This is a genomic window from Enterococcus gallinarum NBRC 100675, assembly GCF_001544275.1.
Lineage (GTDB): Bacteria > Bacillota > Bacilli > Lactobacillales > Enterococcaceae > Enterococcus_D > Enterococcus_D gallinarum.
This window is the reverse complement of the sequence record NZ_BCQE01000016.1, coordinates 57312-105142: the sequence shown is the minus strand read 5'-3', so window position 1 is coordinate 105142 and position 47831 is coordinate 57312. Positions and strand designations below refer to the sequence as shown.

General features: G+C 35.3%; 50 protein-coding genes and 2 pseudogenes. 11 read left to right on the top strand and 41 right to left on the bottom strand.

Going from position 1 to position 47831, the window contains the following annotated elements:
* Positions 1-382 (top strand): transposase (locus EG2_RS10835; RefSeq protein WP_174520215.1); only part of this gene is annotated, 382 nt, incomplete at its 5' end.
* A 164-nt stretch (positions 383-546) separates the two neighbouring features.
* Here the strand turns inward: EG2_RS10835 and EG2_RS10830 are convergent.
* The 9 genes from EG2_RS10830 to EG2_RS10790 form a co-directional block, all read right to left on the bottom strand.
* The gene (locus EG2_RS10830; protein ID WP_060814761.1) at positions 547-3057 is read right to left on the bottom strand and encodes a sigma 54-interacting transcriptional regulator; all 2511 of its coding nucleotides are present in this window, start codon (positions 3055-3057) and stop codon (positions 547-549) included.
* A 142-nt stretch (positions 3058-3199) separates the two neighbouring features.
* The gene (locus EG2_RS10825) at positions 3200-3904 is read right to left on the bottom strand and encodes an HAD family hydrolase (RefSeq protein ID WP_060814760.1); all 705 of its coding nucleotides are present in this window, start codon (positions 3902-3904) and stop codon (positions 3200-3202) included.
* Entirely contained in the window at positions 3898-4725 is an 828-nt protein-coding gene (locus EG2_RS10820; protein ID WP_060814759.1) for a PTS system mannose/fructose/sorbose family transporter subunit IID, read from the bottom strand. The genes EG2_RS10825 and EG2_RS10820 overlap by 7 nt, the downstream gene beginning before the upstream one ends.
* Positions 4722-5531 (bottom strand): PTS mannose/fructose/sorbose/N-acetylgalactosamine transporter subunit IIC, encoded by an 810-nt coding sequence (locus EG2_RS10815; RefSeq protein WP_060814758.1) that lies wholly within the window; start codon positions 5529-5531, stop codon positions 4722-4724. The genes EG2_RS10820 and EG2_RS10815 overlap by 4 nt, the downstream gene beginning before the upstream one ends.
* A 12-nt stretch (positions 5532-5543) precedes the next feature.
* Positions 5544-6035: a PTS system mannose/fructose/N-acetylgalactosamine-transporter subunit IIB gene (locus tag EG2_RS10810; protein WP_060814757.1), complete on the bottom strand. Its 492-nt coding sequence runs from the start codon at positions 6033-6035 to the stop codon at positions 5544-5546.
* Between the two features lie 32 nt (positions 6036-6067).
* Positions 6068-6484, bottom strand: coding sequence for a PTS sugar transporter subunit IIA domain-containing protein (locus tag EG2_RS10805; protein WP_060814756.1), 417 nt, complete (start codon positions 6482-6484; stop codon positions 6068-6070).
* Positions 6485-6717: 233 nt separating this feature from the next.
* On the bottom strand, positions 6718-7521 hold the full coding sequence (locus tag EG2_RS10800) for a Cof-type HAD-IIB family hydrolase (RefSeq protein WP_060814755.1): 804 nt from the start codon (positions 7519-7521) through the stop codon (positions 6718-6720).
* 129 nt (positions 7522-7650) lie between these two features.
* Positions 7651-8517 carry a lytic exoenzyme target recognition domain-containing protein gene (locus tag EG2_RS10795; RefSeq protein ID WP_139243349.1) on the bottom strand — a complete coding sequence of 289 codons (867 nt, stop codon included), beginning with the start codon at positions 8515-8517 and terminating at the stop codon, positions 7651-7653.
* Positions 8518-9613: 1096 nt separating this feature from the next.
* Positions 9614-10300, bottom strand: a complete 687-nt coding sequence (locus EG2_RS10790; protein ID WP_060814753.1) for a YoaK family protein — start codon at positions 10298-10300, stop codon at positions 9614-9616.
* Positions 10301-11096: 796 nt separating this feature from the next.
* Between EG2_RS10790 and EG2_RS19395 the strand changes: the two genes are divergently transcribed.
* Together EG2_RS19395 and EG2_RS10780 are read left to right on the top strand one after the other, a co-directional pair.
* On the top strand, positions 11097-12215 hold the full coding sequence (locus tag EG2_RS19395; protein WP_211279861.1) for a hypothetical protein: 1119 nt from the start codon (positions 11097-11099) through the stop codon (positions 12213-12215).
* 20 nt (positions 12216-12235) lie between these two features.
* On the top strand, positions 12236-12730 hold the full coding sequence (locus tag EG2_RS10780) for a hypothetical protein (RefSeq protein WP_060814752.1): 495 nt from the start codon (positions 12236-12238) through the stop codon (positions 12728-12730).
* Between the two features lie 116 nt (positions 12731-12846).
* Here the strand turns inward: EG2_RS10780 and EG2_RS19390 are convergent, their stop codons facing one another.
* The 4 genes and pseudogenes from EG2_RS19390 to EG2_RS19660 all read right to left on the bottom strand — a co-directional run.
* On the bottom strand, positions 12847-13119 hold the full coding sequence (locus tag EG2_RS19390; RefSeq protein WP_249024310.1) for a peptidoglycan-binding domain-containing protein: 273 nt from the start codon (positions 13117-13119) through the stop codon (positions 12847-12849).
* On the bottom strand, positions 13116-13406 hold the full coding sequence (locus EG2_RS19670; protein ID WP_249024311.1) for a peptidoglycan amidohydrolase family protein: 291 nt from the start codon (positions 13404-13406) through the stop codon (positions 13116-13118). Before EG2_RS19670 ends, EG2_RS19390 begins: the two co-directional genes overlap by 4 nt.
* A 167-nt stretch (positions 13407-13573) precedes the next feature.
* Positions 13574-13762, bottom strand: coding sequence for a hypothetical protein (locus tag EG2_RS19665; protein ID WP_249024312.1), 189 nt, complete (start codon positions 13760-13762; stop codon positions 13574-13576).
* Between the two features lie 128 nt (positions 13763-13890).
* Positions 13891-14010: pseudogene (locus tag EG2_RS19660) on the bottom strand (site-specific recombinase); the annotation flags it as partial.
* A gap of 76 nt (positions 14011-14086) precedes the next feature.
* On the opposite strand from EG2_RS19660, the gene EG2_RS19655 reads away from it, so the two are divergent.
* On the top strand, positions 14087-14275 hold the full coding sequence (locus EG2_RS19655; protein ID WP_071870183.1) for a tyrosine-type recombinase/integrase: 189 nt from the start codon (positions 14087-14089) through the stop codon (positions 14273-14275).
* 236 nt (positions 14276-14511) lie between these two features.
* Here EG2_RS19655 and EG2_RS10765 read toward each other — a convergent pair whose 3' ends face one another.
* The 12 genes from EG2_RS10765 to EG2_RS10710 form a co-directional block, all read right to left on the bottom strand.
* Positions 14512-15654: a site-specific integrase gene (locus EG2_RS10765; RefSeq protein WP_010729348.1), complete on the bottom strand. Its 1143-nt coding sequence runs from the start codon at positions 15652-15654 to the stop codon at positions 14512-14514.
* A 4-nt stretch (positions 15655-15658) separates the two neighbouring features.
* The gene (locus EG2_RS10760) at positions 15659-15844 is read right to left on the bottom strand and encodes a DUF3173 domain-containing protein (RefSeq protein ID WP_010729347.1); all 186 of its coding nucleotides are present in this window, start codon (positions 15842-15844) and stop codon (positions 15659-15661) included.
* A gap of 353 nt (positions 15845-16197) precedes the next feature.
* Positions 16198-16443: a helix-turn-helix domain-containing protein gene (locus tag EG2_RS10755; protein WP_060814751.1), complete on the bottom strand. Its 246-nt coding sequence runs from the start codon at positions 16441-16443 to the stop codon at positions 16198-16200.
* Positions 16437-16838, bottom strand: coding sequence for an RNA polymerase sigma factor (locus EG2_RS10750; protein WP_060814750.1), 402 nt, complete (start codon positions 16836-16838; stop codon positions 16437-16439). Before EG2_RS10750 ends, EG2_RS10755 begins: the two co-directional genes overlap by 7 nt.
* A gap of 184 nt (positions 16839-17022) precedes the next feature.
* Complete coding sequence (gene uidA / locus EG2_RS10745) at positions 17023-18831, bottom strand: beta-glucuronidase (protein ID WP_060814749.1); 1809 nt, start codon at positions 18829-18831, stop codon at positions 17023-17025.
* A gap of 22 nt (positions 18832-18853) precedes the next feature.
* Positions 18854-20620 carry a glycoside hydrolase family 3 protein gene (locus tag EG2_RS10740; RefSeq protein WP_060814748.1) on the bottom strand — a complete coding sequence of 589 codons (1767 nt, stop codon included), beginning with the start codon at positions 20618-20620 and terminating at the stop codon, positions 18854-18856.
* Between the two features lie 12 nt (positions 20621-20632).
* Positions 20633-21427, bottom strand: a complete 795-nt coding sequence (locus tag EG2_RS10735) for an HAD family hydrolase (RefSeq protein ID WP_060814747.1) — start codon at positions 21425-21427, stop codon at positions 20633-20635.
* Between the two features lie 9 nt (positions 21428-21436).
* Positions 21437-22813 carry an MFS transporter gene (locus tag EG2_RS10730; RefSeq protein WP_060814746.1) on the bottom strand — a complete coding sequence of 459 codons (1377 nt, stop codon included), beginning with the start codon at positions 22811-22813 and terminating at the stop codon, positions 21437-21439.
* Positions 22814-22931: 118 nt separating this feature from the next.
* Positions 22932-23579, bottom strand: a complete 648-nt coding sequence (locus EG2_RS10725) for a bifunctional 4-hydroxy-2-oxoglutarate aldolase/2-dehydro-3-deoxy-phosphogluconate aldolase (protein ID WP_060814745.1) — start codon at positions 23577-23579, stop codon at positions 22932-22934.
* Between the two features lie 83 nt (positions 23580-23662).
* Entirely contained in the window at positions 23663-25090 is a 1428-nt protein-coding gene (uxaC, locus tag EG2_RS10720; protein WP_060814744.1) for a glucuronate isomerase, read from the bottom strand.
* Between the two features lie 73 nt (positions 25091-25163).
* Entirely contained in the window at positions 25164-26243 is a 1080-nt protein-coding gene (gene uxuA, locus EG2_RS10715) for a mannonate dehydratase (RefSeq protein ID WP_060814743.1), read from the bottom strand.
* A gap of 2 nt (positions 26244-26245) precedes the next feature.
* A complete protein-coding gene (locus EG2_RS10710) occupies positions 26246-27877 on the bottom strand; it encodes a mannitol dehydrogenase family protein (protein WP_060814742.1) in 1632 nt (543 codons plus the stop codon).
* Positions 27878-28179: 302 nt separating this feature from the next.
* Here EG2_RS10710 and EG2_RS10705 point away from each other — a divergent pair, with 302 nt between their 5' ends.
* Complete coding sequence (locus EG2_RS10705; RefSeq protein WP_082709557.1) at positions 28180-28851, top strand: GntR family transcriptional regulator; 672 nt, start codon at positions 28180-28182, stop codon at positions 28849-28851.
* 159 nt (positions 28852-29010) lie between these two features.
* Here EG2_RS10705 and EG2_RS19650 read toward each other — a convergent pair.
* The 7 genes and pseudogenes from EG2_RS19650 to EG2_RS10680 all read right to left on the bottom strand — a co-directional run.
* A pseudogene (locus EG2_RS19650) lies at positions 29011-29202 on the bottom strand (RNA polymerase sigma factor); the annotation flags it as partial.
* Positions 29203-30845: 1643 nt separating this feature from the next.
* A complete protein-coding gene (locus EG2_RS18445) occupies positions 30846-31319 on the bottom strand; it encodes a response regulator (RefSeq protein WP_249024303.1) in 474 nt (157 codons plus the stop codon).
* A 596-nt stretch (positions 31320-31915) separates the two neighbouring features.
* Complete coding sequence (gene lacD / locus EG2_RS10700) at positions 31916-32902, bottom strand: tagatose-bisphosphate aldolase (RefSeq protein WP_060814741.1); 987 nt, start codon at positions 32900-32902, stop codon at positions 31916-31918.
* 12 nt (positions 32903-32914) lie between these two features.
* Positions 32915-33841 (bottom strand): tagatose-6-phosphate kinase, encoded by a 927-nt coding sequence (gene lacC, locus EG2_RS10695; RefSeq protein ID WP_060814740.1) that lies wholly within the window; start codon positions 33839-33841, stop codon positions 32915-32917.
* A 12-nt stretch (positions 33842-33853) separates the two neighbouring features.
* Positions 33854-34369 (bottom strand): galactose-6-phosphate isomerase subunit LacB, encoded by a 516-nt coding sequence (gene lacB / locus EG2_RS10690; RefSeq protein WP_060814739.1) that lies wholly within the window; start codon positions 34367-34369, stop codon positions 33854-33856.
* Between the two features lie 18 nt (positions 34370-34387).
* Positions 34388-34816, bottom strand: a complete 429-nt coding sequence (gene lacA / locus EG2_RS10685; protein ID WP_060814738.1) for a galactose-6-phosphate isomerase subunit LacA — start codon at positions 34814-34816, stop codon at positions 34388-34390.
* A gap of 19 nt (positions 34817-34835) precedes the next feature.
* On the bottom strand, positions 34836-35609 hold the full coding sequence (locus EG2_RS10680) for a DeoR/GlpR family DNA-binding transcription regulator (protein ID WP_060814737.1): 774 nt from the start codon (positions 35607-35609) through the stop codon (positions 34836-34838).
* 164 nt (positions 35610-35773) lie between these two features.
* Between EG2_RS10680 and EG2_RS10675 the strand changes: the two genes are divergently transcribed.
* From EG2_RS10675 to EG2_RS10665, 3 genes are read left to right on the top strand one after another with little or no spacing between them, the layout of a single operon-like run.
* Positions 35774-36265, top strand: a complete 492-nt coding sequence (locus EG2_RS10675; RefSeq protein ID WP_060814736.1) for a PTS sugar transporter subunit IIA — start codon at positions 35774-35776, stop codon at positions 36263-36265.
* A gap of 42 nt (positions 36266-36307) precedes the next feature.
* Complete coding sequence (locus EG2_RS10670) at positions 36308-36610, top strand: PTS sugar transporter subunit IIB (protein ID WP_060814735.1); 303 nt, start codon at positions 36308-36310, stop codon at positions 36608-36610.
* A 21-nt stretch (positions 36611-36631) separates the two neighbouring features.
* Positions 36632-38101, top strand: a complete 1470-nt coding sequence (locus EG2_RS10665; protein ID WP_060814734.1) for a PTS galactitol transporter subunit IIC — start codon at positions 36632-36634, stop codon at positions 38099-38101.
* 547 nt (positions 38102-38648) lie between these two features.
* Here EG2_RS10665 and EG2_RS10660 read toward each other — a convergent pair.
* From EG2_RS10660 to EG2_RS10630, 7 genes are all read right to left on the bottom strand, one after another.
* On the bottom strand, positions 38649-39401 hold the full coding sequence (locus EG2_RS10660) for a DeoR/GlpR family DNA-binding transcription regulator (protein ID WP_060814733.1): 753 nt from the start codon (positions 39399-39401) through the stop codon (positions 38649-38651).
* A gap of 216 nt (positions 39402-39617) precedes the next feature.
* Complete coding sequence (locus EG2_RS19645) at positions 39618-39944, bottom strand: UTRA domain-containing protein (protein ID WP_249024301.1); 327 nt, start codon at positions 39942-39944, stop codon at positions 39618-39620.
* A 1135-nt stretch (positions 39945-41079) separates the two neighbouring features.
* Positions 41080-41832: a class II aldolase/adducin family protein gene (locus EG2_RS10650; RefSeq protein WP_060814732.1), complete on the bottom strand. Its 753-nt coding sequence runs from the start codon at positions 41830-41832 to the stop codon at positions 41080-41082.
* A gap of 18 nt (positions 41833-41850) precedes the next feature.
* Positions 41851-42114 (bottom strand): hypothetical protein, encoded by a 264-nt coding sequence (locus tag EG2_RS10645; protein WP_060814731.1) that lies wholly within the window; start codon positions 42112-42114, stop codon positions 41851-41853.
* A gap of 22 nt (positions 42115-42136) precedes the next feature.
* A complete protein-coding gene (locus EG2_RS10640; protein WP_060814730.1) occupies positions 42137-43528 on the bottom strand; it encodes a PTS galactitol transporter subunit IIC in 1392 nt (463 codons plus the stop codon).
* A 33-nt stretch (positions 43529-43561) separates the two neighbouring features.
* Positions 43562-43861, bottom strand: coding sequence for a PTS sugar transporter subunit IIB (locus EG2_RS10635; protein ID WP_034875821.1), 300 nt, complete (start codon positions 43859-43861; stop codon positions 43562-43564).
* A 45-nt stretch (positions 43862-43906) separates the two neighbouring features.
* Complete coding sequence (locus EG2_RS10630; protein ID WP_060814729.1) at positions 43907-44365, bottom strand: PTS sugar transporter subunit IIA; 459 nt, start codon at positions 44363-44365, stop codon at positions 43907-43909.
* Positions 44366-44657: 292 nt separating this feature from the next.
* On the opposite strand from EG2_RS10630, the gene EG2_RS10625 reads away from it, so the two are divergent.
* Positions 44658-45419: a DeoR/GlpR family DNA-binding transcription regulator gene (locus EG2_RS10625; RefSeq protein WP_060814728.1), complete on the top strand. Its 762-nt coding sequence runs from the start codon at positions 44658-44660 to the stop codon at positions 45417-45419.
* Positions 45416-46387 carry a 1-phosphofructokinase family hexose kinase gene (locus EG2_RS10620; RefSeq protein ID WP_060814727.1) on the top strand — a complete coding sequence of 324 codons (972 nt, stop codon included), beginning with the start codon at positions 45416-45418 and terminating at the stop codon, positions 46385-46387. Before EG2_RS10625 ends, EG2_RS10620 begins: the two co-directional genes overlap by 4 nt.
* An 81-nt stretch (positions 46388-46468) precedes the next feature.
* On the opposite strand, the gene EG2_RS19640 is transcribed toward EG2_RS10620, so the two are convergent.
* Positions 46469-46645, bottom strand: coding sequence for a PRD domain-containing protein (locus tag EG2_RS19640; protein WP_249024302.1), 177 nt, complete (start codon positions 46643-46645; stop codon positions 46469-46471).
* Positions 46646-46986: 341 nt separating this feature from the next.
* On the opposite strand from EG2_RS19640, the gene EG2_RS18435 reads away from it, so the two are divergent.
* Positions 46987-47238 (top strand): DUF3955 domain-containing protein, encoded by a 252-nt coding sequence (locus tag EG2_RS18435; protein WP_309543769.1) that lies wholly within the window; start codon positions 46987-46989, stop codon positions 47236-47238.
* Between the two features lie 166 nt (positions 47239-47404).
* On the opposite strand, the gene EG2_RS10610 is transcribed toward EG2_RS18435, so the two are convergent.
* A complete protein-coding gene (locus EG2_RS10610; RefSeq protein WP_232043842.1) occupies positions 47405-47584 on the bottom strand; it encodes a hypothetical protein in 180 nt (59 codons plus the stop codon).
* Positions 47585-47831: the final 247 nt, after the last annotated feature.

The following is a 47831-nucleotide window of genomic DNA, read 5'->3' as shown; positions in this document are numbered from 1 at the left end:
TTTTCGAGCACCAAAATACCCATTTCTTACGGAAGCGATGATGATTGATCGATTGCTTGGCTTTTCTACGTCCCTGAAGGAGGCGTATCCCTATTTTCATGAATTAGTTGAAGCCTTTCGAGACAAAGACCCTGACTTATTTTTCTCCTTATTGGCAGAACTTCCCGAAACGTTAGATGACGGCTTTCGGGAAAAGCTCCAAAACCTTCTGACCTATGAAGAAGGCATCACCAACGCGATGATCTATCCTTACACCAATGGAAAAATAGAAGCGAAGAATACCCATATAAAGACAATGAAACGAGTATCCTACGGATTTAAATCATTTGAGAACATGAGAATTAGAATCTTTTTGATCAATCAATTAATCAAAGTAAGATAACAAAAAATCTGAGCCAGAATGAGGTTCATTCTGACCCAGATTTGATTTTGTACAACCCATCAGTCCTTATTGACAAAGAGCCGATCTTTTTTCGTTTTTATGCAATTGTTAAAAACACCTATTGAATATTCTCAAAGATTTCAGTTGATCATTTTTATCAAGCTTTAGCCTAACAAAATCTCATACACGATATACAGTTCCCAAGTCGATACTTTGATTTTATAAAATTGCTCTAGAGTATAAAAAATCATCTGTGCATTCTGATAAAAAGGTTTCTGGTTTATTTTTAACTTATTGATGTCTTCCGGTACAGGATAATCTTCGGCTCCAAGAATCGTTCGTTCCACCATCAACGCCAAATGCATCATTAAGTTGAATTTCATTTTTGCATTCAATCTTAAGTTGAACCTTTTCTCGCACTTCTCTACCACATCTTCTACTTGACGAATAATGACGTCAGGGTTCAGGAACTCTAGCTTTTCTGACAGTCCTTCTTTTGAGAAAAAATGGATGAACTCTTTTACTAATAATGGCACGCTACTTGGGTGAATCAAGTTTTTCAGTTGTTTATTCAAATGTCCCTCTGCATCTTCATCTAGTGCATCAATCAAATTGATACTAGGAACAGCCGCCGAATTATCTAGGTAAGAAGTGGTTACGATCAATGCGGTTTCTTTCAAGTAACCTTCTTCTGATGAGGCGCGCTCTAATGTATTCACTAGTTCACTATAATTCAATACAATCAGCTTGATATCAGGATTAAAATATTTCTCGCAAATGGCTTTGATTTGTTTGGCGACGTCGCGGCCAGATATACTGGCTATGATGACATTCTTTTCTACTGCAAACCCTTCAAAATATTGAATGTTCGTAACAAAATCCTGCTCTGCCGTTTTGGCAATCTCATAAAAAAGATGCCCATTTATCAGCTGCTGACCGATCTCTAATGCAAAAGAGGTCGTTAAATTATTGATCACTAATAGTTCGCCAAGAATCTGAGGTTTTAAACTTTTATACAAATGTGTCAATGAGCCCATATCTACTAGCATGATGACCCCTTCAGAAGTATCTCTTTCTGATAGCCAATCGCTAACTTTCAAAACGATATCTCTTGCGGAAGAAGACAAAGGCATATCAATGGCATCAAAAACATAGTCACCGCACATTTTATTTGCCACAGCTTGGATGCTACTAGCGGTGGTATTTCCATGAGCAACAAGAAGCGCTTGGTAGTAAATATCTTCTGTAACTTTGCCAATAAGCAGCACTGCCAGAAGAAAATTTGCTATTGGTTGAATCTCATCGGGTAATGTCTTTGTTAAATTTGCTGATAAAAGCAAAGTTCTTGGGTATTCTTTTGAAAGAAGATGGCGTTTCTCTGTTATTTTTTTCATAGTAATCTCGGTTTGTAATACTTGTATTAGCCGACAAACTAAGGAAGCAGCATCCTCTGTCAAAGATTCATTATCAATCACTAATCGGTTTTGCTGTTGAATGCTAGTGATAATGTTCATTGAAAGACTATCGTTCGTCCAGGATATAGTCCGTTCAAGATACTTGTTATCAAAATCTTGTAACTTTTCTTTCATAACAATGAAATCACTTAAATCAAGTAATGAAAGCAGTTCCTGCTTCAAAAGATGAAGATTAGCTGAAGTAGACTTTGTTGCTGGCGGATAAGAGATTTGAATAGTATGTTCATTGTCCGATCCGATAACTAATGTTGAACTGTTTGGCGCTATCCGTAATGCATTGGCACAATCCATTCTTACCTGGTTTGACAAGCTGCCAATGTTACCTGGAAGTTCTTGGTGGGTTAATTCAGTAAAAACATCATTTGAAATGACGATGCTTTTCTTGATGCGCTTTGCCTCCTGCTCAAACAAATGGGTGACCAGATCTACTCTCTCGAAAATAGGTCGCTCATGAAAAGAAGGTAAATCTACAATCACTGAAATTCGACGATAAAAAGTAGGCAGTAAAACTTCTTCAGGCGCTTCTGTCGTCGCAAATAAGAGTCGCACATTTGCTTGGACCATCTCTGCTTCTTCGCCAACTGGACGAAATCTCCCGGTATCCATAAATTGAAAAAGCTTCTCTTGATTCTCATGCGAGAGTCGATGAACTTCATCTAAAAATAATACCCCATTGTCTGCCAAAGCTAAAAGTCCGCTTTTTTCCTTTTCTGCTCCAGTAAAAGCTCCTCGCGTATGCCCAAATAGAATGGAAGACAATAATTCGGGGTTATTCGTGTAATCAGCGCAATTAAAGACCAAAAACTTTTGTGCGCCTGGACATTTTTTCTTTTGAAGATAATCAAAAATCAACTCCGCCAAAAAACTTTTACCTACACCGCTCGCCCCATGTAAGAGCAAGGGCAATCCTAATGGAGGGTATAAAACGGCTGACTTACACTTTTCAATGGCATTTTTTGCACTACCAGTACTGCCTATATACTGAGAAAAGACGTCTTCCACAAAAGTGTCATCTGAAACAAGCTCCCAGTAGACAGGCTTCGTTCCAACTTTACTTACGATGTTTTGATTTAGCAGTTCATTTAAGTACAAGCTGGTTGCTGAGCGACTCAGCCCAATAGCGTTGGCAATTTCTTGCGTCGTCATGGCCTTTTCTTGTGCTACTAGCTGTAGTATCTGTTCCCGTGTTTCTTTTCGCATATCTTTACCTCCCCCATAAAAAATACAGCATAGAAGAAAAAAAGTCACTCCGTCTCTGTAAGAGAATTAGTTCTGCTATAAACTTTCTTGGTAGGGGATAAAGATTCCTGTACTTTTTAAAAACGTTGCTCGATTCCCCGATTTATGCCCGATTAGAAAGCAATTGTGACAAAAGTAAAACGACAGCTTCTTCTGCATTTTTTGCTTGAATAATAGCAGATTCTCCCTTATCGCCAAAACGATTTAGCCAGATTGGCCGCCAGCCTGCCATTTGAGCGGGGATAATATCATTCGAATAGCTGTCTCCTAAATAATAGATTCGTTGTATTTGCTTTGGCAATTGCTTAGCTACTTTTCGAAAACAGCTTACATTCGGCTTCGCATCACCTATCTCTTCTGAGATAAATTGCCAATTTGGATCAATCAATTGATTTAGCATTAATTGATCGATTTTATTCTGCTGTTGCAATGCAAATCCATTGGTCAGCACGCCACATAAGATTCCGCTTTTCTTTAAGCTTCGCAAAAGAAGTTGCATCTCTTTTGATAGTAGTTGTTTTCCTTGGCGTAGATGGTAATAGTCGTCTAACTCAGAAGTATTAACGCTTGAAGTTTGCTGTAATGTTTGAAGAACTAACCGCCAGCGATCAGTTTTGTGCTTCCTGTTTCCCTCTAAGTAGTTTTGATAGATCTTTTCACTGTTTTGGCGAAAGTTCCGATACAACTGTTTCAAAGCAAGTTCGTTTAGAGATCCAGGAAAGAACTCCTGGATCGTCTCCTTGAAGGCGCAAAAATTATCTAACAATGTATCATCAATATCGAAAAAAACCGCCTGATCATTTAGCATATTCCCAACAGTCCCAAAATAATACCAAGAAACATAATCCCAAACATCACAGCGTTGACGTTCACTTTTTTCCGTAAGAGCCAAAAAGCAATCAATGTGACTGTTAATGGGACAATCCCCACAAATAACTGATCCAAATAATCTTGGATCTTCATTGCTTCCTTACTTCCTTCAACGCTTACTTCGAGAATTGTTTTAAACTTAACGTTGGATGCTGTCATTGAACCCATCATCATTAAACCAAGCATGCTAGATGCTTTCGTTAAAATCTTCATACCACCGGATTCATACATCCGCTGAATAAAACTAGCTCCAACCGAGTATCCGCTATAAAGTGCATAGTAGTGAATCAAGAAAGCAGGAACGTTATAGATCACTAGAAATAAGATAGCGCCTAATGGTGAACCAGTTGCTGCGAGTGAAATACCGATTCCAGCTGCAATGACCCGCAAAATGCCCCAAAAGAAAGAATCACCGATCCCAGAAATAGGTCCCATCAATGAAGCTTTTACCGCTGTGATCGAGCTTGGATCAAACTGGTCATCTTCGCTATTTTGTTTTTCCATAGATGCAACTAATCCCATAATGAAATTGTTGATATGCATCGTTGCATTGAACCAGGTCGTATGACGGACGATTGCCTCCGCACGCTCTTCCTTCGATTGATAGAAACGATTGATTACTGGCAATAAAGTATAGATCACACCTACTGCGTGGTATTGCGTTGCTCCTGTACGACTGGCGTTCATCGTCCATGAACGCCAAAAGACGGAGCGCATCATTTTCTTTTCTTCTTTGGATAAATTCTCTTGAAATTTCATGCGAAAAAGTCCTCCTCTTCTTCCGCTTTTGTCATCGGTCCAACATGGCGACTGTTCCCTCCATTGTTCACGTCGCGAATCTCTAAGTCTCGTTGCGCACTGACCACGCAGATCACTACACCAATAACTGCAACCGCAACTGCCGGTAATTGCAAATAAGCGGTTAGGACAAAACCTAAAATATAAAAGACCGACAGCTTCTTGTCCCACAAAAGTTTCATCAACATAGCAAATCCAACAGCCGGCAACAAACCTCCTGCTGCACTAAGCCCGTTCATCATATTTTGAGGAATATTTTCAACAAATGTATTGACCGGACCACTGCCAACTAAAATACCAATAAAAGCGATAGAAGCGATAATCAAATAATAAATAAGCCACGTTCCATAATGCAAAAGCACGATCATTCTTTGATTATCTTCGCGAGCCACCTTATCCAAGGATGGAGCAAAGATATTCATGAATACATTTTTTAAGAACATCACTACGAATGCAGCTAGCATACCGATAGGAACCGCTAATGTCATGGCTGCATTTTGTTCCACATTCGAAATAATTGCAAAAGTTGTTGCTAACGTTGTCGCTGTCACTGGTTCTGCAGCAATTACCCCACCAATATTTACATTTCCTAAAAAGACCGCCTCTAATGATGCACCCATTAGAATTCCAGTTTTCATATCTCCCATCAATATACCGGTTACAAGCCCTACCACTAATGGGCGTTCCAACATACTTTGACCAGTCAAATAATTTCCGGCAAAACAGATAAAAACCGCTAGAGCTGCCATCGTTGCATGCATTAACATTTCTTTCCCCTCCTATTTTAAAGCATCTTTTAAACTTAATTGCGGATTAGACGGCAAAACTTGGTTGTAACAGGTGACACGGTCCAAACGCACCAATTCCCTTGCCGCAGCTAACTCATCAGGATTTAATTGCACGCTCGGAAAAACCATCGTCTTTGTTGCCTTATCTGATTTGTCGAATCGACCAGCATTAGCAATGTTCACAGTTTCAACGGTTGCAACATTTTGAGCAATTTTGTTAGCATCTTTCACACTGTTTACAATCACAAAAATTCGTTTATCAGCTCCTCTAGGATCATTAAACAGTTGAATGGCATCCTCGACGGATCGAATCAATAACTTCATCCCATTAGGCACAGCCATTTTCAATGTCATTTGCATCACTTCATTTTTTGCTGCCTCGTCGTTGGCAACAACTAATAAGGGAGCATTCAATTCTTTTGTCCAAACGACAGCCACTTGTCCATGAATCAGGCGATCATCTACGCGTATTTGTGTTATCATCTTTTTTCCTCCTATAAATTCTTCTTATTTATCTAAAAAAGTGCTTCTTCCTCTGGTAATTGAGTGGACACTAAGCGAACCTGACAATCATTGATTGCTTCATTGACACTTTTTTGAGTGAAAATTTCACTTTCAGAAGTCAGAACTAGTGATAAAATAATTGCCAAATTACTGTTGGAAATGACGAAGATCTGCTCTTTCTTGTTTCTCATCAGCTCGGTCACCGCTGTTTGATTGACACTACCACCATAAAGGTCAGTAAAGATAATGCCTTGTTCATCAGCGTTGATCGAGTTGATAAAGTCACTAATGATTGGCGTATAATCCTCATTTGTCAAATATGCATCAACAACGACAAGATCAGCGCCTCGACCAGCTAATATTGTCAACGAATTTTGAAAACCGCTGGCTAGTTTTCCATGTGTTGCCACTAAAAATTTTTTTTTCATATCCTTCACCTCACTCTATTAAAAGCAAGATTCATGCCAAAAAAAGAAAGGGTAAAAAGCCCTACACTACAAGCTTTTTACCCTTTTGGGTCTGTTTAAACAGGTTTTTTTGTTTTAAACACATGATACTTTTCTTCACCTTCTAGTCCATTGACTTTGAGTCTAAAAAGTATCACTTAATGACTTTTTATTGTAAATGGAATAGATTGTAACAGGAAAAATTGTCTCTGATTCTAATTTATCAGAGATTGGATGGTATCCAAAACAGCACCAGAGTTATTCGTTCCAATCACAGTTGTCGCTGCTTCTTTAATCTTTTGTTGCGCATTTTCCATAGCAAAACTATTTTTGACATCCCTGATCATTTCTAAATCATTGCCGCTATCTCCGAATGTTGCCATTTCGTCTAAGCTGATTCCCCACTTTTCTCCTAACATTTTAAGACCGTTTAATTTGTGTACTCCCGGGAGGATTAAGTCGATGTCTCCATGTCCACTTGACACTGGAATCAGTATACCGGCTAAAGATTTCTTTAGAATGTGTAATTTTTCATTCGCGTCCTCTTCATCAAATGAAAGAGCAACCTTAAAAATCGCATCGTCTTCATCACCTATATCATATAGGTCAGCTATTTTTTTTAGTACAGGATAATAAAATTTTGCTTCATTTAGCGTGGAGTCTGATATCGTTTCAGAAATATAAGCGCTTTTTTTGCCGCATAAAATCAAATTTTTCGGTTGTAATTTTTCAAGAATAGCCAATGTCTTCGTGATATTCTCAGACGGGATTTTTGCATTATAAATATGTTCACTTCCAATTAAAATATTTGCGCCGTTTTCTGCTACAAAAGCCATTCTTTCATAATGAGAAGGAAAAAAGGAACGTAGCTGAAAATACTGATTGCCACTTGCTACCACAAATTTAATTTTGTTTTCTTCTAGGACCTGAAAAATCTGATTGAATTGAACGACATTATATTTCTTTTCATCATTTAAGAACGTCCCGTCCATGTCAACAGCGATCATTTTTATTGTCATTTTTATACCACCCTTCAAGGTGATTATAGTCAATGAAACGCGTTCCATGTCAAGAAAAATAAGCAACCGTAAATTTTTGATCATGATTTTAAAAATTTTAAAGCCGCCTAGGATAAGGCGGCTAATTTGCTATTTTTTTCCATAAAGTAAATCATTTTTATTCCATACGGATAACCAGATCGACCCGCTATCTTTCAAATGAACATTCGACCAGAACCAGCCACCTGTTCCTTTTTGGGCATTCGTCGCACTGATCACTTTTGCTGAATCAAAAACGAAATAGCTGCCTTTTTCAATCACTTGATCGCTAGTTTTGTTCCCATTTCGATCAACCTCAATCACATCACCTACAGCAATCCCATTGTCTGTCCAATTAAAGCCAGTCGGTACGAGATCATTAGATTTGATTTGCCAAAGCCCATTTATATGCTGTAGATCATCTACTTTATAAACTTTTAGCCTTTGGTTAGGTGTAGGATTTGGATTGGTTTGATTGTTGAACGGTGGTCTGATCCACCCTTTGATAACACCCCATGAGTCATTGTATTTAATATAATGCTTTTGAACTCGTTGAACATTGTTAAAGTTTTGATCCGCTACCGTCATCCCAGTCTTATCAGCATTAATAACAATTCCTGTATGTCCCCAAGGTGAGCCATATACCTGATATATAAAAATATCTCCTGTTTGAGGATAAAGATTTGCGCCATCTCTGATAACTTTGAAACCATTCTTATTACCCGTATTCAATAAATCAATTGCGCCAGCCCCCGAAAAACTCGTTCCAAATAGATCGTAGGCATACTTGTTAATATAATCAAAGCATTGCGCCCCGTACACGCCATCAAAATCATAAGATTTACCAATAGAGCTATTTACCCAGGATGTTGCTTGAGAAGTCGTTGTGGCAGAAGCATCTTCAGAGAAGAAAAGACCCCCAAAAGTAACAACAAATAAGCCCGCAACAAACAAAAGACTCTTTCGAAAATTTTTCATGTTCATTTATCTCCACACTCCTTCGTTTCTTTATATTAAAACCCATCATGATGGCTTAATACCTTATCCTAAGTCAGATCAAATAGTAATTAATAAAATAGTAAAAATATATTTTTTATTTTCTTAATTATACTACGCTCGCTTCTTTGAATCAATAATTTATTTATAAATTATTTTATTATCAAAAGAATATTTGTTGCTTTGTTTGACATACGGTTCGTTAGCAAAAAAAGAGCTTCCCAAATTGGAAAAATCCTTATTCCTAAGTTTTATTTTTTTCTAAGAGAAGTTATTTTAGTGAGCAATGGTGCTTCGGAGCGACATGAAGGCTAATAATCCTCTTTTTTCTTTTCTAAATATTTATAAGTGACTATTTTTTATCGTGGTATAATTTAGGCAAAAGGAGGAGTTCAAAATGTGGCTTTTCAGTTTTGTTTGGTATGGTTTTATTGGCTTTGTCTTATACTGGATTATTCGGCTTGCTGTTAAACATGGCATCAACGATTCCAAAGAAGTATGACACTTGTTTAGTTTGACGACTGTTTGAAAACGATAATAAAGATTAATGTAATAATCACCTATTCTTAACGAACTAAGGAAAAATTAGAATTAAACGTAAAAATCTCTCCTACTTGATTCCGTGTAAGAGAGATTTTTAGTTACAATAATCATTCTGTAAATAATATTTACTTCTTTGGTTATTATGTGACTCTTTTGAGAGAAAACTGATAAACTATTGTGGCTCATTATCGAAAAAGCAAATACTTGGAGACACTAGCTAATAGATTAAACTCCAAAATATAACTATTCATGAGATCCTATTAACAAATTTGATACGGGCTCGATTACATTATCTTGTACCTTATCTGATCAATTAGGTAGTGTGTTTATAATCGGTTGGTTCAACAGTCTTTTTGAAAAGTCAGAAAGACAGAAATTATTTTGCGCTTTTTTAAACTCCCCAATTGCCATAACTATCTCACTTGTTTTTTGTACGAATTTCATCCACTAATTTCCCTTTTCATCAATAATACTTAGTGGTCATATGTTTAAAAATAATACCTAGCTTGTTTAACATACATGTTGCTTTGTCGTTTTATTTATTCGTCTTCTTGGCATGGTAAATTTCAATAAAAAAAGAAATGGTAAATGTGATCGTTACTATCCACATCGAATACATTTTTAAAGACTGGCTGATAAAGGCTAGTAAACAGGCACCAACTATGAAAGAGACAACGACTATAGTATAGTTGTGTGCATTCCGTTTTTGCATGGAAGATTTATCTTTTGAGGTCAAATACAAGTACCACTCGTTAAGCATCTTACGATAATTCCCCGAGGTCATCATAATCGTATAAGGATTTCCTTCAATTTGAGTACCACTAAACGTCAGCATAAGTAAACCACTCCCGAAGGCAAGAATACCAATTTTAAAAAGCTGAAGATCTTGAGGTAATAATGGAATGACGAAACTAGATAAAATCGCAGGCAACATGGTGTAACTTCGCCAGTAGTCACTGAAGTTACTCCGTTTAAGAAGAATCCCTAATAAAAAACCTACTGTGAACATGATGATAGATAGGATTTTAGGAAGCATTTGCTGCCAATCATTGTGAGATAAATTTGACGCCATCAATATTACATTTCCGGTCTGTGTAGCAACTAATCCATGAAAATAATTATGACAATAGACATCTATTGCTCCTCCTGAAAAAGCCATTAGAATAGCAAATAAACGACTATTGTTCGAAACAGCAGGAACTTTTGGAAATTTTTTTTGCATAGTGGACTCCTCAACACTTTTTAAATTTTGTAACCAGATTTACACTTAACGATTCTACAGAAACACACCATTAGGAGACTGTCTCATCAAAGAAAGCATCCAATTAGCATTCATTCATGTGAGCTAAAATGTTCTCCCCTATTTTTAGGGAAATCAGTTAATTTACTTTCGTGGTTTTCATTTAACAGAAGCAGTATACTCCTCAGAATTGTTAATGAATGGGGATAATAATGAGTTTTCGCTAAAATATTCTGAAGTCTCTAGCTTTTTTGATGAAAATCCCATTATATTCTATAAGTATTTTGAACTTTTATTTGATAAAAATCCAGTTATTTATAAAATGAAGGTGATTTTATAAATTGTTTTCAATAAGTAAATATGCAAAAATATTACTTGTTATATGAATCAATTTACAAGTCGCTATTGCTACGATTATTTTATTTATTCAAAAAAATTACCTCTTTTGCCTACTAAGTTTTATTTTTATTCCAATGATATCTTGGTATTACTATTTATTAAAAAGATCGATAAATGAATTCACAGATGATTAAAACTAATGTAGTTTGTTGCGAAGCAGTATTCGGTGATTGGTAAAACGAAGATTATGAACGAATTTGAAGCAATTAAAAAAGGCCCTACTCGATTCTGAGTACAAAAGTTTCTTAGTACAATACTATTTTTCTTCTGATCAATAATCAGGTGACAAAAACGAAAGTTGTTTTTTTTCACCATTAGTGTTAATTTTCAATCATATAATAGTATATATACAATTAAAAAATAGAAAGTTGTGAATTAAATGAAAAAATCATTTATAAGTCTTTCCGTTCTCTCTATGTTATTCATTGGTCTAAGCTTCATTGTAAACGCTTATTCAGAAGAACATCCAAAGAAAACACCTATTACCACTGGTACGAGCAACACCTTCATAACCGATTCATCAAATGATATTTCTAATCCTATAGTAACAAACTCACTTGAAGACGACACAGCGCCCACTACGGCCGCTTCATCAGAGCAAGAATCTCAAACATCTCTTTGGGATATTGAAGATGAAAACGAAGTAAACTATGATTCTGATCAAACAAATCTGCCAGAACTAACAGAGCAAGAAGTAACGAAAATCAAAGAATTATATGAAAAAGGAATATCTGAAGGAAAAGTTACTCAAGAATTGTATTCCTATGAAGCTTTTCAAGAAAATTATCAAGCGAATAAAACAACTTATGAAGAAATGAAAGATATATTTCCCAATTATCACTCTTATGGTGACTGGTTTGCTCAGATAATGAACTATGCTGCTTTTCCAGATGGAGAAGGTCATTCCCCCAGTGAAACAAGGCGAGAAAAGAGAGCAACAAAAGAACAAAATGCCAATCGTTTTAAACGTGATATTCGAAAGGGAGACATCATTATTGTGAATAGTGGAGGATTTGGTCATGCTGCTATCGCAACCAGTGATAATTATATTCTTGAAATGACTGGGGGAGATAACCCTGTGAATTGGTTTTTGACAGGCATATCTAATAATAATAATCAGTTCAATAAGAATAATTGGTTGTGGGGAAACCGAGAACAAGGGGTAAAAGTAAAACCAAGAATAGATGAACCTATACAAATATGGCGTGTCCCTAACAAAACTATGGCTAATAAATGCGGAACATATGCTGATAAAACTTTTTGGAATTCTTCAGGGGGTTACAAAAAAAATCGCAAAATCGATTATTTACTTAGATCAGGTACACTTAGTACCAATCCAAACTATTGTTCCAAACTAGTTTTTCAAGCGTACTGGTATGGCAGTGGCAACGCTCCTGTCGTACAAGGATATGCATCAGGACTTGCTTTTATTGCACCAAGCGCTTTACCTAACTTATTTACTAGTTCGTACAAACCTTACAAAGTAGGCAGTTATTAGATTATAGTGGAGGTCTTAGAATGAAAAGAATATGGAAAAAATCAAAGTGGCTTATACTAATAATACTCTTTCCGCTTATCTTATTCATTAGTTTACTGTTATTTTTCTTTATAAAAGGGTTAACGATTGAGGCAAAAGGTAAGGAGGAGATTGCTCATTATATCCAATCTATAAATATACCTGATGATGAAATAATTATTTTGAATGGAGAACAATACTCCATCGGACTCCTTTCTATTGATGGATTTCAAGAGGAAATCACCACAAAATCAGATTATGAAACTTGGAAACAAAAAATCAAAGAGACAGGTAAATTCTACAACGAAGAAACAGTACCTAGTAATTACACTCCTGAATTAGAAGACTGCGAATTAATTTACACCTTTTCCTATAATTCAAATAGAAAAACAATAAGTTTTGTATACGAGATAGCTGGAGATGCTACGGGGAACAAAAAAATAATTAGGGAAAATTTTGCTTATCCAAATATTCCTTTCGATTACCCAAAAGAATAAAAATTCAGCTTATCCTTCGCGTGCTATCTCAATTTTACAACTAAAAAATGCCTGTTTTAATACTGTCTTTGTTACTTATGTACAAGCCCACTCAACAAGAGCGGGCTATTTGTTTATCACGGCAACTTATTGTTGTTCAACGCTCTCTGTAATGCCTTTACTATATCAGATACTGGACTGATAATACCGTCCACCATCATTCCTAATGCTTTTTGCATCGCTTTGATTGTTGCTTCACCACATAGACCATCAATTACACCAGAATAATATCCTCTTGCTTCGAGGCCCATCTGGATTGCACGAATCATGTCATATCCGATCAAAGTAATATCAAACTCAGCGGTATAGATATTTTGATTGTACTTTTGTTTGTATTGATGACTAATCACTTTACCTCTAGTTGCAGAGTAACGAGTGGTCCCCATTGGGCATCGATTGCCAATTTGATCATTTGAGCACTGTTGTCAGTATTTGCATCAGAATTGCCGATCGTAATAATTCGATAGAAATGATGCGTTAATCGAGTGCTCATATAAGAATCATGGCTGTCTGTGTGAATTCCGTTCCAATAATAGTTGCAATGTATAAAACTCTTATTGTTCAAAAAGATACCGGTATGCCCTTCTGATCTATGAGAAGCCCCAGGAGTTTCAGCGATAAAGATATCAACACGCACGACTAATTTTCTTGAGCATTGTTCCATTCATGGCAAATAACGTTTCTGTTTCACACGTTTCAACACTTTAATTCCATTAACTTCCGTTGTGCATGCTCTTTGTATACTTCTGGCGCTTCACCGATCAAATCCATCAAAGAAAGATAAAAAAACGGACCTGTTGGCTGTCATTTGGTAATATAGAAGTCTGTACCTTGGACAATTACATGAGGAATACCGTATATGGCTTCCAAGTCAACCGCAACATCTTGAGCTAGTATAAACCATGCTGTTTGCGAATAAATTGGTGTGACTTCGTCTGGCAAGTCTTTGGGTCTAGCTTTACCGACTAGACCCGTCCCGAATTCACGAAACATAGCCTGTTGCTTATCAGTAATTGTATAGGATAGTCAACTTAGCTCAAGAACAGTCAAGAGTATTATAATAATGGATTGTCTACGATTCATCGGCTTGCTTTAGTAGTGTAGGGTTCTCGTAAATTCGGCATTCCACGCATTCTTGCTAAAGTTGCTGCAGTACGTCTGAACCTATGAGGATGGACGTTTGTTACTCCTGCTCGCTCCCCTAACCGTTTTACAAGCTGCTGACTTCCTGCTGACGTCATTTGGTTGCACAAAGGAAAATGGTGAACCAGTTACACCTAACTCTATTAAATAGTCAGCAAATAAAGTCAAAAAAATTTGGACCTCGATTTCCATTATCATTCATTGAGACACACTCATGAAACTTTGCTATTAAAAGCAGGAACAAAGCCGAAAGCTGTTCAAGAGCAATTGGGTCATTCAAGAATCTCAACCACTTTAGATAAATATGTACACGTTACAAAACAAATGAAAAAGAGACAGTTGATCTCTTCTCAAAATCGCTAAAAAGGCAAGTTAAATAAAAAATTTGCCTACGAGCTAATCTAATCGTAGGCAAATGGAGGCAGAATATATCTTTGGACATGAAAAACTTAATTCATTTTCAAAAACCCTTTGCTATTTCTTCGGTTCATCCTCGTCCATTTTCGATACCGACAGCTAGCTTATAACCCAAGGTATATCAACATAAAAAAAATAAAAATAGGCTGTGACAGCAGCGTGACAGCAAAAAAGATGGAAAGTTAAATATCAAACCTCGTAATTTCATTTGCGAGTGCTTGATTTGTTTCTGGATATAAGTGTCCATATTTGTCCAAAGTAGTTTTAATAGAGGCATGACCCAGACGCTTAGATATTGCATAGATATTTTTATTATGTTCAATTAAAAAGGCAACATGCGAGTGTCTTAATCCATGCATATGAATTGGTTTTACTCCTGCAATTTCAGCTAGTTTTTTTATTCTGCTTAAAATAGTTCTTGGAGATGGCGGTAATCCATCAAAAGAAAAAACCAATTCTATATTTTTCCCAATTGATTGTTGAGTTTTTTTCCATGTTTTTAAATCTTCAACGGTTTGTCTATCTAACGAAATTATCCGAATACTTGATGTATTTTTTGTTTCAGCAAATTCATAATCTTGTCTTGTACGGATGTAAATTGACTTATTTACGCTACATCTGCCATTTATTAAGTCAAAGTCTTTCCATTGTAACGCTAAGAGCTCCTCACTCCTTACACCTGTAACAAAAATAAAACGCATCAAACGTTTATAAAATTCTTCATAAAAATCCCCGTGATAAACACTATTATATACTTTCTTAAATTCATCAACTGTCCAAAATTCTACTTGGGGACGCTGAGTTTTTATTTTACCTATAGTATCTACAGGATTTTCTTCAATAATTTCAAGTACAATTGCCCTTTTAAAAACTACTCTCAACTTATTGAATATCTGTTTAATATAATTTGGTGATAATGGTTGCTCAATGCCCTTTTTTACAACATGGATTTTCGATAAAAACTGTTGAAATTCCTGTATATGAATTGGTCGAATCTTTACAACCTGCATTTCTCCAAAAAAATCCAATGCACGTTGTAAAATATGATCTGTTTTCATATATGTTTTTTCTACAGTTCCCAACTTATACCAAGGAAAAAAATACTCTCGATAAAAATCATGAAACGTTATTCCTTGCAGATAAATTCCTTGTGAATCAGAAAAACTTTGTTTTAACTCTTCGAGTCCCCTTCTAGCTTCTCCTTGAGTTTTGAAGCCTCTTCTGGTCACTTGAATTCTTTTTCCAAAGCGATCTTGTCCTAAAGTTGCAGAAAAAAACCAAGTGCCTCTTTTTCTGTCTTTATAAACATTCGCAATTTTCCTCATTTTACTATTCCTCCCAAGAAATATGGAGAACTTCTTCTAAAATTGAAATAGGAATTCTTTTTATTTTTGAATTACGATAAAAAAAGTATCCTTTCTCAACTAAAAGTTCTTTACATTCCTTGAAGATTTTATTAGCATAGTACTGAGAAAAACCTAGATTAATCAAATCTTTTCGAGTAGCTGTTTTCATTATAGCACCTTCCTTACTTTCTTTCATTTATTTCTATCAGCTGCTTTTGTCAAAAGCACATAGGAATTTCACCTCTCCCCAAGTTTACGGCGAGCCTTACGGAAGTATCATTATCCCAACTTTAAATCATCGCTTTTTATTGACTATAAAAATTATTTTAGAATATTTATCGCTCCTTCTTTACAGCAAGAAATCATGGCGCAACTAAAATATGCTCCTTAAAGTGTTAACGTACTGATAGAATCTATTTAATTTTCAATGAACAATAGGTTTTCTACCTAAAAGAATCTACTAATTCCTTAACTATTAGAAGATTCTTTTAAACAGAAAAAGTGGAAAGGGGATTTTTTTAATTAGTTAATTTTAAATTTTAAGATCGCTTCTATTAATTTAATTTCTAGCTGACTTATCATATATTCATCTACATAGGTAACCAATTGACCTACCTCGTTAAATCCATTTGTCAAACATAACTTAGCCATATAACTATGATAATGTTTGAGTATCATCTTGATCGAAATTGGATCTCCTTCTAGAGCAGATAAGATAATGGATAGTGGAACTAATAGGTACTGCCGCTTTTTGGATTTATCTACCATAGGTCATACCCCATTTTCAATTGTTCAACTGCCTTCTTTCGTTGATACCAGATACCACTTGTGCTCATATTGAGAATTTTACCGATTTCAGCATCATTAAAACCTGCAAAATAATAAAGTAGGATAATCTTTCTTCTTATCTCCGATAACTGATCAATTGCTGCTGATAACTTTTGATCTGAAATTAATATTTCCATTCCAAATAAGAAATAGACATCTTGTTCATCAAAATGAGTTTGGGAATACCTGCCTTCATTTGAATCTGCCAATGGTTCCTCATTATCCTTTATGTTAGCGTTTCGTTTTCGAATAGAATTAGCTTCGTTTCGTAATACTTTTTTACAGTAGGCATCAAATTGGTGTTGTATAGATATGTCATTGTAATGTTGTTGCATGATAATATGCTCCTTTTTTCCCCTTTCCACTAATACAACAATCAGTGAGCCCCTTTTTTTCGAAAAAACTAGAAAAAAACATAAAAATATTTATCATTCTTTAAACAGAAAATCTTTCTATAAAAAACAAAAAAAACGATTAGGCTAGGCTAATCGTTTTTTGAATATTCTTAAAAAATCCAAATTATTTTTTATAACTGAAATTGGGTATTGATGACCATCGTTTCTGTAGATAGTAAGCAATCATTTTAGGTTTTCTATCTCTAGTAAAGATTCCTTTCTTATTTCCTTGAACTCTTAAAATCCCTTGACTTGTTGCAAAATCTGCAAAATTCCACACTTGTTCACCAACAAAATTTTCACATGTATCTATTACTTCGTGATTTGCTTCGTAATAAGCCACTTGATACTCTTCTGTAAACATTGTTGGTACTGTATCATGAAATCCAGCTACTGTATCTGCTCCATATTCTGTAAAAATTATTGGCGTATCAGGACATCTTTCCATCCATCCATCTAGCTCTTTTTTCAACAGAAATTTTGCATGTGACAGATCTCCTCCTGAAACATACCAACCATAATAACGATTTAAACATAAAACATCGACAATATCTCCTACCTTACAAACATCTGGCGTTGATTTTAGATAAGTAACGATTGTTACAGGTCTTTTCTGCGGATCAAGTTCTTTAGTTAATTCAACTAAAGGTTCAAAATATTCTTTAGCACCTTCGGAATCCGAATCTGGTTCATTTGCAATAGACCACATTACAACACTTGGGTGGTTCTTGTCGCGTTCTATCAATTCCTTGATCACCGTTTTATGAGAATCTTCTGTTCGTATCTCTTTCCACGTATTATGTTTTTCCACATTATCATCTAATAAAGTGGCCATGAAATTTAAATGTAACCCTACTGCAGGTACTTCATCAATAACTACAATACCTTCTCGATCTGCTAATCGCATAATTTCTTCTGAGTAAGGATAATGTGATGTTCTAAAAGAATTAGCACCTATCCATTTCATTAAATTAAAATCTTTAATATTTACAGCCTCATTCAAACCACGTCCATTAACATACGAATCCTCATGCTTACCAAATCCTTTAAAATAAAAAGGTTTATTATTAATCAAAAATTTGCCATTGGTAACCTGAACACTGCGAATACCAAATTCTTCTGTATAGGTATCGATCACTTTATTATCATCAATTAAACTAATTTTCATACTATATAAATAAGCATCTAGAGGTTCCCAAAAAATTGGATTCTTAAGCTGAATCATTCCTTTCTTTCCTTCAGCTTCAGCTACAAGTTGAGCCTCTTCGTCATATATCGCTATTAAGATTTTTCCGGTCCATTCTGTATCGATATTGAATTCTACACTTGCATCCAAATCAGTTATTCTTGTATTAATAGTAATATCACTTATATAGTCTTTCGGAGTTGTATATAACTTAACAGGTCTATGAATACCTGCATAATTGAAGAAATCAAAATTAACTAAGTTTTCCTTTTTTATATCCCCATTTTCCTGTACTGTTTCCTTCATAATCCCCACAGGTAAAGTACTATCGTCAATAATATTGTTTACAGCAACTGTAATTCGATTATTCCCGTCTTTTACAAACCGATTAATTTCAGACTCAAATGGTGTAAACCCACCTTTGTGTTGAGTAATCAACTTTCCATTCAAAAAAACTTTTGCTTCATGTGTTGCAGATCCAAAACGAAGAACTAATCTTTCTTCTAATAATCTTTTAGGAAGAGTCACTTCTTTTTCATACCACACCCATCCAACATGATTTCTAATGTTCTCTGTTTCAAATAAATCATTATAAGAAGAGGGAACTGAAATCGGATAACTCTCTTTTTCATTTATTGGTTCTAAAGCAAGTTCTTCCTGTAAGTCATCATTTGTATCTAATTTAAATCTCCAGAGACCGCTTAAGTCAATTACTTGCCTCGTCTCTGTCATAATGGGATACAACATATAAACCACTCCTATCTAAATATTAAATAAATGTATCCTTTAAACCACAATAAGCATCTATTGGACTTACTCCCTTAAATTCAGAAAGACCCATTAGTTTGTCCACCAATATTTCTAAAGTTTCTTGTTTTCCATCATAAGTATTAATATAAGTCTTTACTTGAGGTACATCAGCCAAATGAAACGGACACTGTACAGATACAAAAATTGTTGGAATTTCATGAATGTAAAACGGGATATCCGGAGTTCCTTTACTTGCTGGCCAGACAATTCGTTGAACTGTGCCTGGATTAACATTAGCTATATTAATGATCAAGTCATATTTTTTAGTTAAATTTTTAATTGGTCTCTTAGCAGCATATATTCCAGCTATATTTTTAATTTTTTCTTCTTGCGATAATCCTTTAAATTCTTCTTCAGGTGAAATGTATTTTTCAACTTCAAATCCTTTTGCTGACAAAATCTGTTTCAATAAATCAATGGCTTGAGGTCTATTTCCAGCAACTACTTCACCAAACCCACCTTTTACCCCATGTACATCTACTAGTAAAATCCTTTTATATTTTTCTGGTACAATAGGCCAAATATCTTGTTTATCTTTAACTAATGTAATTGCTTGGTCAGCCACCTCTTTAAAAATTGATTTATTTTCAATTAACCCAATTTTTTCCAGAGCTTCTTGCTTAGGTAATAAAATTTGTTCTTTTGCTTTTTTGTATAATCCCAATTTAGCTTTTAACCCTAAAATTCTTTTTAAGGCATCTAATAACCGATCATCAGAGATAATTCCTTTACGATAGCCTTCCATCATATAATTAAAGTCTTCATCTGGATCATTAAAAAATAGAAATAGATCACATCCAGCTGCAATAGAAGTGGGCAATAATTCTGATCGTTTCATTGCCCCAGTCATTCCTAACATATGACTAGCATCAGTAACTACTAATCCATTAAATCCGAGTTTTCCTCTAAGTAAGTCAGTGATTAATTCTTTTGATAAAGTTGCAGGAAGTAAATCTTCATCTTTCAGATCAGGATTAAAATGTTTTGAATAAGCTGGCATATGGATATGACCTGCCATAATTGAAGGTAATCCAGCTTCTATTAAGCCTGAGTATACTTTTCCAAAAGAATTATCCCATTCTTCCGTACCTAAACTATTAATACTAAAAGATAGATGCTGATCTCGTTCGTCAATACCGTCACCAGGGAAATGTTTAGCTGCAGGCAAAATTCCACTCTCCTGAATACCTTTCATATAAGCTAAACTAAGTTCTAAAACTTTATCAGGGTTTTGTCCAAAAGATCGACTAGAAATGATAGGATTTCTCCAATTTCTATTAATATCTACAATAGGAGCAAAACTCCAGTTACATCCAATAGCCGATGCTTCAATCCCAGAAACTCTCCCTAATTCATAAGCATATTTCGCATCATTTGTTGCACCAATTTTTACTTCTACACCAACTTCAGTACCATCTGTACAAGCTCCATTACCACCTGCTTCCGTATTAGCAGCAATTAATAGAGGAATTTTACTTTCTGTTTGTAAGATATAGTTTTGATCATATACCTCATCAGCAGTTCCTGGATTATATCGTACAGCTCCAATATGGTACTGATTGACCATATTACTCAAGTAATTTTTATCACGACTAGATCCCATATTAACAAACAATTGACCTATTTTTTCTTCCAAAGTCATAGAATCAATCGTCTCTTCAATCCAAGAAATAGCATCTTCATCTAAATTATATGGTTTTTTTCGTAAGTCTACTTTTATAGTCATTTTCTTTCTCCTCTACTTATTAGTAAGATTTTTCCAAAAAGTATCTATATATTTTTGTTCAATATCTACATACTCTCCCGATAAGCATTTAAATAAAACATCAGTTCTTAAGTTTTCCCATGATTCTTTTTCTTTATTAACCAAAATAGGATAAAAGAAAACTTTATTTTTATTTGCAGCTTCTAGATCACCAGGAGAATCACCAATCATTAATACCTTATCCAAATCACAACCATTTTCAATTACACTTCGAATAATGTCTTCTTTTTTTCCTTTATCTTGACAACACAGTTCATCAACTAATGATAATAATTCATGTCTTTCCCATTCTTCTTGAACAGCTTCCTTATTAGCTGAGCTTACAATAATTATCTTCCCATATTTTTTCAGAGCTTTTATAGTATCTCTAGCACTTAAAAAGGGTTTATCTAATCCTTTAGCTTGACTAATCTGTTGATTGACTTCTTCCGACCATTTTAAAGCTTTTAATAAATCCTCTGACTGAGAATATTCTATTTCCCTCTTCAAAGATGGATTAGACAATTCTTTTGTTAGAGATACCCAGTGCTTTAATCGATTAATCGATGTTACATCATTTTTTTCTAATGTTTTAACTAAACCTAAAAATCTGTTTATTCCACGAGTCCCTGAATATAAATTAATATTATTCCAATCCTGTAGGAATTTTTCTCTATGATGAACATCAAAAATCTCTGCAGCAATTGGTCCGAAAAAGAGATTGTGTTTATAAGTCATCGTATCCATAACACAGCCATCTGAATCAATACAAAATATCCAATTATTCATATTACTCTCCTATTTATGTTTTTGTTTTAAAAGCTCGCAATTTTCTAAGACTTTATCTTTAGATAATGGATAAAGGAAAAATAAAATTAATCCTACAATCAAAAAAGAAATTGATGGAATTAACGTTGAAGCGTTATATAACTTTTCTAAAACATCTCCCGTTTGTACATTTGCTAAAGAGTCATAGCCTATAATAGAAAGAGTCCAACCTCCGACGCCTCCAGCTAGAGCTTGACCTATTTTTCTAGCAAAAGAATATACCGCATATACGGTCCCATCTTCTCTTTGATCAGACTTTACTTCTTGATCATCAATAACATCAGTAATATTTGCCCAAATAACAGTATTAAACACACCCAAACCCATATAGCCAACCGAACTAAGAATTAAGAATACATACATATTACTAGTTTTTATCAAAAATAAGATCAAATATACTATTGCTGAAAAGAACATTCCTACTGATGCCACTTCTTTTTTTCCATATTTTTTACTTAAAAACAAAGTTAAAGGTGAAACAACTATTAAAACCAAAATAGGATTGATAAAATTCATTAAAACTATTCCCTGTGCATCATTATAGTAATCAGGAAATACATAATTATTCATACTCATAATTAATAATTGAGCAAGGAGTAAGAAAATAGCCGCACCAATTATAGAAAGTAATGCCCTATTTTTAACTAACCCTTTTAAAGATTTTAACAATGAAACTTTGAATTGAGATTGGTCAATTCTTACTCGTTCAGTAGTTAATTTATAACATATTAAATAACAAATAAGTGCACATATCGAAAATATTCCCGCAACAATTGTAAAAGTTGATCCACCACGAACTATTTGAGCACCTGAATCATCTCTTGTATAAATAAATAATGGTGTTAATACACCAATGACCAAACTTGCTAAAGTAGCTCCAACATTTCGGAATGTCGATAACATTGTTCTTTCTTCTGTAATAGAAGTAATAGCTGATGCCATTGATCCATAAGGAATATTTATAGATGTGTAAAAAATACTCCCCCATAATATATACGTAACATACATGTATACTACCTTAACGCTCATAGAAGCAGAAATCATAGAAGTTTGATACATTAAAAAACTTACTAAAGCGACTGGACCACTCATTCTTAAAATCCACGGTTTAAACTTACCCTGCTTAGTTGCTTTCGATCTATCAACAATACGCCCCATAGTTACATCAGTAACTGCATCGATAAATCTTGCTACTAAAAATAATGTTCCAACGGCAGCTCCGCTTATCCCTAATACTTTTGTATAAAAGATCATTAAAAAAGAACTAGCAAAAATGAAAGTGAAATCGTTTCCAAAATCTCCAAACATATATCCTATTTTGTCTCTTAGACCAAATTTTCTTTCCATACAATTCTCTCCCTTCTGTTGTTAAGCGTTTTCATTCCGATGAAAGTACGTACTATACTCTGAAGTGTAAAGAGTCAGTATTTATTTTTTACATTTCAGAGTATTATTTGTTTTTCTCCTAATAATTCTTTATCTCATAAAACTTATCTATATATTTACTAGCTACTCGACTTACTTCTTCAAAATCACCTTTTTCAACAGGAGCCAATAAATTCCCACCTACACCAACTGCAACAACTCCTACTTCAAACCAATCTTCTAAGTTCTCTAGACTTACTCCGCCAGTAGGCATTATATTTACGTGTGGTAATGGAGCTTGATAGGCTTTTACAATGGATGGACCAAAAGCAGAACCTGGGAATAGTTTAATGATATCTACGCCAGCAGTAAGTGCCTCCTTTATCTCAGTAATTGTCATACAACCTGGTAAATAAGGAATTTGATATAAATTACAAATCTCAGCTGTTTGTCGATCAAAAGATGGACTAACGATATATTCTGCCCCAGCCATAATTGCGATACGAGCAGTAAACGCATCCAAAACCGTACCGGCCCCGATTATTACATCTTTTTGATCAGCATATTTTTTAGCAATTTCTTTGATTATTTCTTCAGCATTAGGAACTGTAAAAGTTAGTTCAATCCCTTTAATTCCACCCGCAATAATTGAATTTATTGCTTTAATGGCCTCATCCTTATTTTTCCCACGTACAACCGCAATCACTCCAGCCGATTCTAACTTACTTAAAATTTCTACTTTTTTCATATCTATCTCCTTCTTTTATGGATACATACTTTGTCTAGCTGTACTAACTTACAAAGAATAAATTTAAGCTTTTATTTCAAGTATTATTTTCTAATTCCGATTTCAAAAAAATTAAAATAATTATACGCATTACGATAACAAATATTCTCCACTATCTGACTAAGATAAATTTCATCATCTGGAATTCGGCCTGCTTTAACCCACTCGCTTAGTAATTGACATAATACTCGACGAAAATACTCATGGCGAGGATAGCTTAGAAAACTTCGAGAATCAGTCAACATACCTGTAAAATTCGACAACAAACTTTGTTGCGCCATCGTAGTCAACTGTTGACGCATTCCTTCAGCTGTATCATTGAACCACCAAGCACATCCCAATTGGATTTTTTGAATCATACCCCCTTGGAAGCTTTGCATTGCTGTTGCTAGTGGAAGCCAATCAGTTGGATTTAATGAATATAAAATTGTTTTTGGTAAGCACCCACTCTTTTCAGCGGTATCGAACAATGCTACAACATTTTGTGTCAAACTAGCTTGATCCCCCATCGAATCACCACCGACATCTACTCCAATTTGTTCCTTTAATATACTTGAATTATTTCTTAAAGCATTTAAATGCATTTGCATCGTCCAACCATATCTTGTATACTCAGACATCAAATGTAATTGAATACCTGTAACAAATTGTGCAATTTCTGATAAATAGAAATCTGTTTTTCCTGCTAAAGCTTTTATTAACAGATTGTCGAGTTTTTTTTCATCTGCTATTTCATAAAAATAAGTATTCAAACCGTGATCTGCTAATCGACAGCCAATTTGATGAAAATGATCCACTCGTTGGCTCAATGCTTGCTTCAACCCATTAAAGTCTTTGATTGGTATAGCCGCTGCTTGACTAAGTTTTAAAATATAGTTCGAAAAGCCTGATGATTTGATACTCCAGACCTTATCTGGACGGAAAGTAGGTAATACCTTGAAAGAATTATCCTGTTTAGAAAGCTCAGTATGATACCCCAAGTCATCTGTAGGATCATCCGTTGTACAGATGGCTTTCACATCCATCATCTCCAACAATTCTTTCGGGCGATAGGAATCCGTTTGAATTTTTTCGTTAGCACGTCGCCAAATTTCTGGTGCATTCTTCTCAGAAATTGTCAAATCAATATCAAAGTAACGTTGTAATTCCAAATGAGACCATTCAAAAATAGGATTACCTGGCGCCTTCTCCACTGTTTTTACAAAAGCTAAAAATTTTTCATAATCATCACCTGGACCACTGATCAACTCTTCTTCTATACCATTAGCTCGCATCAATCGCCATTTATAATGATCTCCAGCTCCTTTATCATTTAACCATACCTGAGTCAAATTCTTGTATTGCTTATTTTCTAGCAAATATGCTGGGTCTAAATGACAATGATAGTCGATAATTGGTTGGTGTTTTGCAAATTTATGAAAAAGTCTTTTAGCTATTTCATTCTCTAATAAAAAGTTCTTATCTAAAAACATATTTAAACACTCCTTTCCTTCCGTTAGTTTTTAGAAGAGAAATTTTTCCCTCTAAATAAACTCCATTATATAATTATTTACTCGCCCCCTTTTCAAGCGCTTCCCAAATACCATTTAAATAAACTGCACCTAGAGCTCGGTCATATAATCCATAACCAGGTCTACCGGTTTCTCCCCAAATCATCCGACCATGATCTGGACGAATATAGCCATTAAATCCATTATCGTACATTGTTTTTAATATCTTATACATATCTAGAGAACCATATTCTGATTTATGCGGCGCTTCGTAAAAATCGAGTCCATTGTCACTTAAATATTTGATATTACGAACATGTGCAAAAGGAATCCGATCCCGTTGACAAAATTCAGATAGAATTTCATAGACATCATTATCTGGTCGTTCTGCAATACTTCCAGTACATAATGTAATACCATTAGAAGGAGAATCCACTACATTACACAACCAATCTAAATCGTCACGATTTTTAACAATACGAGGTAATCCGAAAATGGAATAAGGTGGATCATCTGGGTGAACTGCCATTTTAATCCCAACTTCTTCACATGTCGGGATAATTGCTTTAAGAAAATATGCAAAGTTCTCTCGTAATTTCTCTTCATCAACTTCTTTATAGTCTTCTAATAATTGCTTAATTTGTGATAACCGATGAGGTTCCCACCCCGGCAATTCAAAATTATTAGTAGAATTTTCTACTTTTCTAATAATTTCCTCCGGATCAGTAGGGATGTTTTTTGAAATATAGGCTAACGTAGAAGACCCATCATCTAAACGATAATCCAAATCCGATTTTACCCAATCAAAGACTGGCATAAAATTATAACAGATAACCTCAATCCCAAATTCTGCCAGATTGCGAATCGTCTGTTTATAATTCTCAATGTATTGATCTCGTGTTGGTAAACCAATTTTGATATCATCATGAACATTAACACTCTCAATAACTTTCAAGGTAAGTCCATTGGCTTCGACTTCATCTTTTAAAGATTTAATTCGTTCTCTCGGCCAAACCTCTCCGGCTGGTATATCCATTAATGTTCCAACAATTCCTTTCATTGCTGGGATCTGACGAATTTCTTGTAGTGAGATTTTTTCTTCATTTGCCCCATACCATCTAAAAGTCATTTCCATAGTTACTTTCCTCCAACTTCTGTTATATATTTATTGATTGTTTTACGAACTGCTTGAGGACCTACTAGCATTTCGCAAAAGATTTTTTCAGTTTTCTTTCCTACCCCAACTTGATATAAATCTAAACCAAAGATTTCTTTATTTTCTAAAATTTCCTGTACCGCACAATGAATCTTTGAAGGATCTTGTTCACCTAATCTCAATACTGATAATTTATCCTGCAACTCTACCAGTAACGGATCAGGACTTGGCACAAAATTTTCTCCTTGATCATCGACTGCCAGTAAATAACGTAACCAAGCAGCAATAGCGATAGGAATAAATGTTAGATTTTCTGCATTTCCGTTTTTTTCGACATACTTTTTAATTGTTTCACCATAGCGAATCGCTACTTTTTGAGAAGTATCTGTTGCAATTCGTTGTGGTGTATCTGGAATATAGGGATTAGGCAAACGTTTATTAATTACTTCATCAATAAATTGTTTTGGATCAATAATGCCTGGACTTTCAACTACTGGTAAACCTTCTAAATAACCTATTCCTTTGATTAAACCAACCAAATCATCATCTTGCATCTCTGCTGAAATTGATTGATATCCTAGCAGACAACCTGTTATTGCCAAAGCAGTATGAAGTGGATTCAAGCTTGTCGTAACCTTCATGATGTCTGCTTTATCAACCGTCTCTCTATCTGTCATAATCACACCAGCCTTTTCCAATTTAGGCCGGCCATTTGGAAAACTATCTTCAATAACTAAATAATGAACTACCTCAGTATTAGTGAAAGCAGCAATATTGGTATGTTTTTTTGTGTGAATGATATCTAAATCCTCAAGCCCCATCATCAATAGATCTTCCTTTACATTCTCTGAAGGATTTGGCGTAATTCGATCAATCATACTCCAAGGAAAAGTCACTTTTTCTTTATCCTTTAAATAAGCAATAAATTTTTCAGAAACATATCCTTCTTTTTGCCAAGCTTCTGCAATCGTAAAAATACTATCTTGAAAACGTTGACCATTCTGTGAGAAATTATCAGTAGAAACCATCGCAATCGGCAACTCTCCAGCATTAAATCTGCTATATAACAAGGATGTTACAATACTCATCGTATGTTGAGGATTACTAGGTCCAGATTTGATATCAGCTTTAACTACCGAAAAGAATTGCCCTTTAGAATCTTTTAAACTGTAACCTTTTTCAGTAATAGTAAACGTTGTAAACTGTAATTTAGGATCTTCAAAATATTTAACCACTCTTTGATAGTCCGCTATATTCTTCGGATTGCAATATAAACTATCAGCCGTTACTGCCAAAAGCCTTTTTTTGAGTTCACCATCTCCACTCATAACAATTTCCAAAATGTCATTGTTGTAGTCATGATAAGCTTTTTCCACTACTTCTTCATCAAATGTTTCACACACAACTACTCCTGTTTCTAATTCATTTTGATCTGCTAAGCATTGAGCAATTTCTGCATGAAATCCTCGATAAAGATTTCCTCCACCAAAATGAAGCCATACTGGATGTTGCTGGCCTTCTTGCTTAACTTCTTTGACATCAAAACACGGCAGTAGAATCTGCATTTCATTGAATTCTTCGATAGAATTTTGCCAATTTTTAATCGAAACCATAATTACCTCCCTGAACTGATATGTTAGTTTTGATACATTTTATATTTTAAAACCCGTTGTAATCGTTGTCAATATAAAAAAAGGAATAAAATTGCTTTTTCTACCATATCAGAATGGTTGTATTTTTTATTCATAAAAATACAATACTCCTTCTTTTTGGACTGGTTTTATCGAAACTTATTTTTTTCTTTTTTCATGTATTCTTTTATTTTTATAACTAGTGTATTATTTCAAAATTTGATATTATATGGCATGAACAGAATTAAAATATCAGTTAAAATAAAAGTTAAGGAGCATTGAGTATGACAATTAAAACTAGTCTCCAAAATCAAGCTTACCAGTCTATTCGCCGACAAATTATCTATGCTGACTTAGAACCTGGAAAAAAAGTATCAGAAAAAAAATTAGAAGAAACACTTTCTATTGGTCGTACACCAATACGTGAAGCACTGATTCAACTCCGACAACAAGGTCTTGTTGATACAATTCCTCAAAGCGGAAATTATATCTCATTAATTGATTTAGATTCGGCCAAAAATGCTCGATTTGTCAGAGAACATTTGGAACGACAAATTATGTTAGAGTGTTGTGCCAAAATGAATAACCAAAAAAAACGGATTTTAGAAACTATAATTTCAGAACAAGAAAAAGCTGTTAGTCAAAAAAATGCTCGTAGTTTTTTTCATAATGATAATTTATTCCATAAAGCTTGTTTTGAAATTGCAGAGCGAGAAGAAGTATGGCAATGGTTAGAAAATAACAATACACACTTAGAACGATTTCGTTGGCTACGAGTAAAAACGGAAGGATTAAAGTGGGAAAAAATTATGGAACAACATTATCAACTATTTGACGCATTAACAAAACAAGATCCAGAAGAAGCTAACTTTCTAACATCGTTGCATCTTCATTTAATGCTTAATGAGCAAAAAATTGTTTTAGCTACTCATCCAAAATATTTCAAAAATATATAACTTTTAACTCTTTTTAAATTAAATGGTTGTTCTGATCAGAAAAATATCGCTTGTTTTCTTATTATGTAATATATTTCATAAACTATTCTGCATAATAACTATTGTTTGTACTTTTTACATCGGATAACTAATTATGACTGCTGATAACTTTTGATATTAAACTAGTATCTCCAATCCAAATAAAAAATAGATATATTGTTCATCAAAATTAGTTTGTGGATACTTACCTTCATTTACATCATTCAGCGGTTTCTCATTTTCTTTTATTCTATTATTTCGTTTTCTAATAGACTTGGCTTCATTTCGTAATACTTTTTTGCAATAGGCATCAAATTGGTGTTGTTTAGATATTTAGTTGTAGTTTTGTGACATGATAAGTATGCTCCTTTTTCTCTTTTCCACTAATACAACGATCAAAGGGTGCTTTTTTCAAAAAACTAGAAAAATCAAAATAAGATTCGTATTTTGATTCTATCCTGTTTCAACTACATCTTATATTTCACAATAGAATAAATAGCCTTTTGCATATCTGCTTAACTTATAAGAAATTGCAATTTACTTCTTCAGAGTGAAAACGAATATGAGTAAAATAAAATTATTCTTCATACAGATAATTAAAAATAGCACGTAACAAAAATCGGCATTCAATCACATAATTAGGATTGATGCCGATTACTTATATTCTACGTATAGTTTTAGTATTCTTATTTTTTTATCACCAGTAACCAATTGAGAACATCCCTAAAGCAGATTAATCTTTTAACTCAAAACGCTTAATTTCAGGCTTAGGAATATGAATAATCTTTTGAGTATATTCTTTCTCTTTTAATCTTACTTAAGAAATACCACTGCCTATTTTTTTCACAAATATTTCATTTGGTGTACAGACTAATAAAACAATATTGGTAATCAATCCTTGCACTAAAGGACTAAAAGGAAGACTATTTAAAACAGGGTGTGCATAACTATAACATGTGAAGTATTTTTTTAACTTTAACTTTTAAAAACTTTAAAAATAATCTTATTTGTTCTTCTAAACAACCATCTTATACTCATATAATCACTCCACTAATTAATCCCCCTAAAAAGACACAGCATTAAGAGATATACCAACACAACAGTGCAACTAACTCTACCATCTTCCTTCGCAACCTTATTTCAATAAACTATATGTACTCTCTAGTAAATTCCCAACAAAATTTATACTCTTGTACTTTTTATTAAATTAACTTGCCTCGGTTGCACCACAAGTAAGTAAAACTGCTGCAATATCTAAATTTTTCCTCCAAGAGAAGCAGCTAAATTCATTGTTTCTTCTCCAAATAACAAATATTACTCCGATTGGATTGCATCTTGTTTGACAACATGAATACGGCCAATTGTTTTATGTTGTATATGTGGATCGTTGTCAATCCCATTTTCTTCTAAAATTCTTTAATAAATAAGAAACCTATACCTATTATTCTTATTTTGATGAAGAAATATCAGACACCTACTGGCTAGCATATCTAAGCCTTTTCATTAATAAAGAAGATCTTACTTCCAATACATTTATTGGAAGTAAGATCTTCTTTATTCCGATTCTCCAATAGCTCTACTTATTTTCTAAAAAACTTATCAATACAGCTATCATTGAAGCAATGAATGCTATTACAATGCAATCACCAATGTTTGCTAAAAATTGGTGATTTTTTATGGTATACCAAATTAATGTTGATAGAAAAACACTAATAAACGAATAAATAAATATAACTTTTTTTATTTTTCAGCATTCTAAAAACCACATGTACCACCTCAAAAATCAAATATTACTCCTAAGATACCAGTTATAGGAGGATACATAATCGATGGAATACCTTTAGCTTGGTAAAAAATAGCTGGCGAATAATTAGAGCGGTAGAAAAAAGCAACAAACAAATATTTATAGATATTAAATATTTTTTCATCATATTATTCACCTTAAAATAGCAAATGCGACTAATGCAACATTATATTTATATGAGAATTCTTTTTGTAGGGATCACAAACTCCGCACAGATCAGTGAAACGTCTACGACTTCCGTGGTAATATCTTCATCGTAGACATGTTTAAAAAGTTTTCTCAGACAAAACAAACACTGGATGACGCTGCGCGATGCACAGCAAGATATCAAATTCCTTGGTTTCAGGAGCACCTCTGTCTTTTGATAGATACCCCTTCGATCTAATGGATCAATCTTCAAAACACCAGTTAAAATCTGCGGCAGTGTACGTCCACGATAACGACGAATAACCGCGCGTATCCGTGCTTTTAATTCTAGTAACTCGAAAGGTTTGACAAAATAATCATCCGCTCTAAAATCTAAGCCTTTTGCTCGTTCTTCAATCTCATCACGTGCAGTAATAATGATAAATGGACTTTTGACTTCTTCAGCACGGAGACTTTGTAAAACAGATAATCCATCCTTCTTAGGTAGATTTAAATCTATTAGTATCCCATTGTATGAATTGATGGAGGCCTTCTTTTATCCTGATTCGCCATCATAAATTATATCTACAGAAATATTCTTCTGCTCTAGCTCCTTTTTTTTACGAATAAAGCCAGCTCACTATTGTCCTCAACCACCAGTACACGTATGTATATTCACTCCTCGTACAGATTTAGTAATTACACTTATGCTTTTTAGCATAGTACATGCTCTTCTTCAAAGTCCACGTTCTTTTTGTGAAGATTTGTAGAAATTCGTACATTCTGTTAGCATAATTAAGAATGATTTTACTGTTTGAAAATACCTAGAATAAAAAAAACTGGAACCTTTGCTCCAGTCTCACTACTTTCTATTTGCTTGGTTTTCTTGTATATACTTTTCAAAGTTCGTTGGTTTATGACCAATAAGCCTCGTTAGAATACTGAAAATTACCATCAAGCCATTAAGCACCCCATGCAAGAAAACCTCTCTAAAGAAAAACCCCCTCGTTTTAACTCACTTACTATTTTAGAATTCGTCCCCCTAATAATGCAGCATGATTTTACGCTTTATGTAAAAAAAAGACTGCAAGCAATTGTGCTTCACAGTCTGATTTCTTATGATAGTGAGCTTGTTAACACTTCCACCGGTGTAGCAGTTTCTTTCAATACGGCATTTAATTCTTCAATATTTTTACGCCCTTGCGTATTCATCCACTCCATCGCTGCTTCTTTTCCATCAACGATATAGCTTTCTACACCATCTGCCCAAGTCGCACGGCCGCAAAGTACACCATTGAAGGTTGAGCCAGCATTTTTCGCGAAGCGCAGTGTTTCTTGGAACAACTCTGCTTTTACACCGGCGCTTAGGAAAATAAATGGCAGGTTGGTGGCTTCAGCCTGTTCCTTGAAGAAGTTAGCCGCTTGTGCCTTTGTGTACACGACTTCGCCTGTCCCATAGCCTTCCACATAATTCATATTGACGGGTACTTCCACCTTTAACACATCTACGCCATAACGTGGATCAGAAAATTCCTTCATCATATCGTTGACTTTATGAGGTTTCTTAACGGCGTATTCTTTCGAAGTCGCATCAGAGATGTTCGCGTCATAAGAAACAAGCTCCAAGAAGAAGGGTAAGTTTTCAGCCTGACATTCTGAGCCGATTCGTTCAATAAAGGCATGTTTTTGATTGTTGATTTCTTCTGCTTCATTGATATCATAGTAAAGTAGGAACTTACAAGCATCGGCGCCTGCTTCTTTTAAACGTTTAACTGACCAGATCGATAATAAATCTGGTAAACGGCCGGGAGATGACGCATCGTAACCAGTCTTTTCATAAGCTAACAGCAAACCGGCATTTTTTGCTCTAACGTCAGCTGCTGGCAAGCCATATTCTGGATCTAATAAAATCGATGAAGCATATTTCGTTAATTGTGAAGAAACAATTTCTTTAAATTCAACGATTTCTGATTCTTCTGCTTCGCTGCCCTTGAATTTTGTGATCATCTTCTTCAAAGCCCCGCGTTGATCAATTGCTAAGGCCCCAATCACTCCATCTTCATTGCATAGTTGCTTGATATATTGACGTTTTTCTTTGTTCATTTCCGTATCCTCCTATACTTTCTCCACTAAGATTTGATCATATAGTTTTTGATAATTGGCTAATTGAACATAACCAGTAGTCGCTTCCTGGGCATTCATCATCCCTAAAACATTGCCCTGTTTTAACACGGCTTCATCCGAAAGACCTTGTTGAATCGCAGCGGTCAATCCAGCAACGGTCGCATCACCAGAGCCAACTGGATTAACGACATCAATCTTTGGAATTGTCACGCGATAAAAAGTCTCGTGATGTTTAGCAAAGGCTCCGTCACCCCCCATTGAAACCACGATCCATTCAATTTCATCAAACATCAAATCTGACAAGGCGGCTTTTAAATCTGATAAGTCTGTTGAGATTTCTCGTCCTAGCAGACTAGCCAGCTCTTCGGTATTGGGTTTTATTAGCTTAGGCTTTACACTGCCTTGCAACACTTCCCTTAATGCTGTCCCTGAACAATCTAAAACGACAGGCTTCGGCTGACAAACTTGCAGCATTTGTCGATAAAAATCAGCAGACAATCCTTCTGGCAAGCTTCCTGAAAAAGAAATGATTTCGGCTTTAACAGCTAATTTTTCGAAATGTTGCAAGAACGCCCTTGCTTCTTGTTCAGTAATAACAGGTCCGTTTTCTAGGATTTCCGTCTGTTTTCCGTCATGTAAAACAGCGATGCAATTACGTGTTTCTCCGCTGATAGGTAAAAAGTCATGAGCAATCTCATTTTGAGTCAGGTCCTTTTTAATCTCTTCACCTAAAAAACCGCCGATTAAACCACTAGCAATCACCTCCGTATCTAATTGCTTCAAGATACGTGTCACATTTAGGCCCTTACCGCCAGCTGTTTTGCGAACATTTCTTACTCGATTGACTGTGTCGAGCTTGAAGGTTTCTAATGGATAAGAAATATCAATCGAGGGATTCATCGTTATTGTTAAAATCATTTGTCCACCCGCTTAATCGTGGTATTCGCCACGATCCCATTTTTCGATAAATTCATCGAAGAAATGCGGATCAGACTGCTTGTCACTGGCTTTTTCGACGTGATCGATTTTGGCGATCAATTTTTTGTTTTCTTCAGTTTCTTGATAATCGGCATTGATGAAGGCCTCTAATATGTCACAGATCAAAAATTCTCCCGTAATCCTAGCGCCAAAGCCGATCACATTGGAATTTAGTTGTTCCTTCGCATAGATAGCAGTCGTCATATCGCGAACCAGCGCACTGCGTATACCAGGTACTTTATTGACAGCGTTGTTAATCCCAACACCTGTTCCACACAAACAAACCCCTAAATCTGCTTCTCCGCTAGTCACAGCTTCTCCCACTTTTTTTCCGTAGATTGGATAATGGGTTCTGGTAAAGTCATAGGTCCCCATATCCAACACTTCATGTCCTTTTGATTTTAAGAAATCTGATACTGCCATTTTTGTATCTGTGACGATGTGGTCACAGCCAATTGCGATTTTCATTTCATTCATCCTTCCTAATTACGCCATTTTATTTAACATGTCGACACGTACTTGATGACGACCGCCATCATAATTTGCTTGTAGAAATTCCTTAACAATATTCAATGCCAACTCATCGCCAACAATTTTTGATCCAAGTGTGATCATCCGGGAATTATTATGTTCGCGGGTCATATACGCACTTCGTTCATCCGAAACTTCTGCCGCTATCATTCCTTTAACCTTTGTTGCCGTGATAAAACTGCCAGCGCCGTAGCCATCAACCGCGATTCCTAAACTACCTTCGTTTTCATTCAGATCATTTGCGATCGCCAAAGTTGATTCCACAAAATCTTCTGAAGCCGTTTCACTCTTATCTACTACTATAATACCTTCCTTGATCAATTTTTTCTTGATTAATTCCTTTAATTCCATGCCGTCACTGTCTGAACCAATTACTACACGCATTTTTGTTTCCTCCTATTTTTTACTGAATGATTTTAGTGAATTGCTGATAATAACTCTTCAGCCCGGCTGAAAGAGTAGAATCCGTAAATAATTTGTCGATCTTGCGCAAATCATAGAAATTATAAAAATCGCTATGGTCGAATTTGTTTGCATCTGAAACCAAACATTTTTCTGCCGCATTATCTAAAACAATTTTTTGCAAGGTACCTTCTTCAATACTGAAATTCGAAACCTCTGAACCCTTTAATCCATTCACTCCGACAAAAGCCTTCTTAATACTGATTTTTTGAACAGCTTCATTGGCAATTGAACCGACAAAGGCTCCAGTCTTTTCCCGATAAAGCCCACCGATCAAATACAGTTCAAATCTTTTTATTTCACTTAATAGATTGAAAACCGGCAGACTATTGGTAACGATTCGGAGAGATGACGGCTTGATGTATCGTGTCATTAATTCGATCGTTGTACCCGATCCAAGAAAAATCGTGTCGTCTTCTTGATTGATATGAGCCGCCGCATTTTTAGCGATGTATTCCTTCTCTTTTGTATGAAGCTTCTTTTTTTCAGTATGAGAAAGCTCGTTTGCTTCTATAGAAGTCGACTTTTCCAGATAATCGATTTTTTCTGCACCGCCATGAACGCGTAAAAGCTTTTTCTTCTGCGCGAGTTCCTCTAGATCTCGGCGGATCGTCATATCTGAAACATTCAGTACTTCCTGAATAAATTTGACTGTGATCGTCCCATAGCGATCACACATCGCTATGATCGAACGCTGTCGTTCTGTTTTCAGCATATTCTGTACCTCCACGACCCAATAATAAAACATTTGCGAACATTTTTCAACACATATTGTTTGTTTATTTTCGTTTATGTGTTGACAATGATTTTGTAAGCGATTATACTCAACTTGTAAACAGATAAATAAACATAAACGAACTAATAAAGGAGCTGTTTTGTGTGAATGAATTCTTTTTCAAAGACACGGTCTATGTTTCTGACAAGCAATCGCAAGAAGAAGTGTTCGAGCAAGTCTATCAAGATCTGTTAAAGAAAGAATTGGTAACCGAAAATTTTTTGGAGAACCTTTTAGAACGGGAGCGTAATTATCCGACGGGATTGGATCTCTCACCTGTCTCTAATATATTGCCAAATATCGCTATCCCTCATACCGAAAGTGAGTTTGTGCGAACCACCCGTATCATTCCAATCAAAGTAAAAAATGAAATCCCTTTCTACAACATGATCTCGCCAAGCGATCAGATTTCCGCTTCATTTCTTTTCATGATCTTGAACGAAAATGGTGAAGCACAGGCTGGCATGTTGGCTAATATCATGGATTTCATTAATTCTGTTGACAAAGAAAAACTGTGTTCGTTTTTCAAATTAGAGGACACAGAAGCGATTTATAATTTTTTAGAAGAACATTTTTATATAGAAGTCTCTGCCTAACCGCAGGATAAAAAATAAACTTATTTTAAGGGGAGAATTATTATGATCAAAATTTTAGCAGCATGTGGAGCAGGCGTTAATTCAAGCCATCAAATCAAAAGCGCTTTGGAAACTGAATTGAAAAATCGTGGCTATCAAGTCACCTGTGACGCCGTTATGATCAAAGACATCAATGAAGAAATGCTTTCTCATTATGACATTTTCGCACAAATTGCCAACACCAACTTGGGTTTTAACATTAACATCCCTGTCGTTGATGCAGGTGCTATTCTTTATCGTATTCCTGCTATGGCTGAGCCTGTTTACCAAAGTATGGAAAGCGCAATCCAATCATTAAACAAATAGGACTAAAGAAAGGAAAAACATATGAATACAATTATTGATATTGCCAATAAAGTATTTACCCCCCTAATTAATTTAGGGGCGGCACCGTTAATGACCATCGTATTAACTGTTATTGCCTTATTTTTTAAAGTAAAACCGTCACGCGCTCTTGAAGGCGGGATCAAATTAGGGATCGCCCTGACTGGGATCGGAGCTATTATTGGAATTTTAACTACTGCTTTTTCAGACGCTATGACAGCTTTTGTTGAACGCACAGGTATTTCATTAAACATTACAGATGTCGGTTGGGCCCCACTAGCAACCATCACCTGGGGTTCGCCATACACCCTTTACTTTTTACTAATTATGGTGATCGTCAATATTATCATGTTAGCAATGAAAAAAACCAACACATTAGATGTGGATATTTTCGATATTTGGCATTTAGCAATTGTTGGTTTGTTCGCGATCTTCTGCGGTGCTAATCTGTTTATTGCTTCTGCATTAGTTATCTTCATTGGTGTATTAAAAATTTGGAACTCTGACTTAATGAAACCAACCTTCAATGACTTGTTAAATGCACCAGACAGCAACCCGATGACCACGACTCATATGAACTACATGATGAATCCGATCATTATGGTTTTCGATAAAGTTTTCGACAAAGTCTTCGACAAAGTCTTCCCTTGGTTGGATAAATATGATTTCGATGCTGCCAAATTGAATAGTAAAATTGGCTTCTGGGGATCAAAATTCGCGATTGGAATTTATTTGGGGATTTTTGTTGGATTACTAGCAGGACAAACACCAACGCAAATTTTCTCGCTAGCCTTTACTGCTGCCGTCTGTTTGGAATTGTTCTCTTTGATCGGCGCTTGGTTCATCGCAGCCGTAGAACCGTTATCACAAGGGATTACCGATTTTGCCAATAAACGACTAAAAGGACGTACCATCAACATAGGTTTAGACTGGCCTTTCTTAGCAGGCCGCGCTGAAATCTGGGCTGCCGCCAACGTGTTAGCACCAATCATGTTGCTAGAAGCCATCATCTTACCAGGAAATAAATTGTTGCCACTAGGCGGAATCATCGCAATGGGTGTTACCCCAGCACTATTGGTCGTAACTCGTGGAAAATTAATACGTATGATCGTAATCGGCGCGATCGAATTACCATTATTCTTATGGTCAGGTACCTTGATTGCACCATTCGTTACTCAAACAGCTAAAGCAGTCGGAGCCTTTCCAGCCGGCTTGAGCGGGTCCGCCATGATCTCTCATACCACGATGGAAGGCCCGATTGAAAAATTCCTAGGATATTTGGTCGGTAATGCTTCTCAAGGACAAATCGAATTTTTGTTATCCACTGCCTTAGTATTAGGTGCATACCTTTTAATCTTCATTTGGTACGCTCGTCAAATGAAAAAACGAAATGCTGCATACGTAGCTAAAAAAGAAGAGAAGGCCTCTCCGTCAATAGCGCATGATATGACTCATGCATCCGAAGCTAAGTAAATATCCACCCGTTTTCACGGGTGGATATTTACTTTACCTATAAAAAATAAATAGATGTAAAACACATTTCAAAAATCATAGCTCTTCTCTTGCCATTCCCAATAAAGAAATTATCAACGTTTATACTTCTTTTTACCTAATTTAAGCTTACCTTTATTTGTTTTGTGCTTTTTGACTTTTTGTTGTTTAATTACGTATTCTTTGACTTCTTTTTTTCTAAATCGCTTCGTATCCCCCTGTTATGTATGCGATTTTATCATTACCTTCACTGATCTAACTCGTTTCATATCAAGGAGCTTCGGCTGACTTAGTGCTCATGATTATTTTGATATCCCTTTCCCTCCTTAATAAAGCGGTGATTGATATTGATATTTTTCCTTCTCATAAACATAATATCCCCAAAAAACGACTATCTTTTTTCAAATGGTGTATTCAAGTATTGGGAGGAATTAGTAATGTTACACACTAAAAATAACATAATTTGCTTAAATTAAAGGCTACAAAAAAACTACCAAGTCTAATTGTTTAGAGTTTGGCAGTTTCTTATTTACACAACATATTTTTCTTCTTTTTCGATTTTTTCATAATGCTTTTGTTCATCTTCATCCGTTATAACTACTGTTACGTCATTTAGATTATAATATACTGAAAAATCTCTTTTCCCAATTTTCGAATGATCAATCAATAAAAAGCGTTCAACAGAATTATTCAAAGCGATCTGTTGAGTTTGGCCCTCTTCAAAAGTCGAAGTCATAATTTTCTGTTCATTTAAAGCATTGCAACTAAAAAATGCTTTATGAAAATTCATATTCTGTAGCGATTTATTCGTGATTTCACCAACAAAGCATTGAGTCGTTTCCCTCATCTCACCACCCAAAAGATAGATTTTTCGATTGCCTTTTCGCTTATTTAATTCTTCAAAAACAGGCAAACAGTTTGTAACAATTCGCAGTGAATTCCCGTGAATGATTTTTGACATGAGCTCGATTGTAGTTCCTGGTCCAAGAAATATCGTATCACCATCGTTGATCATTTCATTCGCCTTTTCCACAATCCGCTGCTTTTCTTCTTTCAACATAATCTGTTTTTCTCTATGAGAAAGCTCCACATGCCGATAAAAATCCTTCAATTTTGCTCCGCCATGGACGCGTTCTAATAATCCTTGTTTCTCCATTTCGTCCAAATCACGTCGAACTGTCATATCCGAAACCGAAAACTTTTCCATAATATCGCTTACTCTTACTGTACCATTAACCTCTAATAACGACATGATCGCTTGGAATCGATCCGTTTTTAACATTTCATCGCCTCTTTTCTTTTTAAGATTATCAAATTCTTAAGAAAAGTGCTAGAACAAGTTTTCTTAAGAATCCTTTCCCAGGAAATAAAGAATTTTTTTTCAGAATTTGCAAGCTGCTGTTCTAAAAAAATAAAACTGAACGAGCCTGACTATCATAGTGACAGTGTTGCTCATTCGAATTTTTATCTTTAATAAATCATTTTATTTAACTAGAAATTATTGTGCAGGTTCAAAAACAAAGTAGTTAATGTCTCCTCGATATTTCGAAATCGAATACTCAACAAGCAGACGTTCTAGCGAAAAACTCTGTGTATGGAAATAGAAAATTAGATCTCCTTCTTCCACATCTAACAAATCGCTGATCGTATCATCCGCTTTAATTACTTCTAGCTTTCTGGTGACTGTTTTAATTGGATAGCCCATTTCTTCAAAAATTTTATACATTTTTTCTTTTGTAAAATCAACCTTTTGAAATTTTTGAAACAATTCATAAGGAATATAGCTAGTAACTAATACTGCTGGTTTCTTTTCCGCATAACGCAAACGCGTTAATTTATAGACCTAGTCTCCTTGCTCTAATTCTAAGTTTTCAGCTACCTCTTCACTAGCAGCAACTTGTTGAAAATTTAAAACTTTTGTTTTTGCAAAAATTCCTTTTCGGCTCATTTCCGAATCAAAACTCTCGATCACATATATAAATTATTGCTGAATCTTAGTTTTTTTTACAATCATTCCTCTTTTCTACACTTCTCCAAATATCCTTTATTTACCAGCGCCTGAACCGCCTAACGAACTGTAGGCCGGCTAACCTTGTACTGTTCCGCCAACTCCATTTTGAATTTTTCCAATAAGTCCATTCGAATTTTTGTGCAAAGAGATATTCATAAGTTACCTATTCCTTGATTAATTGTATCCATTATAACATAGTTATATTCTACAATATTTTATTGGTGTAGCTAAGACAGCTCAATCCTTTCTGACAATTCAAATATCTCAGCTTTTAATAAAACAATACTTTGTCCGACATTGCAAGTACTACGTCAACAGTGCATCAGTCTATGGAAAGCAAAAAAATAAAAGTTATAATTTTTCTAATTGAAAATCAAATCAACGTGATAATTCTTCGGCTTTCTTAGATGACATGACTTCTTTATCCTAGAATTAAAAGTAGCCCGAACCATATTAAAAATGTAATGAACGAATGTTGTATCAAAAATCAACAAAATTTACAGTCAATGAAATTCGTGACACTATCTATGCTATGCCAAAAACTTAGCGAAGCAATTTGATAAAATTGTGAATTTGTCAGGAAGCGTTTATCACTTTTCAAGTAAAAATGTTTTCACAACCTATGAAACAAGCAAACACATTAGTGCAGCATAGGCTTTGAAAAGTCTATGATCGAACAATTTATTTTGCCCGATCATCAGCGTTACACAGATCGCTTCCGAGATTAACGCTTAGCAACTAATAAAACCCAAGCTCTAGGTATCGAAATTTCTACTTTCGAAGAAGATATCGATAACAGCTTAACTGATTTTGATTGAAAAAAATGAAGATCCTAAAAGATCTTTCGCGAATAGTAAGATATCTTTTCTGATTTTTAATCTTACCAAAAACAAAAAACCTCAAACAGAAAAGGATTTTTCCCTTTCCATTCAAGGATTTCTCTAATAATTTAATCTCCTCCTGCAAATATCTCTTCGCGATTGTAAATCGGATTATGATTCTTTAAATCTTCAATCGTTCCTACCTGTTTGCCTTTTGAATAATAGCCATCTAATAGACCTAACGATTGGAAAATCGTTTGTTTATAAGCAATTTCTGCGTTCCACTCAGTTGTATCTAGAATTTGCAGCGCTTTATGGATCGCTTCAATACCCGTTTCTCCTGGCGTACTGATCAAAACACCGTGGCTGTTTAGCAGTAGCATATTAGGCAGCTCAAGCTTTTCTTTTTCCATGTAGTCAGAGACTAACTCGGCTAGTTCGGTGGAACAATTCGGTTCAAAATCTAATACTGGAACGTAACCAATTTTTTGAGTTGCTTCAGTTAAATTCGGCATATCTAATCCAGCTGTTGCCCAAAACATTGAATTTGGTGCATGAGCATGTAAAACTGCTTTAATTTCTGGGTTTGTATCATACACAGCTTCATGTAAATTGATTTCACGTGTCAAGTTCCCTACACCATCAATTATCTTTCGTGTATGTGGTTCAACAACTAGAATTTGCGCTGGTGATACCTCACCTAAATAAGCTTCCGACATCATTGTCGGAGTCATAATAATGTATTCTTTTCCTGTTTGATCCGTTGTTTTGAATGAAAAATTGCCGCCTGCGACATTCGTATTCTTTCGTTCAAAAATCAATTTCACGATCCGAGCTAAATCCTCGCGCTCTCTTTCAAAAATCATTCGTCCATCTGACATATTCGAGACCACCTTTTTTTATTTTTTTAAAATTCGTCTACTCGTAATAACTGTTTGAGCTGCATCTCTAACCTGCAAAGCTTCTTCATATCTCTTTTTTCGACGTTCTTCATATTCCTTGAAAAGAATCGGATTGCCATATTTATAAACACAGATTGCTAAACTAATAGCGATAGCGTTAAAGATCAGCTTCTGGGTCATGAAGGCTAGGATAAAACTAACATTCGCCAGAAATAATACAAGCAGCCATTTCGTCTTTTCTTTATTCTCTCTTTTAATCATACCTACCCTCCATTCATAGTCATTACCCTGTGACTTTTACGCCGTTGACTTTTTTATCTCTCAATTCTTCATATCTTTGGCTCGGAACTTTTGCTTTGGACATATATTTATACAACCAAACAAACATTGCGACAAAAATAATTGTACCAACGATACCTAAAATATTTCCTTTGAAGGTTTCCGCAAATAAAATTCGAAATTCCGGTCCTTCAATAGAAGACCAGGTAATCTGCTGGCCTTTCTTAATTCCTTCAACCGCGCCAGTTTTGTCCGCTAAACCAGTTAAAATTGGTGTCAAATACGTGGCCGCGTACAGATAAATCGGCATGGAGATTACACCCATAATTAGCATTCTGACTAGATTTCCTCCAGTTAATAGCAAACCACCCACAGCGATTGAATAATTGATAATGCCGGCCAATGGCAGTACAGCATTCCCCGGCAAGATGATTGCATAGCCAATAAAGACTGGTACTAATAAAATTGCAGTAACCCAAATTTCAGAGCGACCTGCTAGGACCGGCCAATCTAAGCCAATGTATACTTCGCGATCCTTAAATCGCTTTTTCATCATTTCTGACATAGCATCAGCTAATGGCGAAAGCGACTGCATAAACATTTTTGAGATCATTGGGAATAAAGCCATTGCTGTGGCAATTTGAATGGCTAAGTTCAGTGAACCAGATACGCCATAGGCGGCTGCTAGTCCAAGTCCTAAACCAATGATAAAGCCCATCACAGAATTCTCAGAGAAAACACCGATTTTTTTCTTCAATGCCTTCGTATCTGCTCGTTTATTAAAGAAAGGAATCTTATCCATGATCACATTGATCGGTAACAGCAATACCGCAGAGATGTTCATTAAATGCGTAACCGTCACTAATGGAATTCCTGTCAGGTCTTCAATATGTCGTTGGAACATATCTCCCATCTTCAATTCCAAAATCACTTGAGCAATCGCCGTCGCAAATCCCGCTAACAAGCTCCCGCTGATAAAGTAAACAAGGTAGGCGGTTAATGCCTTGCCCCAAACATTCCACATATCAACGTTTAATGTTTTCGTCCAATTCAAAAGCAACATGACGAAATTCACACCAAGTACCACAGCGAAGAAAACAAACGCATAGGACCAAGACCAAGTAATACTAGCAGCACCTGTCCAGCCTAAATCTAAAGCCGGTAAATTAATCCCGGTATTTTTCGCCAACGCTTCTGAAGCCGGGCTTACCGCATTCGACATAAAGCCGATAACCATTGACATCCCAGTAAAGGCAATCCCTAAAGTGATGGCAGACATAAACGCTTTTTTGAATTTCATTCCTGCGACCAATCCTAAAATCAAGATAATCAATGGAACAAAAATGGCTGAACCCAGTCCTAAGATATAATTAATAATGTCTTGAAATATTTTCACGTTTTCCACTTCTTTCCTTAATTAATTCTATTGCTACTCGACCAACGCTTTAATATCATCATAAATTTGATCTGCACCCATACCTGTCAAAAATGGAATACCAGGAAAAACCTTCACGCCTAATTCCTCAGCCTTTTCTAAAACTTCGTCATCCGGCTGCGCAACATAGACATAAATTCCGGTAGATGGCAGCTCATTTTGAATGGACTTATAATCTACCGCTTCAACCGGAAAATCAATCCCGTCATCTTCTAATAATCCCGCGATTTTACTAGCGATCGTTTGGCTGGTTGCCACTCCGCTTCCACATGCAACAATTAGTCTTCTTTTCATCATGAATTCCTCCAGCTTCTATAATTTAATGAATTGAAACCTTATCTAAATATTTTGGGTAAACAAATGATGGATTTTTTGTTTATCCTCTTCCTGTATAAATGCTCTGACAAACTCTTCGTTCATAAATAATTCCATAAATGCTTGCAGCAATCCGACCTGTTCTTTGGGATCTTTAATACCAAGAAAGAACAAATTTTTCACCTTCATTAACTGACCATCGCCCATTTGCTTGACCCTTACTTCATTTTTCAATCGCGCAATATAAACAAATGGTTTCTCCACATACTCTGGATCTGAATGCGGTAAGGCAATATTTAAATGCTGTGTAATCAATCCTGTTGGAAATTTTTGTTCTCTGCTCGTAATTCCTTTTAGATACCCTTCATTAACAAAACCCAGATTCTTTAAATGCTCTGCGACCTGTTCAAATACCTGTTCTTCGTTTTCACCATCAATCTCTAGACCAATCAGCTGCTTGTCGAACATCTTTTTATAGTCCACAAATTTTACGCTCCTTTCAAATGCAAAAATTGAAATAATTTGTTAATCTTTGTTAACATATGTTTTACAATGTAAATATACATTGCTTCATTCCTTTTGTCAACGCTTACTTAACATTTAATTTCATTCCAAAACATGTATTCGCAAATTCTATTTCATATTTTTAACAAACTTTAACACAACTGAACATTTTTCTCTTGCTTTTTCCTTCTTTAAATGCTATTAATTAATGTATAAACATAACCGTATATTTCACGGTTTATTGTAAGAGCTTACTATTAGAGGTGATTTCATGTTAAAAAAAGAGCGTCAGGAAAAAATTTTGGATTTGTTAAATAGAAACGACTACTTATCCATTCCAGAAATATCTTCAAGTTTAGACGTCTCCGATATGACAATTCGAAGAGATATCAATGAGCTTGCCGACAAATCTTTGCTAGTAAAAATTTACGGTGGCGCACAAAAACTTGAAAAAATTGAACAAGAATTGTCCACTCAAGAAAAAATCGATACTAATGTACCAGAAAAGAAATTTATCGGAAAAGTTATGAACAGTATTATTTCTGATAATGACACGATCTATATTGGTGCCGGAACGACCATGCTCCATGCACTGCCAGAAATTAAAAAAGCAAACTTATTCGTGATTACAAATAGTCTGCTAGCATTTAATTATTTGATTTATAATACAGATTATCGTGTCCTATTAACAGGAGGCGAATTTTCAAGGACAACTGAAGAATTTTATGGAGAAATCGCTGAAAAGAGCTTTGATAATCTAAATATCGATATTGCTTTTGCTGCAACGAATGGTGTCTTTGACAATAACGTCACCACCGCAAATTCTATCGAGGGTTCAATCCAACGAGTGGCCTTTGCCCACTCTCGGAAAAAATGCGTGGTGGCTGACAGCTCCAAGTTTAATCGGTCGGATGTTTATACCTTCTACTCCTTATCGGAAGTCGATTATTTAGTCACCGACAATGAATTGTCGGACAAACAGTTTGACTACTACAGCTCTTATACGAAAATTATTAAGGAGGAGCAAGAATGATCCTAACAATTACGCTCAATCCCTCAATGGATTACAACTACCTTGTTTCTTCATTGAATTTGGATCAAGTAAACCGGGTCGAAAATCCCCACACGTCGATTGGCGGAAAAGGTATCAATGCTGGTCGAGTCATCGCACAATCAGGTAAAGAAGTAATTTTGACTGGCATCCTGGGTGGTCCTGTCGGAAAAATGATTTTGGATACCTTAATTGCTGAGGAGCGTTACCATCTTGAATTTTTAACTGTTGAAGGGAATTCACGAAATGCAATCACAATCATGCATGACGGAAACACTCACACTGAGCTAGTAGAAAAAGGTCTCTATCTTTCCAAAGAAAATGAGCAGCTTTTTTTCAGACATATTAGTAATCTCTTAAAAACATACGAAATCGATGTAATTTGTATTTCTGGGTCAGTCAATTCGGACGATGCCAATTTCCACTACCATTTGCTTCACTTTATCCGCTCAATCGTTGGAGAGTCTTTCCCGATCTTGATGGATATCTCTGGTGAACAGTTGGAAAATTGTTTAAAACAGAAAACAGTACGACCAAGCTTTATTAAACCCAACACCCATGAATTGGAGGAACTAATTGGCAGAAAGATTCAGTCAATCAAAGAACTAATTACAATCCTGCACGATCCTATGTTTGACAATGTCGAAACTATTATGATCTCTCAAGGTGAAGATGGAGCACTTGTTAAGCATGGGACTACTATTTATGATATTCAAATTCCCAAGGTCACTGTCGTTAATACCACAGGCTGCGGCGACTCTACAGTTGGAGGAATGGCTTATGCTATCAGTCAAGGTTATTCCATTGAAGATTCTCTCAGATATGCAATGGCCTGTGGTATTTCTAATTCTTTGTTCGAAACAAATGGAACAATTGACAAAAATCAGGTAGATAAATTTATTGATGACATCCAATTAACGAAAATCAAGGAACTAAGTATCAATCGATAATAGCAGAAAAAAGCACCTATTCCAAAAAAAGGAATGGTGCTTGTATCATATAAATTAGGCGGTCTCAAAAAACGGCATTATTCACATCTTCATCTGACGAATTTTTTCTATGTGCATCGTCAAATACACTTCCTCCTCTAATGGCGGCTTCACATTATCGACCTTGTTCAAAAAACGTATCACTTTTTCTACACATTGAAAGGAGGACTGATATTGATCAAGGACAATGCGAATCATTTCTTCACTTATATCCATCATTTTGGTTCCCTTTACCTAGCGAATCAAAAAATATTGAAGATGGGATACTAATCTAGAAAAATTTATCGAGTTCTGGTCGATTTTGATTTGAAAATGGTATTGGATGGTGGAAATAATCTCCAAGATATTTTTCGTGACGTTCACTGTCTGTTGTATAGAATCATAATTGCTTACACTACTGAATATAAATTGCATAGCAATTGCCGTTGATTCTGTCTCGTCTAGTCCCAAATCCTCTGTCTCATTGATCACAATGACATACTACAAAGGACAAAGCTGATTGACATCTCAATGCCTTTCACACCTAACAATTTTGTCACACTTATCTTTTCTTAAGTTATATTCTATATAATTTAGAAAAACAAAGAAGGAGAATCTATGAAAAAATCATTATTTCTTGTATATTTATTTTCTTGAGTATTTTGTTATTTTCGACTTCTGTCCTTGTCGGTTCTTATCTCGATTCATGCGGAATGCTAATTGAATCAGCGTTCTTTTGTGTTGCGTTGGTCTACTTAGCATTAGGACTTGCTTTCTTTACTGTCTTATACAGTTTCATCAAACAAAGAATATCGAGGAAATACTCGGCTTGATTCGCACGTAAAACCTCTGTTGAAGAAAAGTTAGTTTTTTTCAACAACGAGCTTTCGAGTATTAAAAAAGATGGTGATGTAGACATCAAACGTCTGCATCGCCATTCATTTTATTCCTCCATTATCAACAATTAATCCCAATCGCCAAAAGAAACTTTTTTCGGAATTACCTTCTCCATTTTTTCACCTGCTGGTCATATTGTCTTTTGTAATACCGATAATCCGCTTCAATCATTTTCAATGAGTTCCTTTGCTTGTTAATCGTAGCATTTTTCTTTAATTCTTCTATTTGAAAAGCTAGCGTTAATACATGAAGTTCTAAATCTTCGAATGCTGCATCATCCACAATAATAAACCATCCCGTTGTTTTGTTTGTAATTCACAACAACCTTCTGATTATATAGATCAAATTCATCCCGAGTAAGCCTAGTATCTTGGCTAATATCAACTAAACAGCTGTGAGTGTACTTTTTCATCACTATCCCCGAGAGATCATGTCGTCCCTCTTGAAATAAAAAATTAATTTCATTTCCTACCACATACTGCAAATTATAGACATTCTCGCGAAGCTCCATCATGGAACTTCGCGAGAA

What these genes read in the sequence shown, in the direction of transcription:
- uxaC (WP_060814744.1), bottom strand. Translation starts at nt 25,090, where the DNA reads ATGTTTTTAGATAAGAACTTTTTATTAGAGAATGAAATAGCTAAAAGA.
- EG2_RS10635 (WP_034875821.1), bottom strand. Translation starts at nt 43,861, where the DNA reads ATGAAAAGAAGACTAATTGTTGCATGTGGAAGCGGAGTGGCAACCAGC.
- EG2_RS10625 (WP_060814728.1), top strand. Translation starts at nt 44,658, where the DNA reads ATGTTAAAAAAAGAGCGTCAGGAAAAAATTTTGGATTTGTTAAATAGA.
- EG2_RS10820 (WP_060814759.1), bottom strand. Translation starts at nt 4,725, where the DNA reads ATGAAATTTCAAGAGAATTTATCCAAAGAAGAAAAGAAAATGATGCGC.
- EG2_RS10750 (WP_060814750.1), bottom strand. Translation starts at nt 16,838, where the DNA reads ATGCAACAACATTACAATGACATATCTATACAACACCAATTTGATGCC.
- EG2_RS10765 (WP_010729348.1), bottom strand. Translation starts at nt 15,654, where the DNA reads ATGAGGAAAATTGCGAATGTTTATAAAGACAGAAAAAGAGGCACTTGG.
- lacB (WP_060814739.1), bottom strand. Translation starts at nt 34,369, where the DNA reads ATGAAAATCGCAATTGGCTGTGACCACATCGTCACAGATACAAAAATG.
- EG2_RS10755 (WP_060814751.1), bottom strand. Translation starts at nt 16,443, where the DNA reads ATGGTAGATAAATCCAAAAAGCGGCAGTACCTATTAGTTCCACTATCC.
- EG2_RS19665 (WP_249024312.1), bottom strand. Translation starts at nt 13,762, where the DNA reads ATGTTTCGTGAATTCGGGACGGGTCTAGTCGGTAAAGCTAGACCCAAA.
- EG2_RS10825 (WP_060814760.1), bottom strand. Translation starts at nt 3,904, where the DNA reads ATGCTAAATGATCAGGCGGTTTTTTTCGATATTGATGATACATTGTTA.
- EG2_RS10800 (WP_060814755.1), bottom strand. Translation starts at nt 7,521, where the DNA reads ATGACAATAAAAATGATCGCTGTTGACATGGACGGGACGTTCTTAAAT.
- EG2_RS10815 (WP_060814758.1), bottom strand. Translation starts at nt 5,531, where the DNA reads ATGTTAATGCATGCAACGATGGCAGCTCTAGCGGTTTTTATCTGTTTT.
- EG2_RS10705 (WP_082709557.1), top strand. Translation starts at nt 28,180, where the DNA reads ATGACAATTAAAACTAGTCTCCAAAATCAAGCTTACCAGTCTATTCGC.
- EG2_RS10725 (WP_060814745.1), bottom strand. Translation starts at nt 23,579, where the DNA reads ATGAAAAAAGTAGAAATTTTAAGTAAGTTAGAATCGGCTGGAGTGATT.
- lacA (WP_060814738.1), bottom strand. Translation starts at nt 34,816, where the DNA reads ATGCGTGTAGTAATTGGTTCAGACAGTGACGGCATGGAATTAAAGGAA.
- EG2_RS10740 (WP_060814748.1), bottom strand. Translation starts at nt 20,620, where the DNA reads ATGACTATAAAAGTAGACTTACGAAAAAAACCATATAATTTAGATGAA.
- uxuA (WP_060814743.1), bottom strand. Translation starts at nt 26,243, where the DNA reads ATGGAAATGACTTTTAGATGGTATGGGGCAAATGAAGAAAAAATCTCA.
- EG2_RS10780 (WP_060814752.1), top strand. Translation starts at nt 12,236, where the DNA reads ATGAAAAGAATATGGAAAAAATCAAAGTGGCTTATACTAATAATACTC.
- lacC (WP_060814740.1), bottom strand. Translation starts at nt 33,841, where the DNA reads ATGATTTTAACAATAACGATGAATCCCTCGATTGATATTTCTTATCCA.
- EG2_RS10735 (WP_060814747.1), bottom strand. Translation starts at nt 21,427, where the DNA reads ATGAATAATTGGATATTTTGTATTGATTCAGATGGCTGTGTTATGGAT.
- EG2_RS10645 (WP_060814731.1), bottom strand. Translation starts at nt 42,114, where the DNA reads ATGATTAAAAGAGAGAATAAAGAAAAGACGAAATGGCTGCTTGTATTA.
- EG2_RS10680 (WP_060814737.1), bottom strand. Translation starts at nt 35,609, where the DNA reads ATGCTGAAAACAGAACGACAGCGTTCGATCATAGCGATGTGTGATCGC.
- EG2_RS10795 (WP_139243349.1), bottom strand. Translation starts at nt 8,517, where the DNA reads ATGAAAAATTTTCGAAAGAGTCTTTTGTTTGTTGCGGGCTTATTTGTT.
- EG2_RS10730 (WP_060814746.1), bottom strand. Translation starts at nt 22,813, where the DNA reads ATGGAAAGAAAATTTGGTCTAAGAGACAAAATAGGATATATGTTTGGA.
- EG2_RS19640 (WP_249024302.1), bottom strand. Translation starts at nt 46,645, where the DNA reads ATGATGGATATAAGTGAAGAAATGATTCGCATTGTCCTTGATCAATAT.
- EG2_RS10660 (WP_060814733.1), bottom strand. Translation starts at nt 39,401, where the DNA reads ATGTTAAAAACGGATCGATTCCAAGCGATCATGTCGTTATTAGAGGTT.
- EG2_RS19395 (WP_211279861.1), top strand. Translation starts at nt 11,097, where the DNA reads ATGAAAAAATCATTTATAAGTCTTTCCGTTCTCTCTATGTTATTCATT.
- uidA (WP_060814749.1), bottom strand. Translation starts at nt 18,831, where the DNA reads ATGTTGTATCCCATTATGACAGAGACGAGGCAAGTAATTGACTTAAGC.
- EG2_RS10810 (WP_060814757.1), bottom strand. Translation starts at nt 6,035, where the DNA reads ATGATAACACAAATACGCGTAGATGATCGCCTGATTCATGGACAAGTG.
- EG2_RS10670 (WP_060814735.1), top strand. Translation starts at nt 36,308, where the DNA reads ATGATCAAAATTTTAGCAGCATGTGGAGCAGGCGTTAATTCAAGCCAT.
- EG2_RS10805 (WP_060814756.1), bottom strand. Translation starts at nt 6,484, where the DNA reads ATGAAAAAAAAATTTTTAGTGGCAACACATGGAAAACTAGCCAGCGGT.
- EG2_RS10830 (WP_060814761.1), bottom strand. Translation starts at nt 3,057, where the DNA reads ATGCGAAAAGAAACACGGGAACAGATACTACAGCTAGTAGCACAAGAA.
- EG2_RS10790 (WP_060814753.1), bottom strand. Translation starts at nt 10,300, where the DNA reads ATGCAAAAAAAATTTCCAAAAGTTCCTGCTGTTTCGAACAATAGTCGT.
- lacD (WP_060814741.1), bottom strand. Translation starts at nt 32,902, where the DNA reads ATGAACAAAGAAAAACGTCAATATATCAAGCAACTATGCAATGAAGAT.
- EG2_RS10620 (WP_060814727.1), top strand. Translation starts at nt 45,416, where the DNA reads ATGATCCTAACAATTACGCTCAATCCCTCAATGGATTACAACTACCTT.
- EG2_RS10665 (WP_060814734.1), top strand. Translation starts at nt 36,632, where the DNA reads ATGAATACAATTATTGATATTGCCAATAAAGTATTTACCCCCCTAATT.
- EG2_RS10760 (WP_010729347.1), bottom strand. Translation starts at nt 15,844, where the DNA reads ATGAAAACAGCTACTCGAAAAGATTTGATTAATCTAGGTTTTTCTCAG.
- EG2_RS10710 (WP_060814742.1), bottom strand. Translation starts at nt 27,877, where the DNA reads ATGGTTTCGATTAAAAATTGGCAAAATTCTATCGAAGAATTCAATGAA.
- EG2_RS10650 (WP_060814732.1), bottom strand. Translation starts at nt 41,832, where the DNA reads ATGTCAGATGGACGAATGATTTTTGAAAGAGAGCGCGAGGATTTAGCT.